Raw genomic sequence first — 57,671 nt, 5'->3', positions numbered from 1 at the left:
TGGGGATGGTGTCATGGTAGTTCCTCCTCGTCAATGGGTGGTGATGACGGCATAAAAAAAGACCCATCATCCCTGAATATCAGGGACGAAAGGTCTTGCTTCCGCGTTGCCACCCTGGTTACCGCCTAACTTGACGCGGTCACCTCGCTGCGATACGGCGCTGACTAGCGCGATACCGTGCCCACTGTAACGGTTGGGTTCCGTTCGAATCTACTCGTCTGCGGCCAGGGTTTTGAACCGGGGCCGGACAGCTTTCGGTCGAAAGCTCGGGGATGTTCTTCAGGTAACGCTTGCCTGCCGGGCTCACACCATCCCCGGCTCGCTGAAGGGTCGTCAGAAACCTTACTCTTCCCGTCACTGCCATTTCATTTTGATCTTGTCAGTTATAATAATGCAAACCAGCTCACGCGTCAAGGGGGTTTATTAAAAAAAGTTCATAATTAAGTTATCGCTTTTTCGCGATCATCTCAATTTCAATATCTGCGCCCAAAGGCAGGGAGGCCACACCTATGGTCGTCCTAGCCGGATACGGCGCCTCAAACTGCTTTTCATAGACTTCATTCATATCTTTGAAGTTGTTCATATCCGTCAGAAAGACGTTGACTTTGACGACCTCATCCGGCGTCAAGCCCGCAGCCTCAAGGACGCTGAACAAATTGAGGAAGCACTGGCGAGTCTGCTCCTGAATGCCGCCTTCCTTGAGCTTGCCTGTCTCTTTGTCTATGGGCGTCTGGCCTGAGAAAAACACCAGCTCCCCTGAATCCACCGCATGGGAATACGGGCCTACGGAAACTGCGCCCGGCGAAGCATAAGCAACTCTTGTCATGAACACGCCTCCTAAAATTTGGTCTGACTTTAGTATAGCATGTTTGGGCGATCCGCTGAAGCGCTTATAAGATCAATCTAGCGGAGTCACATGCGGAAATATTCAGAATTGTCTCAAGCTCTGGCACCAAATTTGAGTGAGTGTCTGACACTCACTTGAGTTTGGTGCCTGTCACTCACTTAAATCATTCGTCCCTCAGTCGCAGAACACCAACGCCCATCATCAGCACAGTCATCCCGGCCAGCATCATCAGTTCAAAACTCTGGGAGGCCAGGGTCACATCGTCAGCCCCTATGGCGCGCATGGCGTCGAAGGCCCACCTATGCGGGGTGATCCAGGAGAGGGCAATCAGAATCTTGCTGGACACCATCTCCAGGGGCCACATGCAGCCACCCAGCATCGCCATAGAAGTCAACAGAATGGACACAATGCCGCCGAGGGCATTCGGGCTCTTGGCAAAGGACGTGACGAAAAGCCCAAAGGCCCCCATACTCAGTATATAAAGCGCCCCCACCGCCAGCAGGCTGCCCATATTCGCCCCGTATTCCAGACCAAACACATATTGCCCCGCCAGTAGCGTCACCACCAGCTGGATCATGCCCACCACGAAGGCCACCGCCACGTGCCCGGCTATGATGTCCAGTCTGCGCACCGGCGCCACCAGCGTCCGCTGCCAGGTATAGTACTGCTTTTCCTCCACAATTTCCGCCGCGGCAATCACCGTTGTAAACGCCGTAAACATAATCAGGAAACCGAGAATCCGGTACATGCCAATCTCCGCATTCAAATCCCGCTGAGACCCGCCTTCCGTCACCACTTTCAAAGTCTCCCGGGCATCGTTGACCTCGACGAGACGGCTGTAAGTCCGCTCGTAGGCACCATCGACTTCGACCCCCGCCTCTGCGGCCGCCGCCTCAAAATCCAGCGCCAGGGACCTGTAAGCCATAAACTGGTCAAAGGCGCGCTCAATATTGTATTCAAGGGTCATCACCTCAGCATCCTGCTTCAGGGACACCAGCTCCAGCCTTGGCGTCTCACCATTCATAAGAGCCGCAGAAAACCCCTCATGTATCACCAGCGCCCCCGCGACCTTCATCTGCACCCGCTTCTCATCCAGCGCGTCCAGCACCGTCACCTTTTGCCCTTCAGCCGCAGACAGCCGCGCCGCGAACTCCGCTGACATCACCGTCCCGTCCAGATCCACCACATCCAGGGCAGGCTCATAATTCTGGTTCATCCCAGCAAAGGCGAAGTTGATGACCAGCGCGATCAGCGTCATGGCCAGCATAATCTTATAGGACTGACTCTGCATCCACAGCCGTCGGTACATTATGGTCAACATGCGCCTTCACCTCCTTGAATCTGAACACCAGGATCCCCGCCACCGAAAATACCAAGCCATTAAGCAGGATGAGACCCACATACGGCATCAGCTCCGGCAGGCTGTACCCCATCATGTTGTAGAGATACACCTTCAAAATCACCCCGTTGATTGGGATCAGCGCCACCTTCTGAATCAGCGCCGGCATGGTCTCGATCGGGATATACGCCCCGCCGACCAGCGCCAGCACCTGGTTCAGCCCGTTCTCAAACACCTTGGAAATCATGATGTTGTCAAAAGCCGCCGCCACCGTCATGAACAGGAGACCGAGACCCCCAATTCCAAGCACGGTTGCCAGAGTAATGACGGCCAGCGCCGCTGGCGACCCCCAGGAGATTCTGAAAATCAGCGTCGACCAGACGATCATCAGCAAAATCTGAATCAGCGCGACCGCGTCAATCAGCGCAAGCTTGCCGAGCAGAATGGACCATCGGCTAAGCCCTGCAGCACGTTGGCGGTCATAGGTCAGCTGACGCTTCTCCTCCAGGAGCAGGTAGCCCCCCAGCGCCGCCGTAAACAGCAGAAACATGGACATCATGGCGACCGTGTAGTACCCCTTGCTGTCCACCGGCTTAAGAGCCCGCACGCCGCGCTGCTCCAGCGTCAGCCCGCTGTCAGGCCGTGATCCCCAGTCCGTGTCCTCCAGGGTGATCCCCGCCGCGATCCGCTGCTCGATCAGCACATTTTTATTGTCAATCACGCTGTCAAGATACCCGGCAAAGCCCTCCAGCATCATCTTCGCGAGCTTCGAGCTCACGCCGCGGGCTGTGTTCTCGACAAAGGCAATCTCCACCTCAGACCGCAGCGGCGTCAACAGGTTCACGTACATGCCCCGGACAAAATTCTCCGGCAGCACCACGATTCCCGCTATTTCATCTGCGGCCAGCTGACGCTCCGCCGTCGTCAGGTCCGTCACCGTGTACCCCAGCGTCTGGGCCAGCTCAGGGGACCCCAGAAAATCCTCAAAGAAGATCGCCTCCGGGTCCACGTCCTCAAAGTAGCTGCGCATCTGGTCCTCGCCCATCTCCGCGACCACCCTCGCCCCCACCGGATTCTCCGACAGGTCCTCCATAAACGCCTCAAAGCTGTAGGGTTTGCCGATGGTCACCCCACCCACACCCTCATAACCCTTGACCACTGCCAGCTCAAGAGGCTCTATCTGAGACACCCCGCCCGCCGTGCCAAACATGGACTGCAGCGAGAAGCCCAAAATCGTCGAAATCACAACCGGCATCAGAAAGATCGTAAAGATCGCCTGCCGGTCCGCCATATAAGTCTTGAAATCCTTCTTCCAAAGAGACCACATCATAGACCACATCATTTCCGCCGCCTTTCTAGTCTCTAAGGGCTTTGCCGGTGAGCTTCAGGAACACCGACTCCAGGTTGGGCTTGCTCACATCCACAGACAGCAACGGGTGACCCAGCTCGGTTGCGAGCTCAATCACCGGCTTCAGGTGGCCGCCGTCGCCCCCAAAGCTGAGGGTCACAGTCTGAGGCGCTTCAGGCGTCTGAGCCAGAGCGATCAGGCCATTCAGGTTTTTGAGGCCGCTGATTAATGCATCCGACACCGTCTCAAACTTCGCCGTCACTTCCTCGCCGCCACCGGCCGCCGCCAGGAGGGCTTCCTTGGTCCCGGAGGCAATCAATTTCCCCAAATCCATGATATAAATGGTCCGGCACAGCTCCTCGACCTCTTCCATGTAGTGGCTCGTGTAGAGGATGGTCATCCCCTCGCGATTCAGCGCTTTCACCGCGTCCAATATGTGGTTGCGGGATTGAGGGTCAATGCCCACCGTGGGTTCATCCATGATCAGGAATTCAGGCTGGTGCAGCAGCGCGGCGCCTATGTTGAGCCGGCGCTTCATGCCGCCGGAGTAGGCTTTGACCTTGTCTTTGAGCCGGTCAGAGATTCCAATGATCTCGGAGACCTCCTCGATCCGCCGCTTCAAAAGGTCGCCCTTCAGTCCATACAGCCGCCCCCAGAATTTAAGGTTGTCCCGGCCGGACAGGTCCTGATAAAGGGCGATGTTTTGGGGCACGAAGCCAAGACCCTTCCTGATGGCCTCCGGGTGTGCCATGAGATCCTGCCCGTTGTAAAGGATTTTTCCGCTGTCCGGCTCAAGAAGCGTCGCGATCATGGAAATGGTCGTCGACTTGCCGGCGCCGTTCGGCCCCAGCAGGCCGACCAGGTCGCCCTTTCTGACTTCTATGGACAGCGCGTCTACCGCAAGGGTCGCGCCAAAGCGCTTCGTCAGTTCAATGGTCTGCAGCATGGTGCTCACCTCGCCTCGCTTGTGTCGTCTGTGGTTTGAATCCCAAAAGTGCCGAGCAGGTCATCCAGCGCCCCCGGCATTTCCCGGTCGAGTTCCTCGCTGGTGTATAACTCCAAGGCGGTGATTTCAGGCAGGTTCAGCTCGACTGCTTCGTCCAGCTGATCCCGGATGATTTCGACGCGGATGCTGGTCTCGAGGCCCGGCTGATGATAGCGGATCACCACATCATCTCTGACCACATACCCGCTGGAGGAAATCTCAGAGATCATGGACACCTCGTCGATCTCAATCTCCGTCATCTCACCAATGGCTGAGGAAAAGTCCGCGTCTGGATTTTTCGCAGCCAGATCCTCTGTGATGACCCTTGCGGATTCGATCAGAGCCGCCTGAACTACCTCGGGGTCGACCTCAACCGTGTAACGCGTTGTCTTCAAATCCCCGGAATCCGTCCTCAGCAGCGCGCTGCCCGTCTTCTTCACATTGTCCGGCGTCGCCACCGAGCTCCAAATGTCGCCCAGTTTTTCCAGCGCCGTCTCTGAGAGGAAGTCCCCCTGAGCCTCGGCCGCAGCCTGGGCGCCTTCAACTTTCATCAGATCCTTGACGTTCATGTACTTCTTCATGACCGGCAGCTTGACGTAAGTCTCCCCGCCAAAGCTGTAAAGCTCCGCGTCAAAGCCAATCCCGCCCATGCTCAGGTAAAGGTCGCTCGCCATTTCCCCAAGCCCGTGGTCAAAGCGCAACCTCCCCTCGTAGGTGACTTTTTTCATGTAGTTCGCCATCTTCAGCTCTTCCGCCGTCAGACTAGCGGTATCAAAATTGTTTTCCAGTGTGATCCGCGTCGTCGTCACGCCCGTCACCGCCGCGTCTGTCTTCGCCTCCGCCTTCATCAGTTTGTCGTAGGCGCCGCCCGAACACCCCGCCGCCGTCAGGACCATTGCCAGGATCAGAACCAGTCCCGCAGCTCCCGCAGCCCTTTTCCCTTTGAATCTAAAGATTTTTCTGCCGATGGTCCCCCATCTTCCCTCCAACATCTCTATCACTCCTCACACGAATTTTCATGTTATTGTTTACCTCTACTCACAGTGTAGCACTTCCGCGAAAAGCTTTCGCCTCTCGAAAGTCATGAGGTAGGGGTGACTTGAGTCATGAGTTTGGGTATAAATGACATGAAGGCATATCACGGAACTTATCCCACCTACCCTGCGTCAAAACCTGTATGAAAGAAGGCACATTTTATGAAAATCTCGACAATGCCTAAAGACAGCGCCGGCAAATGGGCCGTGTACCTGAGTGTGTTGTTTGTAGTCCTTATGGTTCTGAAGTTCACACAAGCGGTTCGACTCCCTCTGCCGTCTCCGCTCATCGCGCTCTTCGCCATTGCCGGTCTGGTGCTCAGCCTGATCTCCATTTTCCTACATAAAGGCCGGGCCATCCTGCTCCTGATCCCTGTGCTGGTCGGACTGCTGGTCGCAGCCTGGACCACGGCGGAGCTGATGTTCCCTCACTAAATGCTTAGGTGGTGATATTATGATAGAGTCCCATAGATCAAGCGGCGGCTGGCTTCTGGCTTTCTGCGGCTGGCTCCTCAGCGCGGTGGTTGTGCCGTTTATTCCGGAGATCATGTCAGGCGGTCGGATTCTCGGTTATCCGCTGATGGAGTATGTGGCGACCATCGGCTTATTTGCGGTTATTTTGCTGGCGATCTGGATCCCGGCTGGGTTCAAAGCGTCGAAGCTTTACCGGTTCAACGGCCCGGGCCGGGCGGTCAGCGCCCTGCTGAAAGTGTTTATCCTTCAGATCCTGGTGTTTACGTTGATCTTCAGGTTCTTCTGGAACAGTTGAAAATGAGTTGTAAAGGTCATATAAATCAAGCGAGGGGAAGCGGGTGCCAGTATTTGGCCTCCACTTCCCCCCTTTTTCTTTTTTTTGCCGATGGTCACCCAAAGCCCCCACCCCTACTCCAAGCTGCCCCTGATCCAAAGGACCGCCAGCTGCGTCCGATCCCTCAGGCAGCATTTCCCAAGGATCTTCGTCAGGTGATTCTTCACTGTGCCTTCGGTCAGGTATAGCGTCTCCGAGATTTCCAGATTGGACTTCCCCTCCGCGACGAGGGCGACAATATCCTTTTCCCGCTCCGTCAGATCTCGAAAACACTCCGGGAGGCTTCGGCCAGACAGGTTTGAGTCCTGCGGGGCTTCAGCCATTGGCAGTGAAGGCTCAGTCTCTACAGCGGCTGTCTTTTTGAACACCCGCTCAGCGACACCCGGTGCCATAACCGAACTGCCCCCCGCCACCGCCCGGATGGCTTCCCCAATCTGCGCCGGTGTGGCATCCTTCAGCAGATAGCCCTGAGCGCCCAGCGCCATGCCTTCATGAATATACTGGTCGTCATTGAAGGTGGTGAGAATGATGATTTTGACTTTCTCCCCCTGTGCCCTCAGCCTTCGGATGGCTTCGACGCCATCCATCTCAGGCATGCGGATGTCCAGCAGCAGGACCTCGGGCTGGAAGTCTGCGACCAATTGAATCGCTTCCAAGCCATTAGCGCCAACAGCGACCACTTCAATATCCGGTTCTTTGGAAAGCAGCATTTTCAGTCCCTCTGCCAAAAGCGTCTGATCATCTACTACTACGACTTGAATCATTCAAAACTCACCCTTTGATGTTGACATGAATTACCCGCTTGTAAACAAGTGCTTACATTTTTTATATGCGCTGTGTCAGCTCTGGCACCAAATCAAATTGAGTGTCAGTCACCAACTCAAATTCTGTCCGCGTCACCAACTTGTTGTGGCGGAAGTGAAATTTCAATTCTAAAGCCACCTTTTGGAGCAGGTCCAAAGTTCAAGGTGCCTCCCAAGGACAATACCCGCTCCTGCATGCCTTGCAGTCCGTTGCCTGGGACAACTGGCAATTGGACCAGCGGACCATCATTCTCGATAAGGAGTACTGCACTGCCGTCATCCAAAACCGTCAGCGCCGCCAATACATGTCTGGCGTTTGAATGACGCCGCGCGTTGGTCAAACTCTCCTGAAGCGCTCTGTACAGAATGTGGTTGGCCCGGGAGGAGAGCTTTAAAAAGTCACCTTCAACCTTAAACTCTATCAGGAGATCGCCGCCCATTGCATCCGAATCATCCTTTTGCGCCGCCAGCGCCTCGAAATCCGAGCGCGTCCATGCCGGCTCCCTCAAAGTCGTGACGATTTCCTGAACCGCCCTGAGCATGCTCCGTCCTTCTGATTTGGCAGAGGCCACTTGCTCTGAAGCATCATCTGCACGCCCAGCTTCGAGAAAATGATCCGCCATTTCCAGACGCATGATCTGTGTGGTTAACGCGTGTCCCAATGCGTCATGCAGCTCCCTGGATATGCGCTTCTGTTCCTTGACTGCAGAGAGTGCCTCAATTTCCCGGGACAGACGCGCGAGCTCATCTCGCTCCCTGCGGTAGCCTTGAGCAAAGCGCAGCGCCACTGCCACTGAAGTCAGCAGTCCCAAAAATTGTACCGCCGCGCCAAGGTCAAAATAAGCCGGATCCCGCCTCAAAATTTCACCGTATTTAACTGAAGCACCAACAACCAGCGCAGCGATCCACCATCCTGAAAGTGTCTGCCTATTTTCCTCAGCGCGCCATCCTGGATCTTTAGCGCCACGCCCAATGACCGCAGCAAGCTGCCGCACCGGGATCCGCGCGCCATAGGCACGCTCAAAAATTAAGACAACGTAGACCAGCGTGAAAAACGGATTGACCGCATATTGCGAGACGCTCTCAAGGCTAACCGCAAGTAAGATTTCCAGCCAATCAGCGGGTTTTTCGAGCTTCCCTGGCATGCGAATGGCGTTCAGGACGAAAAGCAGCAGCGAAATGGACACAATGAGGGTCAAACGACCATCGGAAGCGCCCTCAAAAAAAAGTCCTGCCATAAGTACAACACCCAAAAGCACCCTGGAAATCCAAAAGCCCACGGCCGCCAGCCTCCCCAACTTCTAATGGATCAATTATATCACTTTGCGAATAGAGCGGGAAGAAAAGGCGAAACTGGGTGTCTGACACCCGGTTTCATCTTGTTTTTAAATCCCGCGTTATCCCGAGCCAAGTTTGGGTAAAAGTGTAACGCGAGTGAACTTATCTGATGGAGAGGAGGGCGACCATGCAAAGGATCTTGGAAACCGAAAGATTGTTGCTTAGGGAATTCATCGAGGAAGATGCCGAAGAGCTCTTTGTGCTCGAAAACGATCCGGAAGTCATGAGCCATGCCATCTCCTACTCTGGCTTAGATGTCAGTTTTTCAGACTGCGAAAAGGCAGTCAAGCGCCAGCGCCAGTACTACAAAAAGCACCCCGGTCTTGGCATTTGGGTCGTCGTCCTCAAGGAAAATGGCGCCTTTGTGGGCTGGGCAGGTCTCAAGCACGTCGACCACTCCAAGGAAATTGAAATGAGCATGCGTTTTCTAAAAAACTACTGGAACCAAGGCTTCGCGGCGGAAGTCGGCGCCGCGCTGATCCGCTACGGCTTTGAGGTTCTGGATCTGAAACGCATCGTGGCGGCCTCCAGGCCAGAGCACGGGGCATCAAAACGGTTCCTTGAGAAAATTGGCATGCATCTGACCGACCCTAGACGCTTTTACGAAGCGGACGTTCACTCCTATGTCATTGAACGCCCATCCGAGCTTTAGCGGTTACATTAAGACCTCAAATAAAAAAAGACCACACTCGTGGTCTTTTTTATTTGTAAGCGGATAAACCCTAACCCTTATTTACTGTCAGGACTCTTAAAATTCACTATAGAACTGCTGGCGCAGGTCCCGCAGCCGTCTTTATGCGAGCAGCCGGCGCACTTGCCGTCCACAGCCTCACGCTTGATCGCCCGGACCAAAAAGAACAGACCCGGCCCAATGATCAAAGCTGCAATAATAAAGGTTGAAACACCACCCAAACGAACCCTCTCCTTCCCTAAAAACCAGCCACTTCGCGCCGGTTAAACTGCGTTTGCAGCACAGGGCTGCGCAAAACCAAACGTTCTACCCAAAGATCAGCATTCCAACCTGATAAACGATAAAGGCCATAACCCAGGCCACGACCAGCTGATAAAGGACCGAGAACCCCGTCCACTTCCAGGAGTTCGTCTCGCGCTTGATGACGCCAATAACGCCTACACAAGGCGTATAAAGCAGCACAAAGACCATGAAGGCGTATGCCGATACTTGTGTAAACGCCTGAGACAGCACTGGCCCAAACTCTGCCGCGCCAGCCGTATCTGACAAGCCATACAAAATGGCCGTATTGGCCACAACAATCTCCTTCGCAATGATGCCCGAAACCAGGGACAGCGCATTTTGCCAAGTCCCAAAGCCCAGCGGGCCAAAGAACGGTGCAATAAAATGGCCGATGGTCGCGCCAAAGCTCTCCGTAATCGGAACCTGGCCGGTGAAGTTGAAGTTGAGAACGAACCATAGCACCACGCTGGCGCCAAAGATGACCGTACCCGCTTTGATCAGGTAACCCCGTACCTTTTCCCAGACGTGAATGCCAAGATCCCCCGGCTTAGGGAAACGGTACGGCGGCAGCTCCATAATAAACGGACTTTGCTCACCCTTGAACAGCGTCTTTCTGAAGATCATGGCGAAAGCCATGGCCATCAAAATACCCAAAATGTAGAGAGAGAAGGTTACCGCGGTCTCGTTGCCCGGGAAGAACACCGACGCAAACAGGACGTAAACCGGGAACCGCGCGCCGCAGGACATGAACGGGTTGATCAGGATCGCGATCAGACGGTCATTTTCATTCTCAATGGTGCGCGTGCCCATGATGGCCGGCACGTTGCAGCCGAAGCCCAAGACCATCGGGATAAAGGTTTTGCCGTTGAGGCCCACCTTGGTCATCCAGTGGTCCATCAGATAAGCTGCGCGGGCCATGTACCCTGTGTCTTCCAGCAATGAGATCATCACGAAGACAATGGCGATATTCGGAACGAAGGTAAGCACGCCGCCCACGCCGCCTATGACGCCGTCGACGACCAGGGACACCAGCCATGGCGCCACCTGCAGGAATTCAAGCCCGGCAGTCACCCAGGACGAGAGGTGCACCGCGAAGAACACGTCAATCAAATCAGCGAACACGCCGCCCAGATTAAACGTCAGATAGAACATGAGCCACATGACGAGGCCAAAGATTGGAAGGCCCAGGAAAGGATTGAGAAGCACTCTGTCAATCCGGTCCGTCAGCGGATCAAAAGCAATCGCCTCGAGGGACGCCGTGCCGCTGATCATTTCTCCAATCACCCTGTAGCGCAGGTCCGCCATGCGGTCGGGGCTGTCGTGGCCGCTGTCGAACTTGAGCGGGCTGACGAGCTTCTGCACTTCAATGTCGTGCTCGAACAGCTTAAGGGCAATCCAGCGCGGGTCGTGATCAGCCTTCAGAGACTTGGGAAGCTTCAGCTCGACTTCCCTGACGAAAGCCTCGACCTCTTCGCCGTAGTTGAACCGGCGAGGTTTATATGCAGCCTTCGCGTGATGGGCAGTGACCACGGTCTCCAGCAATTCCGGCAGGCCGCGTTTTCGCAGGGCAACTATTGGCACCACCGGCACGCCAAGAGCTGCCGATAGTCCCTCGAGGTCAAGCTGAATATTTTTCTTCTCCGCCTCGTCCATCATATTCAGCGCCACCACCACCGGCCTGCCCAGCTCGATCAGCTGGAGGGTCAGGTACAGATTGCGCTCCAGGGCAGTCGCGTCAATGATGTTGAGCACGACATCCGGATTTTCATTTTGAATGTAATCACGCGATATTTTTTCTTCAAGGGTGTAGGGCGAAAGACTGTAAATGCCGGGCAGATCCACAATGTCCATAATATGCTCCGCGTGCTGCATGCGCCCTTCGCGCTTTTCCACTGTGACGCCCGCCCAGTTCCCCACATAGTGGTTGCTCCCGGTCAGCGCGTTGAATAGCGTTGTCTTTCCGCTGTTGGGGTTGCCCGCCAAAGCGATTTTAAAAATATCCATGAATTATGCCTCCGCGTTTCTAACTGTGATTTTTCCTAAAATGCCGCGGCCGAGAGCAACCCTGGATCCACGGACGTCGACGATCATTGGTCCAAATAGACCTGAGGAGACCACACAGAGCCGAACACCAGGAGTCAGACCCATATCCTGAAGTTTTTTCTTGACCTTATGTCCATATTCAATATTCTCGAGTATAACGCATTGTCCTTTTTTTGCCTCAATGAGTGACATAAACAATTACTACCCCCTTGCACAACCTATGTAAAATATAAGCAAATCCACCAAAAGCTTCATTTTGATAACAATTCTCATTTGCAATATCATTTTACTCCAGTTGATAGACATTGTCAATTGATTAAGCAATATTTTAACGATTGGCATGAGTTTTCGTTTGTAACTATTTCATAGACAGAAAACTCAGAGACACCCCCCGCGAAGAGGCCCCCTCTGTGAACACGTTGAAAAAACAAAGCGCTCCAGCACCCCCTCTTAACCTTGAGGAAATGCTGAAGCGCATAGGGTTGTATTCATTTTACAACAGTGTCATTCCCCGAGGCTGCGGCGAGGGCTGCCGAGGCAAACGCCCAGTGAAGGTTATAGCCGCCGGTATCGCCGTCCACATCCAGAATTTCGCCTGCCAAATAGAGGCCGGGCAGCTGCTTGGCCATCATGGTGCGGCCCACCACTTCCCGGGTAGATACCCCGCCAGCTGTGGCCATGGCACTTCTCAGGGCACCCATGGCGGTTATTCTGACTTCATAGGCAGTGGCCAGCTTCACCATCTGCTGACGCATAGCTTTAGATAAACTTGCCATAGTGATCTTGCACGCTTCTTCACCCAAATGACCCTCGAACAATTCTGACAAAGATCTGGTCAGTACCAGCCCGCGGATCACGGTGCTGAGCTGCCGGGTGCCATGAGCTGAAGCCGCATCGAGAAGGGCTTGCTCGAAGGCAGCGGCGTCAAGGGCTGTGAAGCTGAGTTCCAGGAGTCCGCCGGCTTTCATCCAGCGGGACCCATCGAGAATCCCCGGTCCGCTGAGCCCGGTGTGGGTAAACAGGAGATCTCCCGTTAGCGGACGGACGCCTTCCGAATCCCTATATTTAAACGTCGCTCCCGGGATTACTACGCCTGCGAGCTTGTGCAAAGCACGATCATTGTGATAGACAGGTGCCAGCGCCGGCCGCTGCGGAACGGTTTCCAGTCCAAGATCAGCGGCCAGTCGAAGTCCTGAGCCGTCGGAACCAGTCATGGGGTAGGAGCTTCCACCGCAGGCCAAGAGCACTTTGTGGGCGCGGTAGGTCTGATCCCCGCAGGCGACTGTGTAGCCGCCCTCGACCATCGGCATAATCTTTTCGACGAATTGGTTGAATTCAAAGCGGACGCCACGGCGCTTCGCCTCTTGGAGCAGCGCTTCGACGAGATCCGCGGCAGCAAAGGACGCCGGGAAGACTTTGCCGTCCGGGCGGACAACGCTTGGAAGTCCAAGCGCATCAAAATATTGGATCAAGGCCTCAGCGTCAAGCTTGCCTATGGCATGTCTTACGAAATTCTTCTTGTCGCCGTAGTGGCGGACCATGTCGGCCACGCTCTCGGCATGGGTAAAATTGCACTGTCCGGCGCCCGAAATCAGCACTTTCCGTCCCGCGCGCGTCCCGCGTTCCAGAACCAGTACGGATGGAGGTCCTGCCGCGTCAGCAGCACGAGCGGCCGCGAACAAACCCGCGGCGCCCGCGCCTATGACGATCCAGTCATAAGTCAGCGTCATCTGGGGGACTACCTGCTGGCCCATTTTTGGTTGGAGATATTTTTCAGCACAACTGAAGAGACGCGTTTATAAACCAAAGCGGTCAGGATGCTGATGGCAACACCTTTGATCACGTTAAAAGGAATGACCACATAGAGAATGTAGGTCTTCAGGTCGACGACCAGGGCGTTGACAGCGGCCGCCATACCTATGATGGCGTCGAGGGGCATGAAGTTCTGGTAGAAAGGAATCAGGATGTAGTAGTTGGCTATGGCGCCAACGAGCGCCATGCCGATAGTTCCGAGGACAAAGCCGGTGATCATGGCCGGCACGGTTTGGCGCTTTCTGTAGATCAGCGCCGCCGGGATGATGAAGGCAGAGCCCACTATAAAGTTGGCCAGCTCGCCGACACCGCCGGTCGTGGTTCTCATGAGGTGGAGAATGTTCTTGACAAGCTCGACGGCGACGCCTGAAAGCGGTCCGAAAGCGAAGCCCACAATGATGCCCGGGATGTCGGAGAGGTCAATTTTCAAAAATTCCGGAAAGATAGGGAGCGGGAATTCGAGGAACATAATAATGAAGGACAAGACGCCCATGAGGGCAATGGTGATGGATTTTCTGAGATTCATGGTGGAGACCTCCTGAATAAAGTAGTGGGATGACGGCAGTTGGGATGGCAACGGGTGCTGCATGGCAAGTGGCGCATGGCTGTAGGGTGGGCGTCAGCTGTTTCTCCGCGCCTCAGCCTTGGACACTGCGTTTTGGGGCAATATAAAACCCCCGGCAGCAAAAAACTCCAGGGGTCAAAAAACAAAGAAAACTCTTCTTTCATCCAGACTTTAACTGTCGGCTCCAGAATTCAACTGGATCAACCTTTCGGCTCGCGGGCTATACCGCCGGTAGGGACTTGCACCCTGCCCTGAAGATGTTTGTATTCAGTTCAATATGACTATAACATTAGGAAACCTGCCCGTCAATAGTCAGGTCTTTTTCAGCTTTTTTCGTCTGCGTCAGGTTGGCCACATTTACCTTTGGTTCAGCATGTCCATCAGCCGCGTATTGTAGAGAATCCCATACCGGAATACCAGCACGCCCAGGATGGATACGACGACGAATTCTCCAAAGGCTACCTGCAGCATGGTGAGAAACAGCGGGAGCTTAAAGACCAACCAGAGCTCTATGCCGATGATGACGCCATTAAACAGCACCGGCCAAAGGGACGCGGTGAATATATTGTGTGTCTTCGACATCATGAATACGCTGAGGAAGGTCGCCAGCGTCCCGAAGATCACGTCGACGATGCCCAGAGGACTTGCCAGGTTAGCGAGGAAGCACCCCAGGGTCAGACCACCAATGTACATAGGGTTGACAAACGCCAGCAGCGTCATGACTTCCGAAATTCTGAACTGTACGCCGCCGTAGCTGATTGGCGCCAGACCTATGGTCAAAGCCGCGTATAAAGCCGCGACAATACCTGTCACAACGATCTTACGGGCCATACTTCTTTTTTTCATTTTAATCACCTCTTTTTTTACTCATATGACCATAGCACAGACCCAGATGGCTGTCAACGAATAGTAGATTAACAAAGGATCCAAACGGGTAAAAGAGGATTGTGTAATCTATAAGTCAGTGAAAGGGGCGTTTCATCATGAGTAAGCTCAGCTGTGTGCTCAAGTATAAAGACGATAAGGAAAAGGATTTGTTGTCGCTATCCCAAAAGATGGGACTCGACATTCCGGATTCATGCGGCGGGAAGGGCAAGTGCGGAAAATGCACGGTGAAGATCCTGTCCGGAGAGGTCAATAAGCCTACTAAAGAGGAAGAGAAGCAGTTAAAGAAAAAAGAACTGGAGGATGGCGTCAGACTCGCCTGCCAGGTCATCCCCAAAGGGGATGTGTCGTTTAAGGTGGAGTAGGATGAGATATTTTGAAAGAACTTCATAAAAGGAAAGCGCCCTTCGCGGGCGCTTTTTTGTTGGAAGTTTATTTCAAAATCCACTAATTGCAATACGTTCGCCGACAAGCTCTGGTACCAAATTTAATTGAGTGCCTGTCACCAAACTTAACTTGGTGACAGGCACTCACTCCAGGTTGGTGTCAGACACCCACATGACGAGCTCGGGACCAGGTTCAAATTTAAACTTTGAACCTGGTCCCGAGCTCTGCCCGCCTAATTCCCCGGCCGTTTCATTCCTCCTCCCATGCCGCCAGCGCTTGCGCCTTCCTGGACTGCCTGAGTCACCGATCCGGAGATCTCAAAACTCACCGCCTCCGTTCCACCTGTAACCTCTCCGCCTGTGACCAGGCCATCCGCCTCTTCCCCAGTGCTGCTCCCGCCGACATAAGCGTGATAAGTCTCACCGGATACAAACTCAGGGGATGCTATCACCAGCGACGAGAAGGCCTTCGCCGGCCTGAAAACCGCAATAACTGTACCATCCTCAGCCTCCACCCTGACCAGCGTCCCTGCTGTCTGATTCGTCAGGAAGATCAGAGCAGAAAGCTCAGTCGAGCTCGCACTTGGTCCCTGGGCCATCCCAGAGCTGCCCGACGCAATCAGCAGACCGCCGCTCTGGACAAAATCGCCGTTGTAGTCCATCGCACCATTGCCGCTGTTCGTCGGGCCGTGCACCAGCAATGTCCCGCCGCTCATGGAACCGCTGCCGTTGAGGTCAATGCCGTCGCCTTCCGCATTGACGGTGACAAAGCCGCCCTCGAGGGACAACCCCTTTTCGCCGGAGGTGTTGATGCCATCGTCACTCGAGACAAGGCTGACGTCGCCGCCGCGAATCGTGACCTGGGCAGCCTCAAGGCCCTCGTAGCTCTTTCGCACCTCAACGTCGCCGCCTAGGATCAGCACGGAAACGTCTGCGTGGATCCCGTCGTCGCCGGACTCGATCTCGAAGGTCCCGGCCTGGATCTCGATGCTGCCGTTGGAATGCAAGCCGTCATCGGCACTGTCCACCGCAAAGGTTCCGCCGGTGATCACGACCGCCGCGCCCGCCTTGAGTCCCTTGGTACTGGAGGTGTCCTCCGTGTCTGCCACCGTCTCAGAACTGTTTACAGTTGGTTCCTCTGACGCACCTTCCGGACTCACCGGAGCAACGCCAGTCGGCGGCGTCCCGCGCTGCGGCCTCGTCCCATCCGCCGGCCGGTCACCATTCCAAGACTTACCGTCCTGGGACGCCTTCTGAACCGCGTTGACACTTCCACCTCCACTTTCGATGTCAAAGTCGCCGTCTTCAATGACCAGCGCGGTTTCGGCCTGGAGACCATCGGCCCCCGCCTTGATTTGGAAACAGCCGCCCTCGATCACAATAAAGCCCTTGTCAGCCTCCTCCACACTACTGGACTGAAAGGCATCCGCGCCCGCCACGATCTTGAACTCGCCGCTGTGAATCGCGATCAGATCCTTGCCTCGAACCGCGTCTGACGCTGCCGTGATGTCAAAGACGCCGCCTGTAATCCTGAGGTCGTCCCTGCCGACTATGCCGTGCTTGGCACTGCCGTTCACCGTCAGTGAACCGCTGCCGTTCAGCGTCAGGTCGCCCTTGCTGTAGATAACGCCATCTGGAACGCTGTCCGCAGCGTCATCCGAGTCTTCTGTCTCTTCAACCGCGGTGTCTGATGCCCCTTGAGCCTCCGCAGCTGTCGACGCCGCCATGGTCAGCGTGTTGATCGACCCTTCTGCCAGGGTCATATAAGCCCGGTCCGCTTCCTCAATGAGGATCGCCGGCGCCCCCTGGTTCGTTATGGTCACGCCGTTCAAAACCAGCCGCACCGCCTCATCACTGCCAACGGTCACGATCACTTGACCCTGATCCAGGGTGCCGGAAAGGACGTAGGTCCCGGGGGCTGTAATCTTCAGCGTATTGCCCTCCGCGGCTGCGCCCAGGCCCTCCACGGTAATGCTGGTCCCATTCAGAGCGACTTTTGTCGCACTGGCCGCCTCCCATGTCGTCAGAAAATCCTCCTCGTCGAACTCGAAGCCTTGGGCGGCAAGCACCGCCGCAGCAGTGTCCTGGGCGGCGAGCACCGTCCCGTCAACTGCGGTTTCCACAACCTGAGAGCCGGCCGCAGTCTCAGTCACGGACTGGGTCTGGCCGCATCCTGCCAGCATCCCCAGCGTCAGCACGCCCGCCAGCGCCAGGGCTATAAGTTTGGTCCTGAATTTTCTCGCCTGGGTGATCTTTTTTAATAGTGGGTTCATATTGAATTCATCCTTTCAAGGGGGTGTTGTTTTATAGTTCAGCATTCTGGGAAGACACCCGCCCGTACGAAATGGACAGATTGCCGTTGCGGCACCTGAGCTCGTCCATAAACGCCTTCTCCGTGCCGGCCTCCCGCATGTAAATGTGGTACTTGAGCTCATAGAGGCTGCCCATGTTGGTGGTTTTCACCAGGATCAGCTCAGCTTTTTTCGTGTATTTATGGAACAGGTCGTCGAATACGCCGGTGTAGTCGAGGTTTTCCGGAATGGTGATCTTCAGCTCCTTCTCCCGCTGCTCCAAGGGCTGTTCCCCAAAGCGAAAGACCGTCAAAAGCATAGAGGCGCAGCCGATGATCACAAGAAACATCAGCGCCACCCAAACATACCCCATGCCCGTCGTGAGTCCTATGGCCATGGCGAGGAAGATGTTGCTGATCTCTCTGGCACTGCCGGGAATAGATCTGAAGCGCACCAGGCTGAATGCCCCCATCACCGCGACACCGGCGCCGACGTTGCCATTGACCATCATGATGACTATCTGAATCATGGCCGGCAGCAGCACGAGACTGACTGCAAAACTTTTACTGTAGGTATTCCTGAACATGTAGACGCCTGCGACGCCCAGCCCCAGCAGCAGTGACGCCAAGGTGGCAATGATCAGGCTTTCTATGGTTAACGACGTCGCAGCCGCTGCTGTTGAAGTTGTGGAGAATAAACTGTTAAGCACTTAAACCGCCTCCCTGATGCACTTTGTTAACATCTCATCGATTAGATAGTCCTTGTAACAGACCCCGTATTTCGAAAAGGACGCCGGATAAATTTTGAGCTCGGACAGCATCCTGCTCATCCAGAGCGGCATGGCGCCGGGAATCTTGATCTCCATGAGCACTTGTCCGCTTTCGAGAAGCGGCCGCCCCCAGTCCCCAAAGGATAGATCAAGCGTCGTCTCGCGAAAGCGAATCCCCTGATCAAAAGTCACTCGGAGGTTTAGATCCTCGTCCCCGTAGTAGGCGCAGCGCTCGTAGGCAATGAAGATCTTTGGCGTCGTGTGGTACATGCTCTGAAACCAATCGATTTCATTTAAGACATGGCTGTCCGCCGCCGGGTGTTTGCCGGTTTCGAGATAATCGGCAGCCTCTCTTAAAGAAACGCTCACGCGCCGTTTGTAAACGACCCCTTTATACTTCTTTTTGAGCTCAATGAAGACCTTATCGTCCGCGCCGGGAACGCCATAGCTGCGAAGCCGGAGCTTTTCCTTGTAAACCGGTTTTTCGATGGACGTCCGAATCAAATCATACTGTGGTGTGTCAAAGTATAGATTGCAGATCGTATGCATCCCATAGTCATCCTGGGTCATTTTTGTCTGAAGCAAAGGAAGCAGACGGTCGTACTGTTCGCGGCTGAGCAGATATTTCTTCTCATAGCGCTTGAATGTGGTTTGTGGTTTTACGCTTTTGATCATTTGAATCACCTCTTGGCAGAATTGAGTTTGGATCTCTCTTATGAGTTCATCATAGACCCCCAACCTGAAAGGAGCCTTAAAATGCTGGAAGAAACTCGGTGTCAGACACCCGGTTTCGTCATTGGTGAAACCGGGTGTCTGACACCGAGTTTTCGCCAGCATCAAATGGGCATAAAAAAAGCCCTCCAACCGGAAGGCTTAATTTTACGTCTTGTGTGATCTATAAAGTAATGTTGATGTCGTACTCTTTGTATTTCTCGTCCAGCCAAGTCGTGACCTGGGACTGAATCTTTTGGTCGAGGAGCACGTCGCGGACTTCTTCCTTCTTGCTGTCCAGCGTTGCTTCAACCGCTTCCTTCTTTTCATCCACGATCAGCAGGTGGAAGCCAAAATCCGTCTCAACCGGACCGACTACTTTGCCAATCTCAGCGCCAAAAGCCGCCTCTTCGAAGACTGGCACCATCTGACCTCTGCCGAAGAAGCCGAGCTCGCCGCCGTTGTCCTTGTTGGAAGTGTCTACAGAGTACTCTTTCGCGAGCACCGCAAAATCGTCGCCGGCGTTCAGCTTGCCGAGCACCTCGTTGGCGACTTCAACCGTCTCAACCAGAATATGTCGCGCGCTGACCTGCTCCTGCTGGTCAAAGGACGCCTTGTTGGCTGTAAAATACTCAGAAATCTCATCATCTGTGATCTCAATGGTAGGCTCAAGAATCTTCTTGATCTTGAGGTTTGTCTCAATATTGCCCCTGAGGTAGTCCATGTCAAAGCCGCTGGATGCCAGCGCGCTCTCGAGAGCCTCTTTGCCGCCGTACATTTCCTCATAGGACGCGATCTCTTCGTCGACTTCCGCCGCCTCAACCGTGACATTGTTTTTCTTTGCCTCTAGCTCAATGATCTTTTCTGAAACCAATGTATCGATTGCTTGCTGACCGCTCTGCTTGACCATGTAATCATACAGCTCGTCCTTGGTGATTTTCTCCGAACCCACTGTCGCCACTGTGTCCCCGCTGCCTGCCGTTCTGAAAGCACCCGCTCCAATGTAAACGCTGCCCGCGAGCATCGTAATAATCACTACGACGACCATGATAACTCTGAAATTGCTCTTCACTCTAAACTAGCCCCTTTCAATTTTTCTTCTGCCGATGGTTGATATCACCCATCAGACGATTTCTCTACATTTTAGAATACCATCCTTAATTGAACCTGAAAAGAAAAATAAAAAGACATTTTAGCGACAAAGGTAGAAACTGGGTGTCAGACACCCAGTTTCTTTGTAAGTATGTCAAAACTAAAACGAGAGGAAAAGGTCCCTTTGTATGCAACAACGGTACCTTCTTCCTCTCACAACATTCTGCCGCCTGGCTACGACGCTCTTGAGCTGGTGCTCGCAGCGACCGTATCCTTCAATTTTCTGTTCTCCTTTGTAATTTTGAGAACCATATGATCTACGTCATTCATATGGCAGATCAGATCGACAATTTTGTTGGAGTAGCCCCATTCGTTGTCATACCAGGAAACCAGTTTGACAAAGTGCTCGTTCAGGCTGATACCGGCGTTGGCATCAAAGACAGACACGCGGGATTCACCGAGAAAATCCGTTGAGACAACAGCGTCTTCAGTGTATCCGAGGATCCCCTTCAGTTCGTTTTCAGACGCGCTTTTCACGACTTGTTTGATTTCCTCATACGTCGCCGGCTTCTCGAGACGGCAGGTCAGGTCTACAACAGAGACGTTGACTGTAGGCACTCTGAAAGACATGCCTGTCAATTTGCCTTTCAGCTCGGGAATGACTTCGCCAACCGCTTTGGCTGCGCCTGTAGAAGATGGGATGATATTCGACGCGGCAGCTCTGCCGCCTCTCCAGTCTTTTTTGGATGGACCGTCGACTGTCTTTTGAGTTGCCGTGGTCGCGTGTACGGTCGTCATCAAACCTTCGACAATGCCGAAATGCTCATGTATGACTTTGGCGAGGGGCGCCAGGCAGTTTGTGGTGCATGAGGCATTGGACACAATGTCCATGTCCGATCTGTAATTATCTGAGTTTACACCCATGACAAACATGGGTGCATCTTTGGAAGGTGCACTGATGATGACTTTCTTGGCACCGGCCTCCAAATGTCCCTTCGCGGCTTCCTGAGTAGTGAAAGCACCAGTCGACTCCACAATGTATGCCGCACCGCAGGATTTCCACGGAATGTCTTTAGGCTCTTTGGCTGCGAAAATCTTGATTTCCTTGCCATTGACGAGAAGTTTGCCATCTTCAGAGGAGACCTCACCGTCAAACTTTCCATGGACCGAATCATACTTCAGCATGTAGGCCATGTACTCGGCGTCCACAAAGGGATCGTTGATCCCCACCACTTCGACGTTATCATATGCTGCAGACGCTCTCAGAACAAGTCTTCCAATTCGCCCGAATCCGTTGATTCCAATTTTAATCATAATAAACACTCCTTCTGCATTCGCTATGCTATTGATTTTATGATCTCTTCTATACTTCCAATTTAACAGGTGTTTCGCTTTTTGTCCAGCGGGACTTTTTGCGTCCATCAAATTGTAAATTTAAGCTGCATCAGTTGAAATGTCTGGCTTTTGAACGCACGACCATCGGCAAATTTACACTTGTTTTTAAAAAAAACAAAAACTTATCAGACTTGACGCAGGAGGATCTTTTCGCTACACTACCTATAGTCAGGGTTTCAGATAACTAAATCAACGTATTCAGGTGCCCAATACTTGGGAGAATAGGGAATCAGGTGAGAGTCCTGAGCGATCCCGTCACTGTAAATGGAGAGTGCCCTCAGCATGCCACCTCCGCTGTTAAGCGGCTTGGGAAGGCGAGGCAGCACAATGACCCTTAGCCAGGAGACCTGCCTGAAATGCTGTGCGTTCTTTGTGTTCACAGAGAACGGTAGGGATTGGATGATGGTAAAGTCCGCGGTTTAATAGCCGCGGGCTTTTTTGTTTTTGTTTCCTGTGCCCTCAAATGCCCTCTGAAGCCTTGCAAAAAAAAATTTAAATGAGGTGTAAATCGTATGCAAAACAATCTCAAAAGAACCGTCCTGCTCTCCATGTTCATTGCCCTATGCTTTATTGGCTCCGTCATCAAGATGCCAAGTCCTACCGGGACAGTGGCCTTTGATTCCATGCCAGCCTTTCTGGCAGCCTCTCTCCTCGGTCCAATCCCTGGCGCAGTCATAGGGCTTTTGGGCCATCTTATGACAGCGGCCAGCGCAGGCTTTCCACTGACGCTGCCAATCCACCTCTTGATTGGATTTCAAATGGCCGCCATTTGCTGGGTTTATGGGCTCCTGTTCAGAAAAGTCAACCGCTATCTTGCGGTTGTGATTGCAACACTCCTCAACGGCGTTGCCTCGCCTGCCATGCTGATGCTGCTGCCTGGCTTTGGCATGGGCTTTTTCGCTGCCATGGTGCTTCCTCTGACCGTTGGCAGCCTGATCAATGTCATAGTGGCCTTCATGGTTCATCTTGCTTTGGAAAAATCAAGCGCGCTAAAAAAGGCAGGGGCGATTGTCAGTGACCAAAAAATATAGGGATCTGGACCTGCATCCAATCAGCCGGGACACGTTTTTGGCAATCGCCTGCGATTCCTGCGGCGGTATTGGATTTAAGCCCCTAGATAATGTTAAAGCCCCGCCACAGGTCGTGGCGAGGCTGACAGCCAGAGTTGTCCTGATGGAAGTGCTTTCCTCCGGGGCCATCCCCGTTGCCCTTACTGCCGCCATCTGCTGCGAGCCAGACCCTGCCGGAGAAGCGCTTTTGGAAGGCATTCGGGCGTCCATGGCAGAAGCGGGTTACCCGGACCTTCCGCTGACCATCAGCACTGAAAAGAATGTCCCCACCCAGCAAACCGCCCTCGGCATGACGGCAATTGGAATGCTTCAAAACAAAACTCTTGAAGCTCGAAGATCCAGGTCCGGATGCCATGTCTTTGCCGCCGGGATTCCCAAAGTGGGCCAGGAACTGGCGGATGACGAAAGTCAGATCGCGGATTTCACCACACTAAGGCAGCTGTTGGATTCTCCGGAGGTCATCGAAATCTGGCCCGTCGGCTCGAGGGGCATCCTGTCGGAAGGCCGTGATTTGGCCGCAGCTGCAGGCGGCAAGCTGAATCTCAGCCTTGACAGTCACACGCCTATAGATCTCCATAAGTCTGCCGGCACCTGCACGACGCTTCTGTTTACCTCAGATCAGGACTCTCTGGATTTGACTCGGTTTAATGTAACCTGTTATGAGCTTGGAGTTGTGGAAGCAAGGTAGATTGGTTTAAGGCACAAAAGAGAAATCCAAAAAATTAAAGCGTGAGAACTATGATCTGCCATTGTCAATCCCGACTTGAGGCAGCGCTTCGTTCTCACGCTTTTTTCTTTGTTTAGCCATTTGGAGCACGGACTTTCAAAACCGATCACACCCACACCAGCCGAACCCAGTCATTCACAGCGACTGGTTTTTTCTGCGAGGAGATGATTTCGAAACCATCGGCAGAATTGGCACTTAACAACTCGTAACGACATTCGAGGCCGTCCCGGCTTACTCGGCCAACTCTATAAGCCCCCTCAGCGTTCTCCCCTGTTCGAATCAGAACGACTGATTCCGGCCTGTAGCAGCGTCTGAGAATGTGTATGCCTTCAGAGCGCGCTTCCCGAAGTTCTATAACAGGCAGCTCCCTAGATCCGCCCAGATTTGACAGAGCCTCCGGAAGCGGAAGGAGTCTGCCCAGCATTTGCCCGGCTTGAAGATTCACCGGATGCCTGTACAAATCTTCAGGCGTCCCGCATTGCAGCTGGCGCCCTTCACGCAGGAGCATGATTCGGTCCGAGAATGCCATGGCTTCGCTTGGATCATGGGTCACCAAAATGATGGTGACCTCAAAGTTCTCTCGAATACTGCGGATCAACTGCCCCATGCTGGTGCGCAGCGCCAGATCCAGACTCGAGAAGGGCTCGTCCAGCAGCAGTACCGAGGGCTTAACCGCAAGGCCTCGACCTATGGCGACCCGCTGCCTTTGACCGCCGGACAACGCTCCAGGATACCTGTTTTCAAGGCCTTCCAGCTCCAGCAGGCGGATCAGGCGCGCCAGATCCGCCGTGATCTCTTTTCGGGGAATCCCACGAATGTCCGCGCCATAGCACAAGTTGTCCAGAACGGTCATATGGGTGAACAGGGACGGTTCCTGAGAAATGTAGACAATGCCCCGCTGCTCAGGAGGGAGACCGGTCATGTCCCGGCCATTCAGCTCAACACCTCCGCCATCCGGCCGAACCAGCCCGGAAATCAGCTTAAGCAGCGTCGACTTCCCGGAGCCGGAGGGCCCCAGGACCGCAACCAGTTCTGGACACAAGCACTCAAAGGTAATGTCCTCCAGGACCTTTTTATTCTCATAGGTTTTTGAAAGCGCCTTCAGTCGCAGCATCCTAGTAATTTTCCTTTCTGTAGTCGGAGCGGTTGATCCAGGACTTCGAAACGGCATGGGCCGTCAGAAAAAGGCTGCCGTTGATTAAAACAAAGATTAGGGTATACAGGCTCCCCCTGAACAGATCACCATATTCCAGCGCGGGGATCAGCAATGCACCCAGGGTAGTGATTCGGCCGCCGCTGGTCATCTGAGTGGAGAAGGTTTCCGTGAGTGACATTAAAAAAGCCAGGGAAAAGCTGAGAATGAGCGGCGGCAGTGTAGAGGGCAGCAGCACTCTGACAAGATAGTCCAGGGGACGACCGCCCAGCGTTCTCGCCGCCTCTTCCTGAGCGTGGCCAGACTGGCTTTGATACTGGAACTGAAGCCCCACAGCATAGGGGACGACTATGGCAATATGACAGATTACCACGGAAAGCCAGGAGCCGTAATAGCCCAGCCGGATGCTGGCCATCTGTGCCCCCGTGATCAGAACGACACCGGGAAACAGCAGCGGCAAAGCCAGGATCACCATGGCAGCGGATCGCCCCTTCACAGCCTGCTTCTTAGAGAGGGCCCTCCCCGCGCTAAAGCCCGCGAGGCTCGCCAGCACCCCAGTGAGACCCGAGATCATCAGACTCTGCTTCAAAGCCCTCTGAAGCATGGGGTCAGTCACAACGCTCCAAGTGCGCGCTGCTGCGCCTGAAAAATCCGGCACCACTTGCGGGAATCTCAGAGAGGGAGATAGGCCGTAGAGGAGGAACCAGACTACGGGCAGCAAAATCACTAAAGCATAAAGCCAGGCGGTCACCAACCTTGACCGTTCTCCGGACCGTGGGGTCACGCCAAGTTTTCGGGTCAGCGGTGCCAGCCAGTGCTTATAACCCAGTCCTCGTTTGAAGGCCTGATGGAGCAGCGCGACAAAAATCAAAGTCAAAACAAGGCACAGAACCGCCAGGGTAATCACCAGCGCCATGCGCTCCGGCAGTCTGTGCAGGTCCGGGTGAAGGAGCAGCGCGTAGTACCTGGCAGGCAGCAGCTCGGGCGTCAATGCCCCAAGCCAGACCGGGACCTCAAAGCTGCCAAAAATGAAGGCGAACATAACACCCCCCGCCAAAGCAATAAGACCGGCCGCGGAAGGCAGATACAGGCTGTGCCACAGCGTCAGACCGCCGGCGCCAAGGGTTCTGGCCTCGAGCTCAAAGGTGTTGCGGATTTTGTCGTAGTAAGGTTTTAGGATCAGCGCCACGAAGGCGCTGCCTTTCCATAGATACGGAAACCAAAGTCCAAGACCAAAGGGTGTGTAGAGAAAGACCGGAAACTCAGAGGGCGTTTCGATCCAGTGCCACTGGGCTGCTACTCTGGCCAGAAATCCGGATTGCCCCATCAGTGACTGGGTCGCCAGCGCCACGACGCCGTAAGGCAAAATCACCGTTACTGCGAGGCACAGGCTGATCAGTACTTTCATGGCCAGGCGACTGCTTCCCGAGAGCGTCCAGGCTAGAAAGGCGCCCATAAGGACAATCAAAAATGCTGCGGCGGCACTGAATCCGGCAGTGTAGACCACGTCCCGCCAGAAATCCGGGCGCTGCCACAATGAAGTGAAATAACCCAGCGTCATTGCCCTCATGTCCAGGATTGGCACATAACCCAGAGCGAGCTTCAGAACCTCAGCCAGTCCAAAAACCAGACACAGCGTAGTGGGAATCATGGCCGGGATCAGCTGTGCCCAAAAGCGCCACGTTGCCCGGCGCCCTTCCACTATTTAGCTCCGGCACGGTTGCTCGCGCCAGCTATTTCCGACCAGAGCATTTCAATCCAGTCAATGTAAACGGCCTTCAGCTCCGGCAAACGCCGCTCCGCCAGCGCCTCAAGGGGCATAGGGAACACCTCGGCTTCAATGGCCTTCAATGCTGCTTGTTCTTCTTCAGAAAGTGCCGCTGCATCAAAGGCAGGCATGTCCCCCCACACCGCCGGTTTGAACTTTTCAAGCTGAAGTTCCGGACTCTGCAGCGCGTTGATGGTCAGCAGCGCCGCGGCCTTCTGAGGGGCGTTGAAAGGCACTGCCAGGTAGTGCGCGTTGCCGATGGTCCCGGTATCAAACACATAAGCCTCCGCTGTCTCCGGATACGCGCCGGCCGCCACTTGACCCGCTGTCTTGCCCAGCTCAAAGCCAATTGTGAAGTCGACTTCATTGTTCTTAAAGAGCTCATCCAGCTGCGCCTGGCTGGACGGGTAGACTGTCCCCTCACGCCACAGGTAGGGTTTAAGTTCATTGAAGTAGTCAAACACCGGCTGCGCTTTTTCTTTGAAGGCCTCTTCGGTCAGGTCAGCGCTCCAGTCACTCTCCCCTGTCAATTCATACAGGGCGCTTCTGACAAAGGCGCTGCCTGCGAAATCTTCCATAGGGTTAGGATAGGTAAAGCGCCCCGGATTGGCTTTGGCCCATTCCAGCAATGCCTTATAGGATTTTGGCGGCGCCTCGACTCTGGCTGTGTCAGTGGTCAAGACGAGCTGCGCTCTGCCCCAGATAGCTTCCATGCCTTCAATAGGGATCCCGGAGTCTGAGTTCAGGTCGCCGGCGGACGTCTCATAATACTTCGTCTGATTCTCAAGGAGTTGATCATAAGGGCCCCAGAGCAGGCCGCCCTCCTTGGCAGTCCTGAAGTTCTCCGCGTTGATCCAGAGAAGATCCGCGGAGCCCTCTGCCACACCGGCAGTTTTTTCATTGAGCAGCAGACTCAGATAGTCCGGCGGATTCATAGGGACCCGGTTCAAAGTTATGTTGTAAGTCTCTTTTAGATAGCTTGAGACTGTCGTATCCATGTAAGTATTTACGAGTTCATTGCCGCCCCACATCAAGATAGTGACGGTCTGGTCGCGGCCGGCTTCTTCCACCTCAGACCAGCTGGCAAAGACTGCAGCAGTCTGATCCGCCTCTTCTGCGGCTGGTGTGGCTTGACCGCAGCCCACTAGGGCGCCAGCAGCAAGGACTCCGGCGAGAATGAGGCTCAAAAGCCTTTTGTGTGTGTTTCCTATTTCTGTCATAGGTCTGTTCAGTGGGCGCATGGTAGTTCTCCTTTACATTCACATAATTTATGTCTCAATAAGAGCCGAGCAGCCTCAACATCCTAAGGCTGTCTCAGCGCGTCAAACACCTGAAAAAATCTTCGTATTCCAGTCAGAACAATCAATCCCGTCAAGGCCCACAGAATCCACAAGCTATAGTCCGGAAGCAGGATGGCAGCGGTGAAAAAGACAAAGGTCTCCGTTCGCTCAATCAGCCCCGGATCATAATGCATACTCTTTTTGCCGGCATTCGTCATTAACGCGCCGGCGGCCAAAAACGTCGAGAAGTTGAAAATGACGCTGATCAGGAACAAGATAACCACAATGGCAAGCTCAGGCTCATGAATCACCATGCCAAGCAGTACCAGCGCTTCCACCATGCGGTCCAGAATCAGGTCCAGAAGTGCCCCGGAGGCGCTCTGGGATTTGGTCAGTCTGGCGAGTTCACCGTCAGCGACATCCAGAAGCCCGGACAGCCACAATGCCAGCCCCCCCCACCAGGGATGACCCATGGCCAAAAGTCCGGCTGAGGCGCAGCCCACAACAAAAGCCGCCATGGTCACGACATTGGGGGTCAGACCCGCGCGGTGAAAAAGCCCTGCAAGAAGCCGCACAGGCGGATCTATGGTTTTTCGTCCGTAGGTGTCCAGCATTGACTCATCCTCCTATTTCCAAAGCTTTGGCCGGAACCGGTTCAAAGCTTTCTTTAGCCCTGCCGATGGTTTTTCTTCCAGCCCCATGACCTCGGACAGGACATGTCCTGTCATCCTGACGCCGTTTTTGCTTAGATGCCCATAACAGCTGGCACAGTAAGCTTTCATTTCCGGTGCCGTCTTTTGGATGGTCTTAAGCGCCTCTTTCGCCATGACCGGCTGCTTCATACCCAGACCACAGCATGGCAGGCCTTTTGAACTGACAATTTCAGATCCAAGGAGGGCCTCAATGGAACCTGCAATCTTCCCGGTACCACGATCCGGACATGGGGTAAACACTCTGATTGGCACTGAGGTCTGCGGCAGCTTATAGCCTTCCCGCTTCAAGAAATCATAGATATCCGTCACAGGAATACTGAGATGCTTGCCGAAGACTTGATGGCAATTCGGGCAGGCCACAATCATTTCCGGGATCTGATGACGTCTGATTTCCATTTCAATTCGGCTGAGAATGGCTGCCGCGCCAGTTTGGTCGCCTTTTAAACTCAAAGGCTTTCCACAGCAATCAAACATCCAGCCACAGTCAAAAGCTCTCAAAGCATTGACCGTCATCAAAGATGTTTCCGGCAGAAAATTCACAAGGTTGCATCCAGGGAAAAATACCGGGCGACCTTTTTTTATCTCCGATGCTCGCCACGGAAACACCCTTTTTTCAAGTCCAGAGATCTTTGTAGCCCAGTTTGCAGATTGACTATACATAGCTCTTTCCTTTCAGTCACAAAACCGAACAGCAATCGATCGGGATTATGGATAAAAAGGGCTGTGACTCGCTTCCGAGTTCAGCCCTGAGGTGACACTATTTTTCCATTGGCATGGACGAATCTCCGCCCCACTCATAGATGGACGCTTCGTAGTTTCTAACGTTCTCAAAGCCCACGGCTCTGAGGATCATGGATGTGTATCCAGATCTGATGCCCATAGTTCAGTAGAGGGTGAAGTCGTCCTCAGGTGAGACGCCGGCGTCTGCCATGATTTTGGTGATTTCTTCCGGAGACTTAGGCGTGCCGTTCTCATTAAGCAGGTCCAACCAGAGAAGATTTGTGGCTCCAGTAATATGGCCGCCTCTTGGTTCTCCGGCATTTTGAGAACCACCATATTCCTTAGGGGTTCTGACGTCGATCAGAACTTGTTTTCCTAGATTTTCAAAGACATAGTCTTTTGTTGCGCCAAAGCTCTCGTCGTAGTCTTTTAGAACTACGCCCGTTGTTGGAACAGGTTCAGAGACCTCCGCAGTCACTTCATAGCCAAGCTCTTTCCAGTAGCTGAGTCCACCCACCAACAGCTTGACATTGTCCATGCCGGCCATTTGAAGCTGCCAGACGGCGCGACCATCGGCACCAGGACCTTTGAAGACGTCGGAATAAAAGACAACCGTTTTTTCGTTGTTAATGCCCATAGCGTTCAGTTTTTCAGTCAGGGCGTCCTTGTCGAGAATGGTGCCCCAGCCTGGTTCACCGGGTTTACCCACAGTGTTGGAAAAAGAATGAAGCCCAGCGCTGATCGCGCCTGGAATGTGCTCTTTGCCGTAAACGTCGGGCTTGTTAGCGTCGACGAGTACCAAGTCCTCACTGCCCAACATGGCTTTGAGATCCTGAGGTGTGATCAGGAAGTCGTTATTCTTGTAGACGGACAGGTCAAACCCAGCCTGTTCTGGTTCTTCAGAACTTTGCGGGGCCGCAGACGGCGCGCAGCCCGACAGCGCAGCCGCCAGTGCCAAGACTAACATAAGCAGTACTGACAGTTTTTTCTTATGTACGTTCAATGATGTTTTCCTCCTTCTTTTTTTTGGGATTTTTCGCTTTATCATTCCATACTTTTTTAAGCAGAAAGACCAGAGTACTGACTGCGAACAGAATCAGAAGACCCATGACAAACGTTCTGGCAGTGCCTGTGAGCATACTTCCAATGTAAGAATATATGATCGTCGCTGGCAACTGACCAATCCCTGTCGCAATAAAGAACGGCCAAAATCTCATTGAGGTTAGACCGGCTGCGTAACTGACTATATCAAAAGAGATAAAGGGCAGAAGTCGAGCGATAAGGATCGCGTATTTGCCATAGTTCTTGAAGAAGTCGTCAATCATCTGGACTGCCGACTTGGACGACAGTTTTTCGACAAAATCGCGGCCAAGATACTTCGCCAGGAAGAAACACAGTGCCGCGCCGGCCATGGCGCTGGACCAGGATAGAATAGCTCCTTTCACCCAACCAAAGAGCGCAGCATTCGCAAAGGTAATGATAAACGCTGGAAGGGGCGCAAACAAGGACTGAAGCATCATGAGAAGGAACGAGACGACAGGCGCCCAGACCCCAAACCCTAATATGTATTGTCTGGCAAGATCGACATCAACGTTCTGAAGGATGAAGATCGCCTGGTTGACATTCACTTTGACAGCGGGTACCAAGAGGTAAATGGCCACAACCAGCAGCACTGCTGAGATTTTTCCGAGATTGCTCTTAAAGAACGCTTTAATTTTAATCACTCCATTTCATAGTTTAAGCAAACTTTATTAAAGTTTGGCAGTACTGCCTTTATCAATTTCCCGTTTTAGAATTATTGACTGTAAATCGTCGAAAGAGTACTTTCTTTTCAGTAGAATGGATGCTGCAATCATTGCGACCAGCAACCCTGACGCAATCAGGAACTCAGGGGATTTGACGTCCAAAGCCTTATCTCCTAAATTGGTAAAAATCAGGACACCGGGAATAATGCCAATCAAAGTCGACCAAAAGTAATCCATAAATTTGATTTTGGTCAAACCCGCCCCATAGCTGACGACATTAAAGGGGATGATTGGAATCAGCCTGAGAATGAGGATCATCAGAAATCCGCCCCGCTGAATGTGCTCGTCAAAGCGTTTCATCCTTCCATGCAGCCTTTTTTCCACAGCTTCCCGCCCTAAATGTCTTGAGACATAAAAGGCCACACTGGCGCCTATAACAGCGCCAATAAGGGTGTAGACGGCACCATAATACAAACCAAAGGCCATCCCACCTGCAATGGCAATAATTGATCCTGAGGGTATTACAGAAAACATGATCATGTAGATAACAGGACCCCAGATGCCAAATGACGCTATATAGTCCTTTATGCCCTCTGCACCCATGTGATGAAGCATTCCGGAGGACATAAAAAAACGGCAAGTCAGGAGCATCACCGTCAGCATTAAGGCTGCAATCAATTTTTTCTTGCTTATGTACTTCATACGCTGCCCACCTTAAGTCCTCAGTCAAACGCAGATTGAACTTTACAGGTCCCTTACATGCTGCTCTGAGCGTTGGTTTAACCAGTGTTTGTCGCTATCAACTACAGTGATTTTATAAGACTTAAGTTGAATTTTCCAATCGAAAAAACTGATCACTCTCCCGGAACCATCAGTTTTTTCAATCGTTATGAGTCGTCGACAAAATTTTATAATGTTTTTCCTATTGAATATCCATGTTCAATTGTCGGTAAGGATCATCTTGACCAAATGGCGCTCTTCGGCGATCGAAAGAGTATTTCCTGGCGGAAAGAGGCCTTCCAAAACCATCGGCACCTTCAAGCCCTTAATTTTCTCAAGGCAATTCAACTGACACGTGGTTTTGAGAGGCATTCGCCCCCGACCGTCAACATGACCGCTGAGGTGAACCCGTTCAATTCTGTGGCGCCAAGTCTCAAGAATCCTTTCCAAATGTCCATGGTCGCGAGTGGCTTTGTTCAGGTTGAGGGATACGCGCCACGGGTAATTGTTGAGGAAGTTTGAAAATCGTTCCCAACTTTCCGGTACAGCGGTGTTTTCAAGAACAATCGGAAGGCCTGATGCCACAAGACTTTTCGGATTCTGAATGCAGTCACAGTGGAAGACGACCGACTGAATCCCGAGCCGGTCAACTATTTCAGTAAGCTGAACGACCAATTTTTCAGATCTGGCGCTTTTCCCATAAGCAATGCCATGCCAGGGGGCATGCAGCGCGATCTGTTTATAACTTCCAGCAAACTCACACGTGTTCAAAAAATCGAGAAACTTTCGCACCATGGCTTCTGTGCTGAGAGCAATTTCAACATGTTCAAAACCCAAATTCCGGCCAATCAGAAGTTTTTCCTCCGGCGGGATGTCCCAAAGGCAGAACGCCGCGGTAGATATCGCAATTTGATCCAAATACCTCACCCCTATGCAGAAAAACTGCGCTTGACGTTTGTATCTTAAAGACAAGTCCGCCTATTCAGGCATACAATTCATACGTCAAAACGCGTCATCTATGTGAAATCTTAGCATTCTCTGACATAAAACGCCAATAGGATGTTCTGATGATTAACGCTTCTCTATTAAAGAAGTAAATAGAGCAATATATCCGAACAATTAATAATCTATTCCACCACTTTGTCCGTCAACACCTCAAAAAGCTATGCCGATGGTCCCATTCACCTGAACTTTGACTGTCTAAACCGCACATTCCCGTCCACATGACTGGCAAAACCAAAATTCTGTACATTTTTCTATTGTTCTGCTTTTTAATTCGTGTAATTTGCATATTTTCTTTGTATACTGTATCATAGAACAAAAGCTAGTCATAAATTTTAGAGTTTTTACGAACTTTTTATTATTTTCCTCTAAAAACCAACACTAACATTATTGCCAAGGGAGCGTGTAACAATGGGAGGACTTTTTGGGGTTGTTTCCAAAAAGGATTGTGTCTTTGATGTCTTTTTCGGTACGGATTATCACTCGCATCTGGGAACCAGTAAGGGTGGTATGGCGATTCTGGATGGAAATACGATTCACAGATCGATCCATAACATTTCCAATACGCAATTCAGAGCCAAATTTGAAAGTGAACTTGAGGAGTTTAAAGGCAACATGGGCATAGGCTGCATCAGCGATGCGGAGGCTCAACCTCTGACCGTGCGTTCACACCTCGGCCAGTACTCCATCTCCACCGTGGGCAAGATCAACAACGTGGATGAAATCATTGGCGCTGCTTTCGAAAATCGCATGGTGCATTTCATGGAGACCAGCAGAGGCGTCATTAATCCTACAGAATTGGTTTCTGCGATCATCGATACGGAAAACTCCTTTGTAGACGGGTTAAAAAGGGCTCAGGAACTTATTCAAGGCTCCTGTTCCATTTTGCTGCTCACTACCCATGGGGTTTATGCCGCGAGAGATAAGTACGGGCGTACGCCGCTGATCGTAGGCAAGAAAGAGGATACCTATTGCGTGACTTTTGAGTCCTGTGTCTTCGCCAACCTGGGCTATGTCTTTGACTACGAACTCGGCCCGGGGGAAATTGTTCTGCTGAAGCCCGAAGGCATCGAGAAGATTGTGCCCGCCAGAAAAGAAAAGAAGATTTGCGCCTTCCTTTGGGTGTACTACGGCTATCCATCCTCAACCTACGAAGGCGAAAGCGTTGAACTTATGAGGTACAGAAATGGCGCCTTAATGGCTAAGAATGACACAGAAGAAATCGATGTGGTGGCTGGTGTCCCGGATTCTGGTGTCGGCCACGCCATAGGCTATTCCAACGAGTCAAAGATCCCTTTTGGACGACCGTTTATCAAATACACACCAACCTGGTCCAGAAGCTTTATGCCTCAAAATCAAGAAGTGCGAAATCTTGTTGCGCGAATGAAACTCATGCCAATTCCAGAATTGGTGGAAGGCAAGCGTCTTCTCATGTGTGACGACTCCATTGTCCGCGGCACACAGCTGAGAGAAACCGTGGAACTGCTTTACGGCTGCAACGCCAAAGAAGTCCACATCCGTTCTGCCTGCCCGCCACTGGTGTTCGGCTGCAAATTCATCAATTTTTCTTCCTCCCGGTCGGAAATGGACTTGGTGGCACGACAGGTCATCATTGACATTGAAGGCAAAATTCCTGACTCCCTAAAGGAATACTGCGATCCGGATTCCGAGAAATATGGCATGATGATCGATGGCATCCGAAAGCACCTCAATCTCTCCACGCTCAAATTCCAGAACATCCACGACATGGTGGACGCGATCGGCATTGGGGAAGAAAACCTCTGCACCTATTGCTGGACGGGAAAAGAATAGTATAAAAAGAGCTTGTTTGAAGAAACTGCCAGTGGTCAGTCTTCTTCAAACAAACTCTTTATTTTTTTCTCAATTTCAATTGAAAAGGGTGTCAGCAGCTGCGCCTATCGACCCTGAAACTCAGTGTCTGACACCGAGTTTCCCCCGTCGCCCACATTGCCCTTCATGGCCTTCCCTTGGTCGATGGCCTCCTGAATCACCGAATGACAGCATACGCCTAGGGGATTGCTCAATTTGCAGTTGGCGTTCTTCATGGCGCCTGTCAGCTGATTCACGTCTTTTACCGTACTTGCGCCATGATCAACGACCGCATGAATGACGTCTTCCACAGTAACACGACTGCAATAGCAGGCGTATTTGGGATCTGCGTCTTTCTTGAACCATACGGGAACGCTAACCTCATGCTTTAAAAATCTTAAGTCACCTGAAGCCTCATAATAGACTACGTCACACGCCTCCTCCATGCATATGAAGTAAGCATCTCCAGCATCTACCTTGTCTTGATGCACTGCCTCTACCAGATGCTTCACCGTAACGCCCCCTACCGGTCGCCCCTGCTTGCCGCAGTGTGGGCAGGCCTTTTGAGGCACTGCTTTCATTTCAGACATAAATTTCACAGTAGTAATGTTTAAACTTTCCATCTCCGACCTCCACATCCCAGGTACTACTTATCCAATATAGTCCAGTCATCCAAATAAGATATCACAAAATTATATCACACGGGCAAACCACATTTTCATAGATAAGCAGTTTCTCATTGGGTATAAACATAGCATAATTTATAATCAGCGCATCCTCCCCAATTTGCTGAAAGGTGGTTTTATGACATCTGACAGAAACAAAAACAAAAACAAATACAACTTAAACGAATGGGCCGGCGCTTTTGGCGATCTGGGCGTCTTTATTCCCTATGTTATAGGATACGTTTCAATAGTTGGGCTGAATCCTGTGGGCGTGTTGTTTTCTTTTGGCATCCTGATGATTGGAGCCGGTCTTTTTTACAAAACGCCAATGCCAATCCAACCTATGAAAGCAATCGGCGGCGCGGCCATCGCCAGCGGAGGCGCCATATCACCCCAGGTGATTTGGGGCGCCGGGATTGCGACCGGCATCATCTGGTTGCTCCTCGGTGTCAGCGGTTCCATGAAATGGATCGCCAAAATCATTACAAAGCCGGTGCTTCAAGGCATAATGCTGGGCCTCGGCATTGCGTTTATGCTGGAAGCAGTCCGCATGATAAAAACAAATTTAGTAATTGGTCTAGTCAGTTTGGCACTAATTTTGATCTTGAATAAAATGGATAAATTTCCGTCTATCTTTGTCGTCTTAATCCTCGGATGTGTCATTGCCGCCTTCCAGCAGCCAGCCATCATTAATTTCAGCCTGATGATCCCGGAATTCAAAACACCGGCCGTGACTTTAACCTCACTCTCCTGGAATGACATCCTCTCAGGCACACTGTTGCTCGCCCTCCCACAAATGCCGCTGACCCTCGGAAACGCAATCGTCGCGCTAACCTCTGAAAACAACCGGTTGTTTCCAGCCAGACCGGTTTCAGAGCGAAAAATCGCAATCTCCCATGGCATTATCAATCTTATTTCACCTATTTTAGGTGGTGTCCCAGTCTGCCATGGCGCGGGCGGACTGGCGGGTCATACCAGATTCGGTGCCAAAACAGGCGGCGCCATGGTCATCCTCGGAGGTATTCTTGTCATACTATCCCTCTTCTTCAGCACATCGATCATTTTATTGCTTGAAGCCTTGCCAAAATCCATTTTAGGTGTTCTTCTCTTTTTCGCAGGATTGGAGTTGACCTTAAGCACCAGAGGTGCCAGTCAGGAAAGGGAGAATTATATCATTATGCTGGTAACTGCCGCAATTGGCATTTCCAACATGGGTGCGGGCTTTGTCGCCGGCGTTCTTCTTCAGCAGTTAATTCAAAGACGTATTGTCAAAGTATAGCCCTAACAAACAGCCCCAAATAAAAAGGAGAGAAAATCAATGAGAATGAGCGCAAGAAACCAACTCAAAGGCAAAATCGTCGACATCAAAGAAGGTGCAGTCAATTCCAAAGTCACTATTGAGCTTGCAGGCGGACAGCTTGTCACTTCTATCATCACCATTGATTCCGTCAAAGAGCTGGGACTGGAAGTCGGCAAAGAAGCTTTCGCGATTATCAAAGCTTCCAACGTCATGATTGGCGTGGAAGATTAATCCACTGAAACTCGGCGAAAATTAAATGATCCGTATAGACAAAAAGCGTCAGTCTCTCGGGACTGGCGCTTTTTGTGTCCATCTCAAATATTATACCAATTACTCCAGGTACTACTCCCGAATCGCCCAATCCGGAAACTTCATAATATCCGTATTAACCCCGACAACCTTAGCCGGAAACCCTTCCATGATCTGATGATCTTCCACGACACTGCGCTGCTTGACCAGACTGCCGCACTTCACCAGGGTATTGCGCCCCAGAACGCTGTAGTCACACACAATGGCCCCCGCTTCAATCACGGATCCGGCGCCTATAGAACAGCCATGCACAATACAGCCCGGACCAATCGTCACGTTGTCCTCAATAATCAGCGCATTGTCAGGCAGGAGATGCAGCACCGAATTTTCAAGAATCTGGACATTGTTTCCAATCCTGACTGGGCCATGGGTATTGCCTATGATCCGCACACCGGAGGCAATCTTTGAGTTTGCTCCAACGACTACATCTCCTGTAATCTCTGCGGTATCGAAAATAAATGCGCTTTCATCGACAAATGGCACTTTGCTGCCAAACGGGTAAAGTTTCCCCATAAGATCACTCTCTCTCGGTTCTATTTGAAGCTTATGCCGGGCAACAGGCGCTAAGGTCACATCATTCCCCCGCATTCTCGAGATCATGGCTTTGTCCTGTTCTGTCAGTTTTCTGATGACGCGCCCCGGCCGCCCGACTACCACGGATTCTTCCGGGATCACTTTCCCTGGCGCGACTACTGTGCCTTCACCAAAGATACAATAGTCACCCACCTTCGATCCCGGAAGAAAAATAGTCCCATTGCCAATTTCGCATAGATCCCCAATCTCAGCCCCAAGGACAATACACTTGTGCCCAAAGATGGTTTTGCTTCCAACGACCACCGGATACGCGGAGGTTCCAATCACAACCGAATTTTCAAGGACCATGCTTTGATTTCCGAGGCTCACCGAATCCTCCTCAGATCTCAAGATAGTGCCCTGCGCAACGTAAACCCCTTCACCCAGAGTTACAGCCCCTATCACTCTGGCTGAGTCCTCAATTTTATGATGCGTCATGCAGCCACCTCTTATTCTTATTCGCTCGGAGGTTGGATGGCGGTATCTGCCCCCCCCTTCCATCGCCCTCTTCCAACGGAGCAATCTTTCCATCATTTCGTGTCACAAAACCACATTCAATCTTCCATTCGGCTTTGATACAGGATCTCCTGAATAGATTTTCTTGGGGATGGCTTCTCTTTATCAAAATTTTTAGGACTGAGCGCCTCTTTGTCGCCATAGTAACCCACGGCCACCGCCGCAATGATGCTGAGCTCCTCCGGAACGCCAAAAGCCTCACGAATCTGATCCCGGCTATAGCCCGCCATGGCATGGGTGATCAGCCCTCTTCGCTCCGCCTCAAGGCTAAGGTATCCCCAAGCCGTGCCTGCGTCAAACAAATGCCAGCGGTTGGGCTTCTGATTATATTCAAAGTTTTGCACTGAGAGGATCATCATAAGGACGGACGCACTCGATGCCCACTCTCTATTCGAGTCCGTTAAAGCCGCTTTGATCCTTTCAAAATTCGAATCACCCCGTCGGCCCACAATTATGCGCCAGGGCTGCTCATTAAAGCAGGAAGGCGCGTAACGCGCCGCTTCCAGCATGCCCATCAGGTCTTCCTCCGGCACGGTGCGCTCCGGATCAAAGGCCCTCGGTGACCAGCGCGTTTTAATTTCATCTATGACCTCATAGTTAAACTCTCTGTTCTCCAGTTTCATACTGTGCCCACCTCATTTCAACCTAATTAAACCAAACCTTTGTCGCGAACAAAATGAAGAGAAAAAAACCAAAGATAAACGCGAATCCCACAGCCAAACCTGCAGCCAGTGCAGACCGCGTCAGCTCCGCAGCTTCCCGGCGGCTCATGTCAAGTCCCGAACCGGCCGTATATACCCCTGGGCGTTCCTCCGCCTCTCTTACGGGAATCTCGACGTCCTCCCACAGCCTCATCCTATTCGCCTCCCATCCTTATACAAATGGCACGCCACCTGATGGCCCGCCCCTATAGTCTGCATTTGAGGGACTTCCAACTTACAGATCTCCATGCAGTAGCTGCAGCGTGTATGAAATTTGCAGCCCTCAGGGGGATTTGCCGGCGACGGGATGCTTCCCTCCAAAATGATGCGATTGGTCTTCACGTCCGGATCCGGCACAGGTATCGCGCTAAACAGCGCCATAGTATAGGGGTGCAGCGGATTGTCAAAAATGGATGCCTTGTCCGCGTACTCCACCAGATTTCCCAGATACATGACCCCCACCGTATCCGAAATGTGCTCAACCACCGAAAGGTCATGGGAAATGAACAGATAAGTCAGCCCGTATTTGGCCTGCAGCGCCTTCAGCAAGTTGATGATCTGCGCCTGAATCGACACATCCAGGGCCGACACCGGCTCGTCGCAGACAATAAATTCCGGATTCAGCGCCAGAGCCCGCGCAATGCAGATCCGCTGCCGCTGCCCCCCTGAAAACTCATGGGGATACCGGTCCTTGTGGTACTCCTGCAGCCCGCAGTCCTTCATAATGCCGGTGATATAATCATCAAACTTCTCCGGCGCCACCAGCCGCTTCTCCCGAACCGCCTCTCCAATAATTTCGCCCACTGGCATCCGCGGCGACAGGCTCGAATAAGGATCCTGAAAAATGATCTGGATCCTCGGCCTCAGCGCCCTCAGCGCCCTTCGGTCCAGCGCGTGAATGTCAATCCCGTCAAAAGTCACCGACCCGCTCGTAATCTCCGTCAGCCTAAGGATGGTTTTGCCGATGGTCGTCTTACCACACCCCGACTCCCCCACCAACCCCATGGTCGTGCCTCTTTGGATAGAAAAACTGACGTCATCCACCGCTTTAACGTAGCCCTTAACCTTTGAAAACAACCCGCTTGAGATGGGAAAATAAGTCTTGAGGTTTTTCACTTCCAATAATGAAGCCTCCGTTAACGAAACCTCAGATGGTCGCCTTTCGAATCGGTCTTCCTTCATCCGTTTATCATCAATCATTTTCCCACCTCGCTTACAGCAGAATAATGGTAGCAGGCAGCACTGTGTGTCCCGGATATTGAAAATGTAGGCGGATAGTCCCCGTTGCACGCCTCAAACGCCCTATTGCAGCGATCCCTGAAATAGCAGTAATTCGGCATATCAATAGGATTCGGCACCGAGCCCGGAATGCTGTAAAGCTGCTCAGCGCTCCTGATCCGGCTCGGTCTGCTGGCCATGAGCCCCACAGTATATGGGTGCGACGGGTGGTGAAAGACCTCTGCCGCCGTCCCCTGCTCTACAATTCGGCCCGCATACATAACCACCACATAGTCCGCCATTTCGGCAATGACCCCCAGATCGTGGGTAATCAGCATGATGCTGCTGTTGATCCGTTCCTTCAGCTGCCTGAGCAGATCCATGATCTGCGCCTGAATGGTCACGTCCAGGGCTGTGGTCGGCTCATCCGCTATGATCAGCTTTGGCGTACAGGCCAGTGCCATGGCGATCATGGCGCGCTGACGCATACCTCCAGACAACTCATGGGGGTACATGTCATAGACACCCTCCGCATTGGCAATGCCCACAAGCTTGATCATTTCAATAGTCCTGGCCTTAACTTCTTCGCTCTTCATGCCTTCATTGTGAAGGGCTATGACCTCATCGATCTGCATGCCGACCTTGAAAACCGGATTGAGGCTGGTCATGGGCTCCTGGAAGATCATCGAGATTTCATTGCCACGAATTTTTTGCATTTTTTCTGTTGGAATCCTGACGAGATCAATCGTCAGGTCGTCTGTCGCAAAGCGAAGCTCACCTTTGACCACCTGTCCCTGAGGCCGCTGCACCAGCTGCATGATGGACAGCGCCGTCACCGACTTGCCGCAGCCGGATTCTCCAACGACGCCCACCGTCTTGCCCCTGGGTACTGAGAAGGTCACCCCGTCCACGGCTTTGACGGTACCAATGTCAGTGAAAAACCAGGTGTTGAGATCCTCTATTTCCAGGATGTTTCCCGGATCCTTCATGACTGCCGTATATTCAGACTCCGGGACATTTTCCCGGTTCCTCACCCTTTCAAACTCGTCCGTAATTCTCCGGTTCTCCCTCGAAATCTGCCTGATTTCCTTAGCGCTCATGTAGTTGACGCTTTTAGCGGAGCCCCGGCCATTTTTCCTGCCAAACCACTTCTGAATTAAGCCCTTTTTTTGCTCCATAGCGCACCTACCGTTTCATCTTAGGGTCAAAGGCATCTCTGAGACCGTCCCCGACAAAGTTAAACCCAAGCACTGTCAGGAGGATCAGCATACCGGCGGGTATCCAGACAAACCAAAAGTTCGTCATTTCATAAGCGGTCGTCACACCGCTGATGATGTTGCCCCAGGACGCCAGCGGAAACTTGACGCCGAGTCCCAGAAAGCTCAGGGTCGATTCGTAGAGAATGACACTGCCCAGTCCCATGGTCGCGAAAACGATCAGCTGCGGGACCACGTTGGGCACGAGATGCTTAAAAATCCGTCTGCCAACCGACAGCCCTGTGGCCTCTGCCGCGATCATGAATTCCTGCTCCCTAAGGGACAAAATTTGCCCTCTGACCATCCGCGCGATCCCCGGCCAGCTCATAATGCCCAGGATAAACATGAGATAGTAGATCCTGAGCTGTGGATCTATTTCCAGTGTATCCATAATTGAACCCAGGATAATCAGCAGCGGGAGAAACGGAATACAGTTGAACACATCCACAATCCTCATGATCAGCATATCCACCCATTTGCCAAAATAACCGGCCAGACCGCCCAGGATTACCCCAATCGCGGACTCCAGCAGCACGACTATAAAACCTATGGTGAGTGAGATGCGGCCGCCATACATCAGCCGGGTCATCACGTCCATACCATGCTTGTCCGTCCCCAGCCAATGGGTCCAGGATGGCTGCTCGTGAATGGAAATCAAATGCGTCAGCGTATCCGACTTAACGGTGTACACGTTGTTCAGTCTGGACAGGCTGTACTCGATCTCTGCGCCGGCTTGATCCGCCTGAACAAAACCGGCTTCACCAGCCGCGACACTCTCAATCAGCTGCTTTTTGAACGCCAGGCTCAGAAACACATCCTGTGAAATAGGCTGAATCGCCATTCTTGAAAAAATGGCATAAGGAGTTTTTCCACCGTCCGTCACAGCGTAGATCACCGAAAGGTTCTCTTCCTCTTCAATTTCAAAAGTCTGACCGTCTACGGTGAAGCTGCTTACATTCTCCGCCCTGACCGCCTTCTCTGCCTCATAAGCAAAGCTGTAGCCGATGGTCGTTCCCGCAACTGCCGGTTCCAATATATTCTTCGATTCTATAGCCGCATCCCCGGTCCTGCCCAGCACGTACTCTCTCCCGTTCTGTGTGACCGTGTATAGGACACCCTCAGAGGTAAACTGCGTCGCGCCGCTCAGAATCGCCTCAGTGGCTGAGGCGCGTAATGATTCAGTCAAGGCTTCGCCATCCAGCGCGTTGATGGCGACTATGCCTCTGAAGCTGGTGATGTCCGCAATAGGCTGAGAGGACACGATCCTGTAAAAGGCGTCGCCTTCCTCCACAATGACATATTCCGTATCTTGGTGAGTAAAAGTTGTTTTCCCGGTGTTTCTTGCCAGTATGAATTTGGCGTGGGCGGCGGCGTTGTAATCGCGACCATCGGCCATCACATACCTGTACTCTTCGTTATAAGTGACACTGGCGTATTCCTTCGACATGGTCCCGATATATTTGAAAACCTGGGATTCATCATAAGGGGACACCAGTCCGCCAATGAAGGAAAAGACAAACATAAACGCAATGATTATGAGGCCTATGATCGCGAGTCTATTCCTCAAAAATCGCTTGATGACCAGCATGCCCGGCGACAGGACCTTGAGCCGCTGCTCATCCGACAGGGCGCTGGATCTGCTGACGTGCTCTTCCGGCGGCTTGTCCTCATGAAGGTTTTTATGGGGTCTGTCTTTGATCTGAATGCTTTCTTCACGATCCATCATTGTCTCAGGGTCACCTCCCTCATTTAATCCTGACCCTTGGGTCGACAACCGCGTACAGAATGTCCGCGATCAGGGTGCCAAGCAGCGTTAGAACAGCCAGAAAGATCATGTAAAACATGGTGAAGGGGATGTCCCCGCTGACCATGGCTTGATAGCCGGTGTAGCCAATGCCCGGGATCTGGAAGAGCGTCTCAGTGATCAGCGCGCCGGCGAACAGACCTGGCAGGGATCCGCCCAAAATGGTGACAATGGGGATCAGCGTATTCCTGAAGGCGTGGTAATTGATGACCCGCCTCTCAGAAAGGCCCTTGGCTCTGGCGGTCCGGATAAAATCAGCGTTCAGAACCTCCAGCATATTGGTGCGGGTGTACCTCATAAGGCTTCCGACGCCAATGATCGTCAGCGTCATGATGGGCAGCACAAAATGGCTGGAGACATCCATGAACTTGCCAAAGGCATCCAGCTGCATGTAGTCCCGGCCGACTTTGCCGTATAAGTCAAACCACCCCAGCCAAACTGAGAAGATCAGTTTGAGGACGGTGGCGAAAAAAAAGGTCGGAAGCGATATGCCAAGCAGTGCGAACACTGTGATTGCATAGTCCGATCTGCTGTATTGCTTCCTGGCGGCATGGATCCCCAGCGGAATGGAAATCATGATCTGGAGCACCATGGCAATAGAGGCCAGGATAAAGGAGTCCCAGATGACATCTGTGAACTTCTGGGTCACCGGCACATTGAACACCCACGAATCGCCAAAATTCCCTGTAATGGCATTCGACATCCACTTGAAAAAACCCGGCACAAGGCCAATGTTGAGTCCATAGGCCTGCTGAAGCTGGAGAAGCCAATCTGTGTAGCTCTTGGCTCCGGGCCTCATGGACAGGGTTCTCGCCTGGGCTTCCACATAGGACGTCGGCAAGCTTCGCATAATCATGTAAATGATCAGGGAAACAAAAAATAATAAAATCACTGAAATAAAAAGTCTTTTCAGCACATATCTGCGCATCGCGAACCCCCACTTCTTCTTTGGGTCATTCTTTTCGCTGTCGGAAGAGCGATGATTGGGTAAAGGGAGGAAGAAGGGAAGAAGGTGTCAGCGGCTAGTGCCTATCAACCCCTTCTTCCTCCCATTTACTTACAGCGCCTTACGCTGCTATTTCATTTGAAGCAGCTCAAGATCATTCATCCAACCCCAATAAGTGGTGATGTCCGGCGTGACGGTCTCCATGCTGACACGCTCTGGACTGAAGATGACGAGGTTTTGACGCTGATAGGTAGGAATTTCTACGCCCCAGTCGAGGATGAGATCCAGACATTGTTTATAGGTCGCTTTTCTGAATTCCTGATCCGGGCTCTTTCTTGCAGCTATGATCAGCTCATCCAGCTCAGGATCCGCAATATTGTAACTATTGCTGTCTGTGCCGCCCAAACCTTTGCCGTTTTTGCTGAAATAGACCTGATACATGTCAGGATCTATAGTTGAGCCCCAGGCTGCCGTCCACATTTCATGAGTGTTGGCATCCAGGGTGTCCCAAAGGAGATTGGCGTCCGCTGGGTCATTGATGGTCAGCGTAATGCCAATCGTTTCAAGGGCTGCTTTGGTATCGGTCAGAATCGCAAAGGCAGGGTGTTCGCCGGTGCCGTCGCCAGGGACTATGACCTCATAGTCCAGCTTCGCGCCTTCCGGCGCAGCGGTAAACTTGCCGGAGGCTTCGTCATAGACATAGCCTGCAGCTTTAAAGAAATCCTTGGCTGCGCTGAGGGCTTTCGCATACTTGTCTTCCGCTACCATACCCTCTGTGTAAATTGGCTGACCTTCTACGGTGTTCGAGTAAGCAACCTCATAGCCAGGATCAGATTTCTGAGGTGCTGCCCAAGAGGTGTTGGAAATTGGATAGTTTATGACGGCTGCCGCATCCCCGTAGTAGCTGTCTATCGCGACATCCCTATAGACGGCAAAGACAGTCGCGAAGCCTTTTCTCAGGTTTTTGCTGGCTTCAGAATCAGGCTCTCCCTTGACGTTGACCGTCTTGGAGTTGATCCCAATGTAGCCGTAGCCCAGGTTGTCGACCGAATTGGCAACAATCTTATCACCGTTGACTTCTTTATTGCTGTTATAGGACTTCAGCTCTTCAAATTTTGCCTTCGTGCCGGATGGATTGGCAACGTCGATGACGCCAGTGCCCACGCCTGCAATCATTTCTGCATCCAGCGTTTCTTTTAACTGGAGGTATTTAGTTTTTGGAGCGCCTTTATAGTAGTTTTCATTCGCTTCATAGTAGACGACCTTATCTTTGTATTCAATAAATTTGTAAGGACCAGCGCCCATCGGCATAGTGGTCTTGGCATCTACGCCGGAGAGGTCGCCGCGGGTAAAGCCAAATTTGTTGTTGTCGTAGTCGTACATGGCAACGTCACCATAGTAGTGCAGCGGCGCGACCTGGATGCCGCAAATGCTGTAAACCGCGGAGGCGTCGAAGCCCTTTGACTTAACTTCCACTTCTGTCTGGCTTAGCTTTTTGATGCCTTCGATATTAGGAACCTCGGTGCCATCTGAAGCGGCCAGCTTGTCTTTCAGAACCATACCGCTGACTTCACCCTCAATATCTGCAGCAAAATAGCTCTCACTGCCGCCGTAGTTAGCGCCAAGGGTTTTCCAGTCGGGACCGTATTGGGCAATAACATCTGCCACAACGGTCGCCTCATCCGCTACCGCAGTGGAATCATAGGCTTCATCTATACCATAGAAAAATGCGAACAGGTCTTTGGCGACTGGGTAATCCTTAGTGTACTTTTCGTAATTTGGATCCCCATAGATGCCTTTGACCCAATCCAGCTCTGAAGTAAGCACATCGCTGACGAATCCAGCCATGAACGTTTTCATTTCTTCAGTTGGATTCTCCATGGCGGCTGCGAGCTCTTCAGGTGTGACTGCCAGCTCTTCGGCCTTGGAGTTGTTCTCTCTGTAATTGACCATCCCGAGAATTGGGAAGGAATAGACGGTCGATGAGCCAGTGTAGGCTGGGTCCGACAAGACATAGAGGCTGAAGATAATGTCATCTGCGTCCATGACTTCACCGTCGCTGAACTTGACGTCGTCTCTGATTTTTATGTAGTAGGTGGTGAGGTCGGCCGCTTCGTCATAGTCAACTTTGATGTCCGCGACCCCTTTGTATTCATGATCTGTACCTTCATAGTTGACGGTTTCGCCTTCGATGGCATTATAAATAATGCCGCCAACGCGGTCCGTGGTGAGCAATTGTACTTGCGTCAAAGTAACCGCATCCATATCATAGCCTGTCGTCGCAAAGAACGGACTGAATTTCTGGCTGAAGGCCTGATAGCCTACGACCAGCGGTGTGGTGTTTTCAGGCTCCGGTGCCGGCTCTTCCTTTCCTGTACAGCCTGTGGCGAGGGACATAAGCAGCAGTAAAACCAGCAGTAACCCCAGTACTTTTTTCATGACTCTCCTCCCCTTTACTTGAATGTCTGTTTCGAGCGCTTTCGCGGCTCATAAAAGACTGATACCCAAAATTTGCAATTTTAACAAGGAAGACAACACACGCCATATTGCAAAGTTAAATCACGCCAAAACACAAAAAGGAAATATGCCAATTCATAAAATGAAAACGAGCCAAAACATAAAATGAAAACGAGCCAAAACATAAAACGAAATTGAGCCAAAACATAAAACAGGCAGGGAAATGGTCTATTAAACCATTTCCCTGCCTGTTGTCATTTTTCATCTTATGCTGCCATCTCTGCCTCGAACACAGGACGCGCTTCAGCTTGTTCTTGAGTACTGTCATAATGATTCAGAATTTCAATGACTTCTCTGGACATCAATAGTATGGCGATGATATTCGGAAGCGCCATGATGCCCATAAACAGATCCGCCAGCTTCCAGACAAAGGTCGCGTCAATGAGCGTCCCTGTAACTAAGGCCCCAATGACTACTGCCTTAAACACGTTCAGTGTCAGTGCTTTGGAGTTGAAAACCAGTTTGACGTTGGACTCCGCGAAGAAATACCAGCCTACAATGGTCGTCAGTGAGAAAAAGGAGAGGCAAGTCGAAAGGAACATGCCGCCAAAGACGCCGAACCCTGAGGCAAAGCCCAGCTGCGTCATAACGGTTGCTGAAGCAGTCATCTCCGCCGCGGATATACCCACATTATAGGAGCCGGAAGCCAAGTTGACCATAACCGTTGACAGACAAATCAGGAAGGTGGAGATGAAAACGCCAATCATGGCAGTGAAGCCTTGCTCTGCAGGATGTTTAGCGTCTGCCACCGCGTGGGAGTGAGGGGTTGAGCCCATGCCAGCCTCATTGGAGAAGAGCCCGCGCGCCAGACCAAAACGTACCGTTTGCTGTACAGTGATGCCCAGAACGCCGCCACCAATCGCCTGAGGCGCGAAGGCGCCAAGAACAATCATCTTGATGACCGGCAATAAATTTTCAAGGTTGAAAAGGATGATCAGCAAGCTGCCAACAATGTAGAGGCCCGCCATGGCAGGAACGACCGTTTCAGCGAAGGAGGCGATTCTGCCCATGCCGCCCATGAGGATTAAAGCGACAACGACTGCGAGGACGCCAGCGACCGCGAAAGCCGGTACTCCAAAGGCACTGCTGACGGAGCCAGCTACCGAGTTGGACTGTACCATGACACCTACAATGCCCAAAGCAATGATGCAGGAAACTGCAAAGAACATAGCCAGCGGCTTGGACTTCAGGCCGTTTTTTATGTAATACGCCGGTCCGCCGACCCATTCGCCGTTCTTTTCTTCACGGTACTTTTGAGAGAGGACTGCTTCGCTGAAGATCGTCGCCATTCCAAAGAAGGCTGAAACCAGCATCCAGAAGGCTGCGCCCGGTCCGCCTGCCGCAATTGCCGTGGCTACACCTACAATATTGCCGGTGCCGACCTGAGCTGCAACAGAAGTCGCCAGCGCCTGAAACGGTGACATTTTGCCTTCCTCTGCTTTTTCTTTTTTGATAATCGCGGTTACCATTTTTTTCAGTGCCGGCATCAGCCTTGTAAACTGTGGGAACCGCAGACGCACCGTCATGTAAATCCCAACTCCGAATAATGCCACTATCAATATGTAATCCCATAAAACCTTATTCACTGCATCGACAACAAAATTCATCATTTCCATTTTACCCACTCCTATTCGTTCTGTTTAAGATTCATTTCAAACACTTGCGACTAAGACAATACTTCGGGTGTTCAGACTATTCATTTATGTCGACTGCTCATCTGTTAAATTCATGTTAAACGACGACCTTCAGAAAGTTTCAAACGGTTTCGTAATAGTCAGAAAATTTAGTTTAACTTTTTTGTAACTTCCACAAGAAACTGCGAGGTGGAAAAAGGTGTCAGCGGCTAACGCCTATCAACCCCTTCTTTCAAACCCCTTCTTCCACCTTCAGACACCCTCTTCCCCAACAAAAAAACTGCCCCGCGGTTTGGTAACCTTCAGGACAGTAAAAAATCATATTTTGACGCTGCAGTAGGACAAGAGCCCGTCAATAAATTTTCCAATATTCACTTTGCCGCGCTTCTTGCTCTTTCCTCTTATGTAATCCATCTCGACTTTGATTTGCTCATAGCTGTAGAGACTGTTTGCGAACTCGTTCAGGGTCTCGTTCATGTAATCCTCAATCCCCAGGTGCGCAAGATTAGTCATCCCAATAGTCGCCGTCCGCCTGATTCTCTGTTCCATACTTTTGGTCTGGTCTGTAAATTTGCCGCAGATTTCCTTCACCGTGAAATCCGTCATACTCTTACCATTATCGTGCAGATATTTAACCAGATTGAAGATGTCCTGACTTCCCGCTTCACCGACAATCCCAATCTTCTGAAAAATTCTTTTGATTTCCTCTTCCTTGTTGTCCCGGACAACCTCAGATGTCGGCTCCAACGAGGCGGCAAATATATTCTGGATCTGGCTCAAAGTTCTGCTGAGGTTTATTTTCTCCTTGACCTTTTGAATGACGCTCTGGGTTTCGAGGGCGTTGATGGGCTTGGAGATATAATACTCGACGCCGCTCTGATAAGCCCTGCCTATCATTTCTTTGGAGGAGACCTGTGAAATCATGACGAATTGGACACCGGCCGTGACTTTTTTCACCTCTTGCACCAAGGTGATGCCGTCTTTCCCAGGCATCAGCAAATCGACCAGGACCAGATCCGGCTTAAGGGTCAGGATCTCATCATAAGCCTGAGCGCCGTCATTAGCCGTTCCCACGATCTGTCCCAGATCACAATCAATTATAATATGACTCAAATGCTTCATGACATTATTGTCATCTTCCACAATGTAAATTCTCATAGACTCGCCTCCAAAACCGCCTTTGGAATGGTAATTCTAAAAGTCGTCCCTTTGCCCTTGACGGACTCCGCCTCTATGGTGCCGCAAAGCTCTTTCTCCACAATGTTCTGGACAACGCTCAGTCCCAAACCCCTGTTGATATGGCCGGTGGCATAATTGATCTTGGTTGAAAATCCTGGCGTAAAGATCTGGTCTAAATCTTCTGGCTCAATGCCAGGACCCGTATCCGTCACTATAAAATAATGCTGATCCTGATCCGCATCATGGACCATTTTAATTTTACCTTCTTTTGTGTCCGCTTCAATAGCATCAATACTGTTCATCATTAAATTTCTTAAAATCGACATCAGAAAATAATGTTTAACCGTATAGAAGCTTTCGCCCGATTCAAACTCCAACTCAATCCTGCAGGCCATCTCCCTTATTTCCCGCACCATGGAATCATAGAGGATTTTGCAGATATCCTTAAACGACATCCCCCCAACCACGACCGCATCCGCAGTCAGCTCCTTGATTCCTCTGACTGCCAGTTCGTATTCCTTCTTGATTTCATGGACGTCCCGGGCAATGGTGACCGCCTTTTCCCCCCATCCCTCACGTCGGTGGTCGAACTTGATATCCTCAAACAGGGTATAGGCGTTGGTCATGACCTTTTCAATCTCTTCCATGTTCTTTTCCATCCAGTACATTTCCGACTTCAGCTGGGCGGTTAGCCAGACCAGACGGGCATACCTGACCTCGTGCTCTTCTTTCAGGAGCAGGATCTTATAGTAGCGAAGGCCGTTCAGCACAATCCAGATCATCAGCGAGCGAATCAGTGCGACAAATAAAAGGGTTATAGTGATTTCAGCGTCATAGGGGGAAGAAGAGAACAGAATTCTCGAGAAGATCTCGATCAGGTTTGCGCCCAGGTCGCTGATAAACAGGACTATGGCGAGGCGGTTGAGGTGGTCGCTCCCTAACCATCGGCTAAGCACCTGATAGATTATGCCGTAAAACAGATAGAACAGAATTTCAAATTGGTAGGAGAGCCAGACTTCTTGAATACTCCCATACGACAGCGCATGAATGCAGAGTCTTAAAGCATAAACCGAAAGGCCGGAGATGATCCCAAGTCGAATGGGCTTCAGCGGCTGATCCCAGTTCAAAATCAAAGCCAAAACGATAATGCCCGCAGAAATTCTGAAATCTGCGTTCAGCACGCTGAGGCCAATCTGCGACGCAGCGGCGACGAGGGCTGCTGCCAGGATATAAGGTTTAAGTAGTTTCATGTAGAGCCCTCCTTACTAAGCGAAATAGCAAACCGTTTCCAGCGCTTCTAGGCATAACCATTCCAAAAAGAGCCTGCAGATTGATTATATCACTCAATCTGCAGGCTGCTGAAATTATTATTTGTGGTACAAGAGATCAAGGCACTGCGTCCGCGATCTTATTTATTTAGGAAGTCCACTGCAAATTGGACGTGAAGGGCGGTTCCAAATTTGAAATAGTCTTCATCCAATTTGAATTTTTCATGATGAGGATAGTAAATGCTGTCTTTGGCTTCGTTTTCGTAGCCCAGCAATGCAAAGGCGCCTGGCGCGTGCTGGAAGTAAAACGGCATGTCCTCTGAGCCCATTAATTTCCTGGTCTCGATATTACGCTGCGAACCGAACACTTTCTCAGCTGCTTCACTTGCGATTTGGGTCACAACTTCATCATTACGCAGCGCAACCGCGCTCGGCTCAATATTGACCTCGACTTGAAGCTCATACATGTCGGCAATCGCTTTCGCGTGTCGTTGAATGCCCGCGTGGACAATTTCTCTGACCTTTGGATCAAAGTAACGCATGGAAATGTCCAGCTCAGTGTATTTTGCGACGATATTCGCCTTGGTGCCACCGACGAACTTGCCGACAGAAAGGACAACGGACTCTAACGGATCCACATTTTTTGTGACAATACCTTGAATGTCATTGACGAACATACACGCAGGATGAATGGTATCCTTCGCTTTATGCGGTGCTGAGCCATGGCCGGATATCCCTTCAAACTTGATGTATATGGTGTCGCAGCCCGCCATTCTGTAGCCTGGCGTCAGATCATAGTAACCTGTTTTCATGCCAGGCATGCCGTGCATGCCGAAAACTGCGTCTACGCCTTCCATGCCACCTGCAGCAATGATCTTATTTGCGCCAGCGAACATTTCCTCGCCTTCCTGGAAAAAGAGTCTGACTTCACCCGGCAGTTCTTCTTTCATTTCAGAGAGAATTTTCGCTGCGCCGAGCAGCATAGCTGTATGGGCATCATGGCCGCAGGCATGCATGACGCCTGGATTTTTCGATGTAAAAGGTACTCCGGATTGTTCAATAACCGGAAGTGCGTCTGTGTCCGCACGCAGCGCGACTGTTTTGCTGCCTTTTCCTGCATTGATTTTTGCGATCAAAGACGTGCTTCCTGCTTTTTCATAAGGGATGCCCAAAGCATCCAGTTCTTCCATGATCTTTTCCTGTGTCTTGAATTCCTGGCAGCTGAGCTCTGGATTTTCGTGGAAGTAACGGCGCATATCAATGACATAAGATTCGATTTCCTGTGCTTTCTTTAACATGTCTGACATCTTGATCCTCCTTCAGATGAAGGCCGCAGGCTTCATTGCTGAAGCCCGCGGCGCTTTTACGTCATTGTTCTTTTTAATTAAACCAAATTGACTGTCGTCCAGCGGTTTAAACTTACAGGTTCTATACAATAAATAGTTTATGTTTGTGAAGCAGTTTGTTTTGCATGATCTTTCTTTGCCATCAAGACGGAGTAAAGAATACCAAATACTGCAATAAGGCCTGTATCCGCAAGGGATATTGGTGTTGCGATATTAGCAGGCAAGAATTTTGGCAAAAAGCGTACGGTCACCATGGCCGCAGTTCCAATGGCAACTAATGCGACCAAGTTTGGCACTTTTACCTTAGAACCCATCATAACGAGCATTGCACCCAATATGCCAGGCAAAGCAAAGTTAAATGAAGCCACAATTGCTGGAGGTAGGACATTGATAAGAACCTGGCCAGCTACAAGAACCACTGCCAAAACAGCTAAATTAGTGAACGTGGATGAAATGAGGGCAAATATACCGGCAACTTCTGCTTCTTCTGATCCAGGGGCAAGTCCAAGCGCCTCCTGAGTACCAACAATTACGGGAAGTCGCATGTTGCCAATGTTGCCTGAAAGGAATGACATATAGGTTCCAGCCGGACCTAAGGTTGGGAAGTAGGAAATAGGTTCAACAAACCAGACGATTCCAACAAAGCCCGCTATGGAGATCATGCCGCTGACGATATCCGCGGAGTTTGGACGATAGCCCAGTACAAAGGTCAGATAGAGCGGAATCGACAGGGTGCAAAGGAATGCGACTGCAATGGTAAGCTGACCCCAAAAGTGAACGTCTTTATGAAATTGCTTTGGATTTTGATTATTATTTGTCATATTATTTGCCCCCTTATCTTAAGATGGTGCCTACGACCATAGCTGCAACAACCGCGAAGCCCATTGCCCAATCTTTAAGCCATTTTTTAGAACTGTCTTTTGAGACAATTTTATTGACAATAACAACGGATAAGGCACCAGCAATCAACGCTGCTAAAGGCGCAATAGTGAATGTTTTCGCCAAAAGACCTTTATTGATGACTTCTTTATAAGCCAGGGAGAAGAATATGACAAAAGGTGCAAAGAGAGACATGTAAGCAATTGTGAGTGGATTAGCTTTTTTGACCGTTACTTGGAGCTTATCGATATGTTTAGTCGCAAAGAATACAACAATTAACCATCCTGCGCCGCCTAACGTCATAACCCAAGCTGCTGCAGAGAGCATTTTAGGCGCAAAATCCGGTGTTCCTGCAGTACCGCCACTGCCAATTCCAGCTGCAATCATTTCAAAAGCAGCAGATCCTATAATACCAACCCTGGCTAAAGTAAGAGGGCCGCCAATTTGCGCAATCAGAGCCACCGCTACTGCAAAGACCGCGAAAGCCGGACCAATAGTTCCTATGAAACCAATTTTAAAAGCTTCCTTGACTTGTTTTGAACTTATAATGGACGTTTCCTTCACGTGCTTGTTTGCCAGTCGATAGAAAATAAAGCATTGAACAACAACGTTCGCAATAATAATCAGAGCCAAAATCCACATTATTGGGTTATTTGCAATTACCAATGTTTCTTTCATAATTAACCTCCATTTAATAAGATTTTTTCGCGAAGATGAGTTCCTGGACGAGTACGAGGGGGACAGCCTTCCATGTGGCAATCCACATCAGCAGGTTGCTGTCCATTTCAAATAGTTCGTGTTCAAACCTCCCGATAAATAATTTATAATTTCTGAATATTAAGTTATCATTTTGTAACCTCTTTTACATCGCAAAGAGATTTAGATTTGAAAACGAAATGTGAAACAAAAACATTATTTCGTGAAAGTAGTCCTTCTAAAGAAAATATTTTCACAAAAATGATTAAATTGCTCCTAAAATCGCCCAATTCTACCCAATCATACTACAATTATTATGAATTCAATTTGTAAGCCACATCAGAAAACGCTATAATGAACTTAGATTTTCAATATTTTTGCATATGATTGTTATAGGGAAGGTGAATTCATGGGCGTTTCTGTCGCTGAAATTCTGGAAAAAGATTTCTTCAGCCAATTTACAGTGGTCGCAGGTCACAAAGGTGTCCACAAACACATACAAGGTGTTGCCGTACTAGACGCACCGGATGGATTTGCCTTTACACGTGGCAGAGAATTCCTGATTTCATCAGGCTACGTCTTTAAACAGCAGCCTGATTTGCTTCCCCCTCACATTGAATCGGGCACCTTCCAAAGAATTTCCTGCGTTGGCATCAAGCTGGGCAGGTATCTCGACGAGTTCCCCCCAGACTTGATTAAAGCCTGCAACGATTATGATGTGCCGCTGTTGAGCATCCCGAAGGGTGTTCCCTGGATGGAAATCATGAATATGCTCAATGTCATTGTCATGAATAAAAATATACAGCAGTTCAACATAGGAAAGCTTCAATTCAATAACCTCTCCGACCTTTCCTATCACATCAGAAAAATCAAACGGATTTTGACTGCTATGGAAATCGAAATGGATTTCCCTACCATGATCTACAATCTGGTCAACGACAAAGCCTATTATAGCTCGGACCGCTTTAAAGCGATCTCTCAGGATATGAAACCGGAGGACTTCTGGAATCCCTCCTTTGATTTCAGCAAGGAAACCCTGTGCGACAATTTGAAAATGGCGAGATACCGCATTTTCGACCCAAGATACGAAAACCCTTACAGCTGGATCACGGTGCCTATCACGGTAGAAAACAAGATCAAGGCATATTTTGTTGTATTGGAAGCCACAGGACTCATAGATTACTTTGACCAATTTGCCCTCCGAACCGGCTATCTCCTTCTCCAGGAGCTTTACGAACAGATTCTCGTGACTCAGAGCATTGGCGACATTGGCTTTGAAAGCTTTGTCAACGCCTTGGTTTCAGGCAATTTGTCAAGGCCTGAGGAAATCCGCTCCCATGCGTCCGAACTCAATCTCAATCCGGACGCCGCCTATTACACTGTTGTGATCAGACAAAACAACAATGAGGTTTCACTGCATCAGAACCGCGAGCTGATCCGCAGTTCCATCCGCGGCATCTTCAGCAGCTCGGAATGCAGGACCGCTCTGCTGGATGACCATCACTGTCTCCTTCTCCTCGGAAACACCGAGCACCTCGAAGAAGGCAGCTATTTGAATGAGTTGAAAGCCAAGCTCAAAAAGCTAAACCAGCGCCTGGTCCTTGACATGGAAGGCGGCGTGTTCGAGTTTGGTGTTTCGGATCTGCCGGGCATCATTCACGAGCTGGACAGAAACTACCGTAGATGTTTGAGGGCTCTGGATATGGGCAGGCTGATCAGTCCTGACACCGTGTATTTCCGGTACTCACAGCTGGGCGCTCTGGCTTGGATCGACGTGCAGGCGGATGAAATAGAGATCATGATGCGCGACCTCAACAAGCTGCGCGCCAAGGATGACTCCGGCCAGCTGATCGAGACCCTCAAAGCCTATCTGGAGTGCCGCATGAACTTCAGCAACACAGCCAAAAAAATGTTCCTGCACATCAATACTGTGAGAAAGCGCGTGGAAGAAATCGAGGACTTGCTGCCTGTGGATCTCGAAGACCCTTCCATTCGCCTCAGGCTGGAGTTGCTGCTCAAATTGATTTAGGAATTTCAAAGTTTATGCTGATGGTGTCAGATTTGGACACCATCAGTTTTTTTGCGTGTTTTTTAAAAGACTCACTCCCGCACCACCCGCATCTTCAGGCCATACGCCTTCTCAAAATCCTCCGCAATGCGCATGGTCGCCACGCACTCGAGTTCCGTGTCCTTCTCCGACACCAGCCGGATGACCACTTCGCCATTTCCGGGCGTCACCACGAGGTCATCCACCACCTGGGACTCACTCCGGTCGATCCGCTCGGCGATCTGCAGCAGCACAGCCAGCCGTCTGAGGCGGTCCATGGTCTCTTTGCCCATAACGCCCCGGTACCGGTCCAGATCCTCCTTCAGCTTGGATTCCCGGTGGTGCCCTACCAGAAACGCGACCTTGACAATCTCCTCGTTGGTCAGGCCGCAAAGCCTTGCGTTTAAAGCCAGATAAAACCCATGCCGATGGTGATTGTAATACTCAATGTGCATCCCAATGTCATGGAGATGGCTGGCGGCGTCCAGGAGCCTGCGTTCATCATCGCTGTACGGCCCGAGAAGCCTCAGGGCGTCGAACAGGCGCAGGGTCAGTTTTCGCACGTGAGCCGTGTGGGGATTGTCCACATTGAAGCGCTTGCGGACGTTTTCGAGGCTGTGATCCAGGACGGAGGGCACGACCATCGGCATATTCTTTTCTTTGAAGTAGCGGCTGAAAAACAAGCCTTCCCGGAGGCCGTTGCCGCTGACGACAAACAGCTCCAGGGCCATAACGTTCGCGAGGACTTTCAGGGGCAGGACGCCGCCGGCGATGATATCCGAGCGGTCCTTGCCTATGCCGGGCAGGTCGGCGACTTTGTCCGGCGGGGTTTTGACAATGTCTGCGAGTAAGTTCGCAAGGTCGCTGCCGGGCATTCTGTAATTGTGCAGGCTGACGGTGGAGAGGGGGTCCTTGCCCCGGTGGACTTTGGCCACGCTGCGGAGGGAGCCGCCCAGACCGACGACCGGCAGGCCTTTGGCTTCCTTCAGCCACGGGACTTCCTTGTAGGCCTTGCGGATGAATTTTTCTGCTTTTTCCAGGCCTTTGAGGCGGTTTGCGTCGCTGAGGTAGCGCTCTGTTAAGATGACGCTGCCGAAGGGTAGAGAGACGGATTCCTTGATTTCCCGGTTGACAACCCAGGCCAGCTCAGTGCTGCCGCCGCCGGTGTCGATCATGAGGAAGTCTCTGAGGTCGATGGTGTTGACGACGCCCAGGTAGTCGTAATAGGCCTCGTCGTGGCCGCTGATGACCTCAAAAGTCATTTGGTGCTCGCGTAGGGCTGCGTCCAGGAAGTCGGAAGCGTTGGAGGCCTGCCGGACCGCGGCAGTGGCGACCGCCACGACTTTGGTGACCCCATAGGCTTCGATGAGCTGGTTGAAGAGTTTGATGGCGTTCAGGGTTCTGGTTATGGGCTCGGGTTTGAGGGTGCCGCCATCGGCTAAGCCCTCCGAGAGCCGGACCATGACCTTGGCCTGGTCCACCAGGCTGTAGGAGCCGTTCTTATAGACGTTGACTATGTTCATGCGCACGGAGTTGGACCCGAGGTCGATGATGCCATACCGTTCCATGGCGGTGCCCCCTTTATAGGTAGAAACCCTTCGCGCTCCGGTAGGAGCTCGAAGGGTTTTATATAAAATGATGTGGATAGCTGCATCAGGCGCTTAAGTGTCTGGCAGGTACTAGTAGTGGCCCTCATTTGGAACAATACAGATGAACTTGAGCGGCTTGTCCGTCAGATTTTTGAACTGGTGGAGCTCACCGCTCGGCACATAGGCGTAGGAGCCGGCCTCGATAGGATTTTCCTTGTCGTGGAGGAACAGGGTTCCGGAGCCCTCGAGCACATAGTTGATGTGCGGCCAAGGATGGGTGTGGCGCGGCGTGTAGCCGTGGCCTTCAATCTCAAACACACGCATGACATGGTCCGTCCAGCCTTCTTCTTTGGAAACCGGAACCTTCATGACGGCGCCTTTGACTTCCGGGTTGATGATGGGTTTTCCTTCAAGATCGCGAATATGGCCTATTGGCATAAGATCACCTCTGTATTGGATTGGGGTGGGTCGGTATGAATTGATAATTTTTGAGTGGGTGGGAAATTTTAGAGTGGGCGGAAAATTTTCAAGCACGCTCTAACAGGTCATCTATACCACAAAATTGGACCACGCAAACCCAAAATTGTTTGAGAATTGTACTAGGTACTCAGTTGAACTTGGTGACGCGGACAAAAACGAAACTGGTGACGCGGACAGTTTTGAATTTGGTGCCAGAGCTAGTACCCTGTAAATTCTAAAACTAAAACATACAACTGCGGTAAAATTTCGAAGTGCAAGGCGGAGGAAGTAGCGATACTAGGCAGTATCGCGGATAACGACAACGCAGCAATGCGGAATTTTAACCTGTTGAATGCCGAGTTTTAGTGTTTACAGGGTACTAGGTGTAAATTTACACTTTCAAGCGAAAAAATAGCCGATAGGTCACGCAATTACTTGATGCGTGACCTATCGGCTATATATTTTCTTTTACCGGATTAACCATCTATAGTCCTGTCTGCAATCCATGATCCAATCTATAAAGACAATCTGCTCTTTGACCTGATAAAGGATGAGATACCTTTTCTCAATAACCATTTTCCGATATTTGTTGGCGGGCAAAAAATCAGCCGAAATAT

At 51.4% G+C, this 57,671-nt stretch carries 54 protein-coding genes, 2 riboswitches and 1 other annotated feature; of the genes, 10 read left to right on the top strand and 44 right to left on the bottom strand.

Annotated elements, in window-relative coordinates:
* Window positions 1-78: 78 nt before the first annotated feature.
* Window positions 79-367: a binding site (T-box leader), on the bottom strand.
* A gap of 78 nt (window positions 368-445) precedes the next feature.
* The 5 genes from OEL90_RS09095 to OEL90_RS09075 all read right to left on the bottom strand — a co-directional run bounded on the left by OEL90_RS09095 (window position 446) and on the right by OEL90_RS09075 (window position 5,511).
* Window positions 446-826 carry a RidA family protein gene (locus OEL90_RS09095; protein WP_291401610.1) on the bottom strand — a complete coding sequence of 127 codons (381 nt, stop codon included), beginning with the start codon at window positions 824-826 and terminating at the stop codon, window positions 446-448.
* 184 nt (window positions 827-1,010) lie between these two features.
* Window positions 1,011-2,168 carry an ABC transporter permease gene (locus tag OEL90_RS09090; protein ID WP_291401608.1) on the bottom strand — a complete coding sequence of 386 codons (1,158 nt, stop codon included), beginning with the start codon at window positions 2,166-2,168 and terminating at the stop codon, window positions 1,011-1,013.
* Complete coding sequence (locus OEL90_RS09085) at window positions 2,119-3,528, bottom strand: ABC transporter permease (protein WP_300688097.1); 1,410 nt, start codon at window positions 3,526-3,528, stop codon at window positions 2,119-2,121. The genes OEL90_RS09090 and OEL90_RS09085 overlap by 50 nt, the downstream gene beginning before the upstream one ends.
* A 13-nt stretch (window positions 3,529-3,541) precedes the next feature.
* Window positions 3,542-4,480, bottom strand: coding sequence for an ABC transporter ATP-binding protein (locus OEL90_RS09080; RefSeq protein WP_291401604.1), 939 nt, complete (start codon window positions 4,478-4,480; stop codon window positions 3,542-3,544).
* A gap of 5 nt (window positions 4,481-4,485) precedes the next feature.
* On the bottom strand, window positions 4,486-5,511 hold the full coding sequence (locus OEL90_RS09075) for a hypothetical protein (RefSeq protein WP_300688094.1): 1,026 nt from the start codon (window positions 5,509-5,511) through the stop codon (window positions 4,486-4,488).
* A gap of 204 nt (window positions 5,512-5,715) precedes the next feature.
* Here OEL90_RS09075 and OEL90_RS09070 point away from each other — a divergent pair, with 204 nt between their 5' ends.
* On the top strand, window positions 5,716-5,988 hold the full coding sequence (locus tag OEL90_RS09070) for a hypothetical protein (RefSeq protein WP_291401602.1): 273 nt from the start codon (window positions 5,716-5,718) through the stop codon (window positions 5,986-5,988).
* Window positions 5,989-6,007: 19 nt separating this feature from the next.
* Window positions 6,008-6,322: a hypothetical protein gene (locus tag OEL90_RS09065; RefSeq protein WP_300688092.1), complete on the top strand. Its 315-nt coding sequence runs from the start codon at window positions 6,008-6,010 to the stop codon at window positions 6,320-6,322.
* A gap of 113 nt (window positions 6,323-6,435) precedes the next feature.
* On the opposite strand, the gene OEL90_RS09060 is transcribed toward OEL90_RS09065, so the two are convergent.
* Window positions 6,436-7,125, bottom strand: coding sequence for a response regulator transcription factor (locus tag OEL90_RS09060; RefSeq protein WP_300688091.1), 690 nt, complete (start codon window positions 7,123-7,125; stop codon window positions 6,436-6,438).
* Window positions 7,126-7,241: 116 nt separating this feature from the next.
* Window positions 7,242-8,444, bottom strand: coding sequence for a sensor histidine kinase (locus OEL90_RS09055; protein ID WP_300688088.1), 1,203 nt, complete (start codon window positions 8,442-8,444; stop codon window positions 7,242-7,244).
* Window positions 8,445-8,629: 185 nt separating this feature from the next.
* Between OEL90_RS09055 and OEL90_RS09050 the strand changes: the two genes are divergently transcribed.
* Window positions 8,630-9,154 carry a GNAT family N-acetyltransferase gene (locus tag OEL90_RS09050; RefSeq protein ID WP_291401596.1) on the top strand — a complete coding sequence of 175 codons (525 nt, stop codon included), beginning with the start codon at window positions 8,630-8,632 and terminating at the stop codon, window positions 9,152-9,154.
* Between the two features lie 77 nt (window positions 9,155-9,231).
* On the opposite strand, the gene OEL90_RS09045 is transcribed toward OEL90_RS09050, so the two are convergent.
* From OEL90_RS09045 to OEL90_RS09020, 6 genes are all read right to left on the bottom strand, one after another.
* Entirely contained in the window at window positions 9,232-9,414 is a 183-nt protein-coding gene (locus OEL90_RS09045) for a hypothetical protein (RefSeq protein WP_291401595.1), read from the bottom strand.
* Window positions 9,415-9,499: 85 nt separating this feature from the next.
* Window positions 9,500-11,479: a ferrous iron transport protein B gene (gene feoB / locus OEL90_RS09040; RefSeq protein ID WP_291401592.1), complete on the bottom strand. Its 1,980-nt coding sequence runs from the start codon at window positions 11,477-11,479 to the stop codon at window positions 9,500-9,502.
* A 3-nt stretch (window positions 11,480-11,482) separates the two neighbouring features.
* The gene (locus tag OEL90_RS09035; RefSeq protein WP_291401891.1) at window positions 11,483-11,710 is read right to left on the bottom strand and encodes a FeoA family protein; all 228 of its coding nucleotides are present in this window, start codon (window positions 11,708-11,710) and stop codon (window positions 11,483-11,485) included.
* 296 nt (window positions 11,711-12,006) lie between these two features.
* Complete coding sequence (locus OEL90_RS09030; RefSeq protein WP_300688085.1) at window positions 12,007-13,248, bottom strand: NAD(P)/FAD-dependent oxidoreductase; 1,242 nt, start codon at window positions 13,246-13,248, stop codon at window positions 12,007-12,009.
* A gap of 8 nt (window positions 13,249-13,256) precedes the next feature.
* The gene (locus OEL90_RS09025) at window positions 13,257-13,856 is read right to left on the bottom strand and encodes an ECF transporter S component (protein WP_291401588.1); all 600 of its coding nucleotides are present in this window, start codon (window positions 13,854-13,856) and stop codon (window positions 13,257-13,259) included.
* 187 nt (window positions 13,857-14,043) lie between these two features.
* A riboswitch (FMN riboswitch) is annotated at window positions 14,044-14,158 on the bottom strand.
* Window positions 14,159-14,252: 94 nt separating this feature from the next.
* On the bottom strand, window positions 14,253-14,741 hold the full coding sequence (locus OEL90_RS09020) for a QueT transporter family protein (protein WP_291401587.1): 489 nt from the start codon (window positions 14,739-14,741) through the stop codon (window positions 14,253-14,255).
* 137 nt (window positions 14,742-14,878) lie between these two features.
* Between OEL90_RS09020 and OEL90_RS09015 the strand changes: the two genes are divergently transcribed.
* Window positions 14,879-15,145: a 2Fe-2S iron-sulfur cluster-binding protein gene (locus OEL90_RS09015; RefSeq protein WP_291401585.1), complete on the top strand. Its 267-nt coding sequence runs from the start codon at window positions 14,879-14,881 to the stop codon at window positions 15,143-15,145.
* Window positions 15,146-15,399: 254 nt separating this feature from the next.
* Here the strand turns inward: OEL90_RS09015 and OEL90_RS09010 are convergent, their stop codons facing one another.
* The 5 genes from OEL90_RS09010 to gap all read right to left on the bottom strand — a co-directional run bounded on the left by OEL90_RS09010 (window position 15,400) and on the right by gap (window position 21,346).
* A complete protein-coding gene (locus OEL90_RS09010; RefSeq protein WP_300688082.1) occupies window positions 15,400-17,439 on the bottom strand; it encodes a carbohydrate-binding domain-containing protein in 2,040 nt (679 codons plus the stop codon).
* Window positions 17,440-17,470: 31 nt separating this feature from the next.
* Window positions 17,471-18,166, bottom strand: coding sequence for a DUF4956 domain-containing protein (locus OEL90_RS09005; RefSeq protein ID WP_300688079.1), 696 nt, complete (start codon window positions 18,164-18,166; stop codon window positions 17,471-17,473).
* A complete protein-coding gene (locus tag OEL90_RS09000) occupies window positions 18,167-18,901 on the bottom strand; it encodes a polyphosphate polymerase domain-containing protein (RefSeq protein ID WP_300688078.1) in 735 nt (244 codons plus the stop codon). It lies immediately after the preceding gene.
* A 220-nt stretch (window positions 18,902-19,121) separates the two neighbouring features.
* Entirely contained in the window at window positions 19,122-20,009 is an 888-nt protein-coding gene (locus OEL90_RS08995) for a foldase protein PrsA (protein ID WP_300688077.1), read from the bottom strand.
* A 254-nt stretch (window positions 20,010-20,263) separates the two neighbouring features.
* On the bottom strand, window positions 20,264-21,346 hold the full coding sequence (gap, locus tag OEL90_RS08990; protein WP_300688113.1) for a type I glyceraldehyde-3-phosphate dehydrogenase: 1,083 nt from the start codon (window positions 21,344-21,346) through the stop codon (window positions 20,264-20,266).
* Between the two features lie 261 nt (window positions 21,347-21,607).
* A riboswitch (cobalamin riboswitch) is annotated at window positions 21,608-21,793 on the top strand.
* A gap of 143 nt (window positions 21,794-21,936) precedes the next feature.
* On the opposite strand from gap, the gene OEL90_RS08985 reads away from it, so the two are divergent.
* Together OEL90_RS08985 and OEL90_RS08980 are read left to right on the top strand one after the other, a co-directional pair.
* Window positions 21,937-22,455, top strand: a complete 519-nt coding sequence (locus OEL90_RS08985; protein WP_300688074.1) for an ECF transporter S component — start codon at window positions 21,937-21,939, stop codon at window positions 22,453-22,455.
* Complete coding sequence (locus tag OEL90_RS08980; RefSeq protein ID WP_291401573.1) at window positions 22,439-23,182, top strand: AIR synthase related protein; 744 nt, start codon at window positions 22,439-22,441, stop codon at window positions 23,180-23,182. The genes OEL90_RS08985 and OEL90_RS08980 overlap by 17 nt, the downstream gene beginning before the upstream one ends.
* 145 nt (window positions 23,183-23,327) lie before the next feature.
* On the opposite strand, the gene OEL90_RS08975 is transcribed toward OEL90_RS08980, so the two are convergent.
* The 9 genes from OEL90_RS08975 to OEL90_RS08935 all read right to left on the bottom strand — a co-directional run bounded on the left by OEL90_RS08975 (window position 23,328) and on the right by OEL90_RS08935 (window position 32,238).
* Window positions 23,328-24,335 (bottom strand): ABC transporter ATP-binding protein, encoded by a 1,008-nt coding sequence (locus OEL90_RS08975; RefSeq protein WP_291401571.1) that lies wholly within the window; start codon window positions 24,333-24,335, stop codon window positions 23,328-23,330.
* A 1-nt stretch (window position 24,336) separates the two neighbouring features.
* Window positions 24,337-26,076 (bottom strand): ABC transporter permease, encoded by a 1,740-nt coding sequence (locus OEL90_RS15140; protein ID WP_291401569.1) that lies wholly within the window; start codon window positions 26,074-26,076, stop codon window positions 24,337-24,339.
* On the bottom strand, window positions 26,076-27,383 hold the full coding sequence (locus tag OEL90_RS08965) for an ABC transporter substrate-binding protein (RefSeq protein ID WP_291401567.1): 1,308 nt from the start codon (window positions 27,381-27,383) through the stop codon (window positions 26,076-26,078). The genes OEL90_RS15140 and OEL90_RS08965 overlap by 1 nt, the downstream gene beginning before the upstream one ends.
* Window positions 27,384-27,445: 62 nt before the next feature.
* Entirely contained in the window at window positions 27,446-28,036 is a 591-nt protein-coding gene (locus tag OEL90_RS08960) for a CDP-alcohol phosphatidyltransferase family protein (RefSeq protein WP_291401565.1), read from the bottom strand.
* A 12-nt stretch (window positions 28,037-28,048) separates the two neighbouring features.
* On the bottom strand, window positions 28,049-28,795 hold the full coding sequence (locus OEL90_RS08955) for a heterodisulfide reductase-related iron-sulfur binding cluster (protein WP_291401563.1): 747 nt from the start codon (window positions 28,793-28,795) through the stop codon (window positions 28,049-28,051).
* 223 nt (window positions 28,796-29,018) lie between these two features.
* On the bottom strand, window positions 29,019-29,858 hold the full coding sequence (locus OEL90_RS08950) for a sulfurtransferase (protein ID WP_291401561.1): 840 nt from the start codon (window positions 29,856-29,858) through the stop codon (window positions 29,019-29,021).
* Window positions 29,845-30,579, bottom strand: a complete 735-nt coding sequence (locus tag OEL90_RS08945; protein ID WP_330583723.1) for a TVP38/TMEM64 family protein — start codon at window positions 30,577-30,579, stop codon at window positions 29,845-29,847. Before OEL90_RS08945 ends, OEL90_RS08950 begins: the two co-directional genes overlap by 14 nt.
* Before the next feature lie 27 nt (window positions 30,580-30,606).
* Entirely contained in the window at window positions 30,607-31,302 is a 696-nt protein-coding gene (locus OEL90_RS08940; RefSeq protein ID WP_291401559.1) for a TVP38/TMEM64 family protein, read from the bottom strand.
* Between the two features lie 237 nt (window positions 31,303-31,539).
* Window positions 31,540-32,238, bottom strand: coding sequence for a hypothetical protein (locus OEL90_RS08935; RefSeq protein WP_291401558.1), 699 nt, complete (start codon window positions 32,236-32,238; stop codon window positions 31,540-31,542).
* Between the two features lie 495 nt (window positions 32,239-32,733).
* Between OEL90_RS08935 and OEL90_RS08930 the strand changes: the two genes are divergently transcribed.
* Entirely contained in the window at window positions 32,734-34,134 is a 1,401-nt protein-coding gene (locus tag OEL90_RS08930) for an amidophosphoribosyltransferase (RefSeq protein WP_291401556.1), read from the top strand.
* Between the two features lie 104 nt (window positions 34,135-34,238).
* On the opposite strand, the gene OEL90_RS08925 is transcribed toward OEL90_RS08930, so the two are convergent.
* Window positions 34,239-34,742, bottom strand: coding sequence for a Csac_0668 family 2Fe-2S cluster-binding (seleno)protein (locus OEL90_RS08925; protein ID WP_307730940.1), 504 nt, complete (start codon window positions 34,740-34,742; stop codon window positions 34,239-34,241).
* A 214-nt stretch (window positions 34,743-34,956) separates the two neighbouring features.
* Between OEL90_RS08925 and OEL90_RS08920 the strand changes: the two genes are divergently transcribed.
* Together OEL90_RS08920 and OEL90_RS08915 are read left to right on the top strand one after the other, a co-directional pair.
* A complete protein-coding gene (locus tag OEL90_RS08920; protein WP_291401552.1) occupies window positions 34,957-36,096 on the top strand; it encodes a putative sulfate/molybdate transporter in 1,140 nt (379 codons plus the stop codon).
* A gap of 39 nt (window positions 36,097-36,135) precedes the next feature.
* On the top strand, window positions 36,136-36,348 hold the full coding sequence (locus OEL90_RS08915; protein ID WP_291401550.1) for a TOBE domain-containing protein: 213 nt from the start codon (window positions 36,136-36,138) through the stop codon (window positions 36,346-36,348).
* A 111-nt stretch (window positions 36,349-36,459) separates the two neighbouring features.
* Here OEL90_RS08915 and OEL90_RS08910 read toward each other — a convergent pair whose 3' ends face one another.
* The 14 genes from OEL90_RS08910 to OEL90_RS08845 form a co-directional block, all read right to left on the bottom strand.
* Window positions 36,460-37,437 (bottom strand): gamma carbonic anhydrase family protein, encoded by a 978-nt coding sequence (locus OEL90_RS08910; RefSeq protein ID WP_291401548.1) that lies wholly within the window; start codon window positions 37,435-37,437, stop codon window positions 36,460-36,462.
* A 116-nt stretch (window positions 37,438-37,553) separates the two neighbouring features.
* Window positions 37,554-38,138 carry a nitroreductase family protein gene (locus OEL90_RS08905; RefSeq protein WP_291401546.1) on the bottom strand — a complete coding sequence of 195 codons (585 nt, stop codon included), beginning with the start codon at window positions 38,136-38,138 and terminating at the stop codon, window positions 37,554-37,556.
* A gap of 22 nt (window positions 38,139-38,160) precedes the next feature.
* Window positions 38,161-38,370, bottom strand: a complete 210-nt coding sequence (locus OEL90_RS08900; protein ID WP_291401544.1) for a hypothetical protein — start codon at window positions 38,368-38,370, stop codon at window positions 38,161-38,163.
* Window positions 38,367-39,398, bottom strand: a complete 1,032-nt coding sequence (locus OEL90_RS08895; RefSeq protein ID WP_291401885.1) for an ABC transporter ATP-binding protein — start codon at window positions 39,396-39,398, stop codon at window positions 38,367-38,369. The genes OEL90_RS08900 and OEL90_RS08895 overlap by 4 nt, the downstream gene beginning before the upstream one ends.
* A gap of 14 nt (window positions 39,399-39,412) precedes the next feature.
* Window positions 39,413-40,423 carry an ABC transporter ATP-binding protein gene (locus OEL90_RS08890; RefSeq protein ID WP_414635020.1) on the bottom strand — a complete coding sequence of 337 codons (1,011 nt, stop codon included), beginning with the start codon at window positions 40,421-40,423 and terminating at the stop codon, window positions 39,413-39,415.
* Between the two features lie 196 nt (window positions 40,424-40,619).
* Window positions 40,620-42,416, bottom strand: coding sequence for an ABC transporter permease (locus OEL90_RS08885; protein WP_291401542.1), 1,797 nt, complete (start codon window positions 42,414-42,416; stop codon window positions 40,620-40,622).
* Between the two features lie 19 nt (window positions 42,417-42,435).
* Window positions 42,436-43,422 carry an ABC transporter permease gene (locus tag OEL90_RS08880; protein ID WP_291401540.1) on the bottom strand — a complete coding sequence of 329 codons (987 nt, stop codon included), beginning with the start codon at window positions 43,420-43,422 and terminating at the stop codon, window positions 42,436-42,438.
* A 147-nt stretch (window positions 43,423-43,569) separates the two neighbouring features.
* Window positions 43,570-45,879: an ABC transporter substrate-binding protein gene (locus tag OEL90_RS08875; protein WP_291401538.1), complete on the bottom strand. Its 2,310-nt coding sequence runs from the start codon at window positions 45,877-45,879 to the stop codon at window positions 43,570-43,572.
* 284 nt (window positions 45,880-46,163) lie between these two features.
* Entirely contained in the window at window positions 46,164-47,573 is a 1,410-nt protein-coding gene (locus OEL90_RS08870) for an alanine/glycine:cation symporter family protein (RefSeq protein WP_291401536.1), read from the bottom strand.
* A gap of 336 nt (window positions 47,574-47,909) precedes the next feature.
* Window positions 47,910-48,749 carry a DNA-binding domain-containing protein gene (locus OEL90_RS08865; RefSeq protein WP_291401534.1) on the bottom strand — a complete coding sequence of 280 codons (840 nt, stop codon included), beginning with the start codon at window positions 48,747-48,749 and terminating at the stop codon, window positions 47,910-47,912.
* Entirely contained in the window at window positions 48,746-50,020 is a 1,275-nt protein-coding gene (locus OEL90_RS08860; protein WP_291401532.1) for a sensor histidine kinase, read from the bottom strand. Before OEL90_RS08860 ends, OEL90_RS08865 begins: the two co-directional genes overlap by 4 nt.
* Window positions 50,021-50,178: 158 nt before the next feature.
* Window positions 50,179-51,345, bottom strand: coding sequence for an amidohydrolase (locus OEL90_RS08855; protein WP_291401530.1), 1,167 nt, complete (start codon window positions 51,343-51,345; stop codon window positions 50,179-50,181).
* A gap of 137 nt (window positions 51,346-51,482) precedes the next feature.
* Complete coding sequence (locus tag OEL90_RS08850) at window positions 51,483-52,205, bottom strand: hypothetical protein (RefSeq protein WP_291401529.1); 723 nt, start codon at window positions 52,203-52,205, stop codon at window positions 51,483-51,485.
* A 13-nt stretch (window positions 52,206-52,218) separates the two neighbouring features.
* Entirely contained in the window at window positions 52,219-52,941 is a 723-nt protein-coding gene (locus tag OEL90_RS08845) for a DUF5058 family protein (protein ID WP_291401527.1), read from the bottom strand.
* A 427-nt stretch (window positions 52,942-53,368) separates the two neighbouring features.
* Here OEL90_RS08845 and OEL90_RS08840 point away from each other — a divergent pair, with 427 nt between their 5' ends.
* The gene (locus tag OEL90_RS08840) at window positions 53,369-54,988 is read left to right on the top strand and encodes a PucR family transcriptional regulator (protein WP_291401526.1); all 1,620 of its coding nucleotides are present in this window, start codon (window positions 53,369-53,371) and stop codon (window positions 54,986-54,988) included.
* A gap of 71 nt (window positions 54,989-55,059) precedes the next feature.
* On the opposite strand, the gene OEL90_RS08835 is transcribed toward OEL90_RS08840, so the two are convergent.
* Both OEL90_RS08835 and OEL90_RS08830 read right to left on the bottom strand, forming a co-directional pair.
* Complete coding sequence (locus tag OEL90_RS08835) at window positions 55,060-56,574, bottom strand: Ppx/GppA phosphatase family protein (RefSeq protein ID WP_291401524.1); 1,515 nt, start codon at window positions 56,572-56,574, stop codon at window positions 55,060-55,062.
* Between the two features lie 111 nt (window positions 56,575-56,685).
* Window positions 56,686-57,033, bottom strand: coding sequence for a cupin domain-containing protein (locus OEL90_RS08830; RefSeq protein ID WP_291401523.1), 348 nt, complete (start codon window positions 57,031-57,033; stop codon window positions 56,686-56,688).
* Window positions 57,034-57,671 lie beyond the last annotated feature (638 nt).

Origin of the sequence: Acidaminobacter sp., assembly GCF_030247605.1 — a bacterium.
Classification (GTDB): Bacteria; Bacillota; Clostridia; order Peptostreptococcales; family Acidaminobacteraceae; genus Acidaminobacter.
The sequence above is the reverse complement of the archived record's forward strand: the minus strand, read 5'-3'. Positions and strand labels throughout refer to the sequence as shown.

Coding starts and splice junctions, on each gene's coding strand:
- OEL90_RS08930 (WP_291401556.1), top strand. CDS start 32,734: ATGGGAGGACTTTTTGGGGTTGTTTCCAAAAAGGATTGTGTCTTTGAT.
- OEL90_RS08890 (WP_414635020.1), bottom strand. CDS start 40,423: ATGAAGGATCCGGGAAACATCCTGGAAATAGAGGATCTCAACACCTGG.
- OEL90_RS08865 (WP_291401534.1), bottom strand. CDS start 48,749: ATGAGAATTTACATTGTGGAAGATGACAATAATGTCATGAAGCATTTG.
- OEL90_RS08960 (WP_291401565.1), bottom strand. CDS start 28,036: ATGCTGGACACCTACGGACGAAAAACCATAGATCCGCCTGTGCGGCTT.
- OEL90_RS08870 (WP_291401536.1), bottom strand. CDS start 47,573: ATGGAAATGATGAATTTTGTTGTCGATGCAGTGAATAAGGTTTTATGG.
- OEL90_RS08910 (WP_291401548.1), bottom strand. CDS start 37,437: ATGACGCATCATAAAATTGAGGACTCAGCCAGAGTGATAGGGGCTGTA.
- OEL90_RS09015 (WP_291401585.1), top strand. CDS start 14,879: ATGAGTAAGCTCAGCTGTGTGCTCAAGTATAAAGACGATAAGGAAAAG.
- OEL90_RS09095 (WP_291401610.1), bottom strand. CDS start 826: ATGACAAGAGTTGCTTATGCTTCGCCGGGCGCAGTTTCCGTAGGCCCG.
- OEL90_RS09035 (WP_291401891.1), bottom strand. CDS start 11,710: ATGTCACTCATTGAGGCAAAAAAAGGACAATGCGTTATACTCGAGAAT.
- OEL90_RS08880 (WP_291401540.1), bottom strand. CDS start 43,422: ATGCGCAGATATGTGCTGAAAAGACTTTTTATTTCAGTGATTTTATTA.
- OEL90_RS08915 (WP_291401550.1), top strand. CDS start 36,136: ATGAGAATGAGCGCAAGAAACCAACTCAAAGGCAAAATCGTCGACATC.
- OEL90_RS08925 (WP_307730940.1), bottom strand. CDS start 34,742: ATGTCTGAAATGAAAGCAGTGCCTCAAAAGGCCTGCCCACACTGCGGC.
- OEL90_RS09060 (WP_300688091.1), bottom strand. CDS start 7,125: ATGATTCAAGTCGTAGTAGTAGATGATCAGACGCTTTTGGCAGAGGGA.
- OEL90_RS08845 (WP_291401527.1), bottom strand. CDS start 52,941: ATGAAAGAAACATTGGTAATTGCAAATAACCCAATAATGTGGATTTTG.
- OEL90_RS08835 (WP_291401524.1), bottom strand. CDS start 56,574: ATGGAACGGTATGGCATCATCGACCTCGGGTCCAACTCCGTGCGCATG.
- OEL90_RS09090 (WP_291401608.1), bottom strand. CDS start 2,168: ATGTTGACCATAATGTACCGACGGCTGTGGATGCAGAGTCAGTCCTAT.
- OEL90_RS08975 (WP_291401571.1), bottom strand. CDS start 24,335: ATGCTGCGACTGAAGGCGCTTTCAAAAACCTATGAGAATAAAAAGGTC.
- OEL90_RS08900 (WP_291401544.1), bottom strand. CDS start 38,370: ATGAGGCTGTGGGAGGACGTCGAGATTCCCGTAAGAGAGGCGGAGGAA.
- OEL90_RS08885 (WP_291401542.1), bottom strand. CDS start 42,416: ATGATGGATCGTGAAGAAAGCATTCAGATCAAAGACAGACCCCATAAA.
- OEL90_RS09025 (WP_291401588.1), bottom strand. CDS start 13,856: ATGAATCTCAGAAAATCCATCACCATTGCCCTCATGGGCGTCTTGTCC.
- OEL90_RS08860 (WP_291401532.1), bottom strand. CDS start 50,020: ATGAAACTACTTAAACCTTATATCCTGGCAGCAGCCCTCGTCGCCGCT.
- OEL90_RS08985 (WP_300688074.1), top strand. CDS start 21,937: ATGCAAAACAATCTCAAAAGAACCGTCCTGCTCTCCATGTTCATTGCC.
- OEL90_RS08940 (WP_291401559.1), bottom strand. CDS start 31,302: ATGAAGTACATAAGCAAGAAAAAATTGATTGCAGCCTTAATGCTGACG.
- OEL90_RS09050 (WP_291401596.1), top strand. CDS start 8,630: ATGCAAAGGATCTTGGAAACCGAAAGATTGTTGCTTAGGGAATTCATC.
- OEL90_RS09070 (WP_291401602.1), top strand. CDS start 5,716: ATGAAAATCTCGACAATGCCTAAAGACAGCGCCGGCAAATGGGCCGTG.
- OEL90_RS09030 (WP_300688085.1), bottom strand. CDS start 13,248: ATGACGCTGACTTATGACTGGATCGTCATAGGCGCGGGCGCCGCGGGT.
- OEL90_RS09010 (WP_300688082.1), bottom strand. CDS start 17,439: ATGAACCCACTATTAAAAAAGATCACCCAGGCGAGAAAATTCAGGACC.
- OEL90_RS08955 (WP_291401563.1), bottom strand. CDS start 28,795: ATGTATAGTCAATCTGCAAACTGGGCTACAAAGATCTCTGGACTTGAA.
- OEL90_RS09020 (WP_291401587.1), bottom strand. CDS start 14,741: ATGAAAAAAAGAAGTATGGCCCGTAAGATCGTTGTGACAGGTATTGTC.
- OEL90_RS08905 (WP_291401546.1), bottom strand. CDS start 38,138: ATGAAACTGGAGAACAGAGAGTTTAACTATGAGGTCATAGATGAAATT.
- OEL90_RS08830 (WP_291401523.1), bottom strand. CDS start 57,033: ATGCCAATAGGCCATATTCGCGATCTTGAAGGAAAACCCATCATCAAC.
- OEL90_RS08895 (WP_291401885.1), bottom strand. CDS start 39,398: ATGAAGGAAGACCGATTCGAAAGGCGACCATCTGAGGTTTCGTTAACG.
- OEL90_RS08850 (WP_291401529.1), bottom strand. CDS start 52,205: ATGACAAATAATAATCAAAATCCAAAGCAATTTCATAAAGACGTTCAC.
- OEL90_RS09000 (WP_300688078.1), bottom strand. CDS start 18,901: ATGATCAAAAGCGTAAAACCACAAACCACATTCAAGCGCTATGAGAAG.
- OEL90_RS09065 (WP_300688092.1), top strand. CDS start 6,008: ATGATAGAGTCCCATAGATCAAGCGGCGGCTGGCTTCTGGCTTTCTGC.
- OEL90_RS08840 (WP_291401526.1), top strand. CDS start 53,369: ATGGGCGTTTCTGTCGCTGAAATTCTGGAAAAAGATTTCTTCAGCCAA.
- OEL90_RS08875 (WP_291401538.1), bottom strand. CDS start 45,879: ATGAAAAAAGTACTGGGGTTACTGCTGGTTTTACTGCTGCTTATGTCC.
- OEL90_RS08920 (WP_291401552.1), top strand. CDS start 34,957: ATGACATCTGACAGAAACAAAAACAAAAACAAATACAACTTAAACGAA.
- OEL90_RS09080 (WP_291401604.1), bottom strand. CDS start 4,480: ATGCTGCAGACCATTGAACTGACGAAGCGCTTTGGCGCGACCCTTGCG.
- OEL90_RS08965 (WP_291401567.1), bottom strand. CDS start 27,383: ATGCGCCCACTGAACAGACCTATGACAGAAATAGGAAACACACACAAA.
- OEL90_RS09085 (WP_300688097.1), bottom strand. CDS start 3,528: ATGATGTGGTCTATGATGTGGTCTCTTTGGAAGAAGGATTTCAAGACT.
- OEL90_RS08855 (WP_291401530.1), bottom strand. CDS start 51,345: ATGTCAGACATGTTAAAGAAAGCACAGGAAATCGAATCTTATGTCATT.
- feoB (WP_291401592.1), bottom strand. CDS start 11,479: ATGGATATTTTTAAAATCGCTTTGGCGGGCAACCCCAACAGCGGAAAG.
- OEL90_RS09075 (WP_300688094.1), bottom strand. CDS start 5,511: ATGTTGGAGGGAAGATGGGGGACCATCGGCAGAAAAATCTTTAGATTC.